Genomic DNA, 57227 nt, shown 5'->3' with positions numbered 1-57227 from the left:
GAATACTAATCGGTCGAGGGCTTATCCTACGAACATTCGCTCGGATGTTCAACTTCGGATCAAGATCAGCTAAACAAGACCTTCGCAAAGGTTCGTATCCAGTTTTCAGGGCGTAAGTTGACCTGATTATTACGGCTGCCTCAGTCGTGATGGACAAGCAGTACTTTGAGGCAAATGTGTGGCGGTGTAGCTCAGCTGGCTAGAGCATTCGGTTCATACCCGGAGGGTCGGGGGTTCGAGTCCCTTCGCCGCTACCACACCTATATGGAGGCTTAGCTCAGCTGGGAGAGCATCTGCCTTACAAGCAGAGGGTCGGCGGTTCGATCCCGTCAGCCTCCACCATAATTTTTAAATGCGGAGCCGTGGTGTAGTGGCCCAACATGCCTGCCTGTCACGCAGGAGACCGCGGGTTCGAATCCCGTCGGCTCCGCCATTTAACTAAACTGTAAGGCTCGGTAGCTCAGTCGGTAGAGCAGAGGACTGAAAATCCTCGTGTCGGCGGTTCGATTCCGTCCCGAGCCACCATTTTCTTGTGGAGGGCTAGCGAAGTGGCCAAACGCGGGAGACTGTAAATCTCTTCCTCACGGTTCGGTGGTTCGAATCCATCGCCCTCCACCATTCCTTTAAAGTAAGAGCCATTAGCTCAGTTGGTAGAGCACCTGACTTTTAATCAGGGTGTCGTAGGTTCGAGTCCTACATGGCTCACCATTTCATAAACCATTCACCTGTAGGTCATTGACCTGCAGGTTTTTTTGTTGTTTTCTGCACAATATTACATGGGAAGTCAGAGTATTTCATACTGCTGCGGGTAAACTGAACACAAAGGGCTGTTCAGGGGGTTACACACAGAGATGAGATACGTATTAGCTGCCGTGCTTTGTTTTGCGATTGTTGCTGTATTGGTGCCGATTTTGAGGAAATACGCCATTCGTATGGGATTTGTAGACAAGCCATCTTCGCGTAAAATCCATCGTACCCCCATTCCGCTGATGGGCGGAGCTGCGCTTTATGCCGGGATCGTAATAACCTTGTTTATATTCCAAGGTGCAACCCCGCTAAGCATGACGATTAGTATTGGCGGCTTGATCCTGGTCATCATTGGTTTAGCGGATGATGCGGCGAAAGCGAATGGAGCAGAATTCCCCGTGTGGCCGCGGGTGCTGGTTTATTTGGCTGCGGCGATCCTGCCGTTGTTCTTTGGGATTCGAATCGAGGGACTGTCGAGCCCGAACGGTTTGATTCATTTTCCGACATGGCTCGGGATAATAAGTTCAATTATATGGGTGTTTGCACTGATCAATATGATTAATTTCATTGACGGTGTGGATGGACTTGCTTCAGGTGTTTCGACATTATCTTCATTAACTTTATTTATAGCCGCGCTGTTGAAGCATCAGCCATCAACTGCAATGCTCGCCGTTATTCTGGTTGGAGCCTGTTTGGCATTCCTGATTTATAATTTCTATCCGGCAAGAATCTTCATGGGGGATGCCGGTGCGGCCTTCCTCGGCTATGCACTGGCTGTTACTGCGGTCGATGGTGCTTTCAAGAGCGCGACGCTCGTTACCGTAGCTGTACCTCTGCTGGCGCTTGGCGTGCCTATATTGGATACAGCAGTCGTCATGCTCCGCAGACTGCTTTCCGGTAAAGGACTACATCGTGCAGACAAGCTGCATACTCACCATGTGTTGATGCGCTGGGGGTTAACCCAGATTCAAACCGTATCCTTTATCTACCTTATTGCGGCGCTTTTCTCCTTATTATCCATTGTTCTACTGCTTGCCTTAAGCTGAAATAGATCCCAATCTATGGTACAATGTCCCAAGAAGAAACAGCTTTCGCCATCAACATATGGTGGTGATATCCATTTCTTCCTAGAATATATAAGCGAAGGATGTCAGCACTTATACTTCCTTATATAATAAAGCGCATTTCTGCGTGGATAGGATAGGGGCAAGCCGATGAGTGAAGCAAAATGGATAGCGCAATTGCAAACTGTTCTGGATTGCCCGGTCCGTGAGCATCAATTGCCAATGCAAGATTGGAGAATGCTGGCCGAAGATCGGACAAGCACAGAAGAGCAATCATCACTTAAAAATAATTCGGTTTCCATTGGCGATTATGTCCATGGTACCGAAGGTACAGTTTGGTTCGTCATGAATGTTAATTTGCATACGGTCGATCTGCTTGAAATCGAGCGGAGTCAGCTGTCTGAGAAGGAACAGCGTCTTATCAGCTGGACGTTATCCGAAATGCTTGCCGTACGCTCTAAGAGCTACGAAGGCGTTACGGAATCTGAGCGGTATGCGCGAGAACTCGGTGCTTGGATTGATGAGCAGCTGGACTCCGCTGAGCCGAAGCATTCGCTGCCTGAACGATTAATTGCACGGGGAAGATTATTCTCTTCCATGATCCCGTTCATGCTCGTCTGCGAGCAGGCCGAATCCGGGCGCTCAAGCTACAGCGAATTGGAGAAGCTGCTGCGCACGTTCCTTGCGGAAGAGGTCATTATCATTCCGCTTAAGGAGCAGGAGTGGCTTGTACTTGGGCCGGTTTCGCTTATCCACGAAGCCCAGTCCGAAGAACGCGATGATGAAGAAGAGGAATCCGTCGAGGAAAGCTTGGCTTCCATCGTCAATGGTTTGAATGAAATGCTGACCAGCGAGTGGATGGGGGAGTGCCATCTTGCTGTATCTCAGCCGATCTCTCCGGCTAATTCATTAGTTGGAACGACTGCACTGCTGCGTGAAACCGTTCACCTTGGGAGAACATTTCATATCGGATCCAATATTCATTTGCCATGGCTGCTTCATTTAGAGCGTCTGTTAAACACCATTCCTGAAACGCACCGTCTTAAGTTTGTAGAGCAAGCGTTGAAACGTACGGATGCTTTTCTAGACCCGGAGATCTTAACGACGTTGGAAACCTTCTTCAGTCTAGACTGCAATGTAAGCGAAACCGCGAAAAAACTCTATATTCATCGGAATACACTTCTGTACAGACTCGATAAGCTAAAACAGGAGACAGAACTCGATGTTCGGCAGTTCCGTGATGCGGTATTAGTCAAAATTATTTTACTATTGTATAAAGTGACGAAAAGGTCGTAGTTTTTTTGTAAAGTATGTGCATAGTCATTAGGACAGCACTGATATACACTAAGGTTATTGAATTACACTATTTCTTTTAGGGGGAAATACAATGGCTGGTGTACGCTTAGAGCACGTTTACAAAAAATACGCGGGAACTGATCTCGCTTCCGTAAAAGATTTCAACCTCGACATTAAAGACAAAGAATTTTTGGTTCTTGTCGGTCCATCGGGTTGCGGTAAATCCACAACACTTCGGATGATCGCAGGTCTGGAAGAAATCTCCGAGGGTAAACTGTTCATCGGCGAGCGTCTTGTTAATGACGTTGCCCCTAAAGACCGCGACATCGCGATGGTATTCCAATCCTACGCTTTGTACCCACACATGAACGTATACCAAAACATGGCTTTTGGTCTTAAACTTCGTAAATTCAAAAAAGCGGAAATCGACAAACGTGTTCGTGAAGCCGCTAAAATTCTTGATATCGAGCATTTGCTTGACCGTAAACCAAAAGCATTGTCCGGTGGTCAACGTCAGCGTGTTGCCCTAGGCCGCGCAATCGTTCGTGAACCACAAGTATTCTTGATGGATGAGCCGCTTTCTAACTTGGATGCTAAACTTCGTGGTCAAATGCGCGCGGAGATCTCCAAATTGGCTAAACGTCTTGAAACAACTGTTATCTACGTAACGCATGACCAAATCGAGGCAATGACAATGGGTGACCGTATCGTCGTTATGAAAGACGGTATCATTCAACAAGCTGCTTCCCCGGAAGAGCTGTACAACCACCCAGTTAACATTTTCGTAGCAGGCTTTATCGGCGCTCCTTCGATGAACTTCATCACGGGTACGCTTAGCGAAGCTAACGGCGCTATTCGCTTCAAATCGACTGGTATCGACGTTCTTGTTCCAGACGGCAAAGCACAACAATTGAAAGATAAAGGCCTTCTTGGTAAAGAAATCATCCTTGGTATTCGTCCTGAGGATCTTCACGAAGAGCCTGTGTTCCACGAGGCTTCCCCGCAAACAATCGTGAACGCTCACGTTGAAGTTGCTGAGAACCTTGGTCACGAAATGTTCTTGTACCTGAACGGTCTTGGCAAAGACACAGTTATCGCTCGTGTTGACGGCCGCTCCGGCGTTAAAGAAGGTACAAACGTGAAGCTTGCTCTTGATATGAACAAAGTTCATGTCTTCGACAAAGAGAGCGAACTGAATGTATTTGAAGTATAAGATAAGGCGCTGAGCCTTTACTGACAACCGCCCGAATTATCGGGCGGTTGTTTTTATTTGTTATTTCCGATACGATAACGATATCTGGTTAATTAATCTAACAACTCGTAGCTGGCTGCGATTTTGAGGAGGCCGAAATAGTGGCTAAGAAAGTGAAAGTGTCCGATCTGGTAAGTCAATTTCAGCTCGAAATACTAAGTGGAGAAGACGGACTCCGCCGCAGCATTACGCTAGACGATTTATCACGCCCAGGTCTTGAGGTAGCAGGTTATTTCGACTACTATCCGAAGGAACGCGTACAAATTTTGGGGAAAACCGAAATTACGTTTATGGACACGCTTAGCAAACAAGAACGTGTGGATCGCATGGAACGTTTATGCGATGATGAAACGCCATGTTTCATTATCACTCGTGGGATGGAGGCGCCGGCCGAGCTGCTCGAGCAATCGAATTTGAAGCAAATTCCGGTACTTCGCAGCAATGCGGCTACGACGATTTTTTTAAGCCGCATTACCAACTTCCTTGAACGGAAACTGGCACCGTCGGCTACTATTCATGGTGTTCTTGTCGACGTCTATGGCGTCGGTATGCTCATAACGGGCGGCAGCGGGATTGGTAAGAGCGAGACAGCGCTTGAACTCGTGAAGCGAAGCCATCGCCTTGTAGCGGATGATGCTGTTGAAATTCGTCAAACCTCCGATGGACAATTGCATGGTACGGCACCTGAACTTATTCGCCATTTACTTGAAATTCGCGGTCTGGGTATTATCAATGTCATGACGCTGTTCGGCGCGGGCGCTGTTCGCAACATGAAGAAGATCAGTGTAGTTATCAAGCTCGAGAACTGGCAAGCGGACAAGCAGTATGACAGACTCGGCTTGGATGAGGAAACAACGAGAATTATCGATACGGATGTACCGATCGTTACAGTCCCGGTTCGTCCGGGCCGAAACTTAGCGGTTATTATCGAAGTGGCTGCGATGAACTTCAGATTGAAACGGATGGGCTACAATGCGGCGCTGCAGTTTACGAATAAGCTGACGGAGACCATTGCCGAGGATTCCGATGATTTTGATTGATTCTCGTAGATACAAATGAACATGAAGTCTGATTGAAGATCGAAAATGGAGAGAGAAGGAGCCGTTGACGCATGTATGGATTACGTTTAGATCCGATTGCTTTTTCGCTGGGCCCTATTACTGTGCATTGGTACGGTATTATCTTGGGAACGGCAGCGCTTGTGGGATTGCTGCTTGCAGTTCGCGAAGGTAAGCGATTCGGGTTATCGCCGGATTTCTTCATGGATTTACTGCTGCTTGGTGTACCGTCTGCTATTCTAGGCGCGCGGATTTATTTTGTAGCGTTCAAGTGGGACGAGTATAAGGGCAATCTACTTGATTTCTTCAAGATTTGGAATGGCGGCATTGCGATATTCGGAGCGCTCATAGGCGCTTTCATATGCGGTATCATTTATTTCCGATATAAGGGCTACAGCTTCTGGAGAATCGCGGATATCTGTGCGCCATCGCTTATTGCAGGTCAGATGATTGGTCGTTGGGGAAACTTCGTCAATCAGGAAGCGTATGGGGGACCCGTTGAAGAGAGCTTCCTGCGTGACACGCTTCATTTGCCGAGTTGGATCGTAAACGAAATGAATGTTGGCGGCGTATTCCACCATCCGACATTTCTATACGAATCGCTTTGGAACCTGCTTGTACTGGTAGTGCTGCTTGTCCTTCGCCGTCGTCCGTTCTTGCGGGCGGGTGAACTGCTGATGACTTACTTTATCGGGTACTCCGTCGGACGTTTCTTCATTGAAGCGCTGCGTACAGACAGCTTGGCTTTCCATGGCGCTTCGTGGGCGGCTTCCGTTATGAATGCATTATGGTCCCCAATGGGTCTGGTTTTCGATCAAGGTTACTTGAATCCTGCAGAGGGCAACATTCGGATTTCGCAACTGATATCGTTATTGCTGATCATCGCTGCGATTGCAATGATCATCGGACGCCGTACTACGGGAGAAGCAAATGCTCATTATAGCGATCCGGTTATCAATTACAAAACCGGTTTACCGGCAGGCGCAACACCTGAGAAAAAGGTTGATCGTACGGGATTGGATAAGGAATCCGCCGGGGGTCACGGAGAATCGACATTAAAGGAGTAATTAACAATCGCATGGCAGCAGTAGTGAAAACAATGTTGTTTGACTTAGACGGCACGATTATGGACACGAATGAGCTGATCATTCAATCGTTCTTGCATTCCCTTAAAGGAATTGTTCCTCCTGAGTTTGATCGGGAGCATATTATACCAAGCATGGGACAGCCGCTTACGATGCAGATGCAGCTGTTCTCAGGCCGTGAAGATGTTACGGACCTCGTTGCAGCTTACCGTGAAATCAATCTTCAGATGCATGACGATTATGTATCGGCATTCCCACAGGTAGTGGAAGTGTTCGCAAAGCTCCATGAAGCTGGGATAAAGATCGGAATCGTTACGACCAAAATGAGATTGACGACGGAGCGAGGGTTACGTTATGTAGGCTTGTACGATTACGTAGAGCCGGGCGCGATCGTAACGATTGAAGATGTTGAGCATCCGAAGCCGCATCCGGAGCCGGTTCTGAAAGCATTAGAAGCAATAGGCGCTGATCCGGCGACGACATTGATGGTTGGCGATAGTGTTGTCGACATCGAAGCTGCTGAGGCGGCAGGGGTTATCTCCGTTGGCGTGGCGTGGTCACTGAAGGGTGAAGCGAAGCTGAAGGAAAGCGGTGCGCGTCATGTGATTCATAACATGCGCGAGCTGTATGCATTCGCGGGATTGGAGTAGAGCACCACTTGAGAAACGTTGAGCGTTATCCGGTAGAAGGGCCTAATGCCCTGTGGCAAGTATACCGTACGGTCAGCAGATTTAAGGCCGTACGGAATTTTATCTTCATCCAGATAGCGCGTTATTGTCCCTCATTGCCAGTGAAAAATTGGATTTATCGGCATGTGCTTGGCATGAAGGTAGGGCGCCACTGTGCGTTTGCACTTATGGTAATGGTGGACGTGTTCTTCCCGGAGAAGATCAGTATCGGGGAGAACTCCATCATCGGCTATAACACGACGATATTGACGCATGAGTATTTGATCAAGGAATACCGCCTTGGCGAGGTTCGAATCGGTTCGGGTGTCATGATCGGTGCGAACACTACGATTCTTCCCGGCGTTGTCATCGGAGACGGCGCAGTTGTCGCGGCCGGATCGGTTGTTCATAAGGATGTGCCGCCCGGAGCTTTCGTCGGTGGCAATCCGATTGCGGTTATACGCAGTGGGATGGATCAAGGTACATAATGGCACTCTTTGCGGGTCAGAAACGGAGAGCGATGCTCTCCGTTTTTTCTATATCTACAGGCTTCGGCAGTTGGATACAACCGGTTGCAGGTGTATTGACGAATAGGGGGACGCGTGGTATTATTACGACTAATCCTTTATTTTGGCAGTATGGTAATATGGTAACACGTTAACTAACTAAAGCATTGTGGGTGAAAATAGAATGTCTAAACCGAAGGTATTTGAGAAGCCGATTGGCGTGAAAGATTATTTGCCTCATGCCGTCACGAAGCTGAGACAAATCGAGAATCAAGTGCTTGCCTGCATGAGCTCTTGGGGATATGAACAAATCATGACCCCTACTATGGAGTATTACGATACAGTCGGTGTCGCCAGTTCGACCTCCGACCAGAAACTATTCAAGCTGCTTAACAATCGCGGTACGACGTTGGTGCTTCGCTCCGATATGACGGCGCCGATTGCACGTGTCGTTAGTTCCGTATTGAAGGATGCGCAGTTCCCTGTGCGTCTCTCTTATCATTCCAATGTGTTCCGGGCGATTGAAGAGGAAGCCGGCCGCGAGGCGGAGTTCTTCCAAACAGGCGTTGAGCTTGTCGGAGACGCTTCCCCTGAGGCGGATGCCGAAGTGGTCGCGCTTGCGATCGCATCGCTTAAAGCAGCAGGCGTGAACCGTTTCAAGATAGCCATCGGGCATGTTGGCTTCCTGAACGGTCTGTTCGAGGAAGCATTGCCGGGGCAGGTGGCTGCTCAAGAAGAGCTGAAGGCGTATTTGCTCGGGCGCGATTATGTCGGGTACCGCGAGGGCCTGCGGAAGCTGACGCTGCCTGATGCGATGCGCAGCGAGCTCGAAGGCATCACTCGTTTGCGCGGTGGGCAGGAGATTTGCAGCCAAGCGATGGCGCTTAGCCTCGATCAAACGGCGCAGGCTTCGATTCAGCATCTCTGCGAGATGTGGGATGTGCTTGAGGCGTATGGCGTGTGCGAGCATGTATTGATTGATTTAACGATGATTGGCGATTTTAAATACTACACCGGCATGACTTTCGAAGGCTATGCGGCGGATCTTGGATTCCCGGTAGCGAGCGGCGGCCGCTATGATAACTTATTGAAACAGTTTGGTCGTCCTGCGCCTGCAACAGGTTTTGCGCTTAAGACCACGCGAATTCTGGAGCTTATCGGGGACAATGCAAACGAAGCGAGAACGGAACGCGTACTGATTGGTTATGATGCTGCCGGCCGTGCTGCGGCGCTCAATAAGGCGCGTGAGCTGCGTGAAGAAGCGGAAACGGTTAGCAGCGGGAACAGTGGCGATGCGATCGTAGTGGTGACGGCGAAAATGGACGGGGCTGACGCTCAGCAGGCTGTGCTTGCTGCATCGGATTCGGTCGACGGACAGGTGAACTACAAAGGCGTCACGTTTACGAAGCTGTTGACGTTCTTCGGCGGCGCACAGGGAGGGACTTCAAGATGAGCAACGGTATATACACCGGCGATACATCGGGACGCGAACTGCTCAAGGTCGCGATGCCGAAGGGGCGTATCTATAAAGTAGCATCGAATCTGTTTCGGGAAGCAGGCGTGCCGATCCCAAGTGATTTTGACGACACGCGGAAGCTTATTATCGAACTGCCGGAGCTGGGCATGTCCTTCATCATGGCGAAACCCGTCGATGTACCGACCTATGTCGAGTACGGCGTCGCGGATATCGGCATCGTAGGCAAGGATGTGCTTATGGAAGAAAATAAAGACGTCTATGAGCTGCTTGATCTTGGTATCGCCAAATGCCGCATGTCCGTTATCGGACTGCCGGATTGGAAGCCGGTCATTCAGCCTCGTGTGGCGACGAAGTATCCCAATGTGGCCTCGCAATATTTTCGCGAATTGGGGCAGCAAGTGGAAGTGATCAAGCTGAACGGCTCTATTGAGCTGGCGCCGCTCATTGGGCTTGCTGACCGTATAGTCGACATGGTCGAGACGGGGCAAACGCTTCGCGAGAACGGACTCGTGGAGATGGAGACGATTTTTGGCATTACAAGCCGGCTAATTGCCAACCGTGTCAGCTACCGAATGAAAAATGATGCGATTCAAAGCCTGTGTGATAAGCTGCAGACTGCGATTGCGGCTAAAGCAGGCGTATAGATAGCTAGAGATCGGCCGCTAAGCGTAATCAAAGGCGCTTATGCGGCGGTGAAGTGAAAAGGAGCGGGTGGCGTTATGCGGAAGCTGCGTGCGGAGCAGTTTGGATTAACACGTAAGGTGGACTACGGCTCACCGGAGCAAAATGAATCGGTACGCCAAATCGTAGATGCGGTACGTACCGAAGGAGATGCGGCTTTGCTGCGTTACACAGAGCAGCATGACCGCGTAAAGCTGGACGAGTCGCAGCTGCGTGTCACGGATAGCGAGATACAAGCCGCTTATGATCGCGTGGATGAGGGCTTTCTGACGGCGATTCGTGAAGCGGCGGCGAACATTCGGAAATTCCATGAGAAGCAAATGCGCCAATCATGGGTAGATGTGCAGCCGGACGGTACGATGCTGGGACAATTGCTTAGACCGCTTAAGCGTGTTGGTGTCTATGTCCCAGGCGGGAAAGCAGCTTATCCGTCTTCGGTGCTTATGAACGTCATTCCGGCACAGGTTGCCGGTGTACCGGAAATCGTGATGGTGACGCCTCCGGCAACGGGCGGTAAAGCAGGAATCGATCCGTATATTCTTGTAGCGGCTGCAGAAGCAGGTGTGAAAGAAATGTACCGCGTTGGTGGTGCGCAGGCAGTAGCGGCTCTGGCTTATGGCACAGCGACGATTCCGCCGGTTGATAAAATTTGCGGACCGGGCAACATCTACGTAGCTCTCGCGAAGCGTTCGGTATATGGCGTTGTCGCGATCGACAGCATCGCCGGACCGAGCGAGATCGTTGTATTGGCCGATGAGACGGCCGACCCTGCTTATGTGGCCGCGGATCTGCTGTCGCAGGCCGAGCATGATGAGATGGCGTCTGCGATTCTTGTAACGACATCGGAAGCACTTGGCGATGCAGTCGCTATTGAAGTTGAGAGGCAGCTGGCGCTGCTTCCCCGCGAAGGCACAGCTAGGCAGTCCATTGACGGCTACGGCGCCATTCTGATCGCCGAAACGATGACTGAAGCGATCGACGCGGTGAACCGTATGGCACCGGAGCATTTGGAAATTATGACGGCAGAGCCGATGGCGCTGCTCGGCCGGATCGAGAACGCCGGTGCGATCTTCGTCGGACCGTACAGCTCGGAGCCGGTCGGCGATTATTATGCCGGTCCGAATCATATTTTGCCAACGAACGGCACGGCTCGATTCTCGTCTCCCGTGAATGTGGATGACTTCGTGAAGAAGTCCAGCTTGATTTACTATAGCAAGGATGCATTGCTCGCTAATGGCGATAACATTATGACGCTTGCCCGCCATGAAGGGCTCGAGGCGCACGCTAGGGCGATCGAAATTCGACTGGAGCGGGAGCGTAACGCTTAATCTAGGCATTCGTGATGAACATCATCGTCAAAAATATAGGGTAGAGTGGAAAGAAGGATGAGTGCTACATGGCAGAGAACCTCGCAGTCCGCGCGGCTGAAGTTGCGCGTAAGACGAATGAAACGGACATTAAGCTGGCTTTCGGAGTGGACGGAACCGGGATCTCCAAGATCGATACCGATGTTCCTTTCCTGAACCATATGCTGGATCTATTCACGAAGCACGGTCAATTCGACCTTACCGTGGAAGCGCGCGGCGATGTAGATATTGACGATCACCACACGGTTGAAGACATCGGCATTTGCCTGGGTCAAACGCTTCGCGAAGCACTGGGCGACAAACGCGGCGTTAAGCGTTACGCTTCCGTGTTCGTACCCATGGACGATGCGCTGGCACAGGTGGTTATTGATCTGAGCAACCGACCGGCTTTCGAATATCGCGCGCAGTATCCGTCCCAGCAAGTAGGCAGCTTCCAAGTCGAGCTGGTTCACGAGTTTCTGTGGAAGCTGGCGCTTGAAGCGCGCATGAACCTGCATGTAATCGTTCATTACGGGGTGAATACTCACCATATGATCGAAGCGGTATTCAAGGCGCTTGGCCGTGCGCTGGATGAAGCGACAAGCATTGACCCGCGCGTGCAAGGAGTGCCTTCGACGAAAGGAGTGCTGTAGGATGATCGCGATCATCGATTACGGCATGGGCAATCTGCACAGCGTCAGCAAAGCCGTTGAGCGACTCGGGTATGAAGCGGTCATTACCGCCGATGCCCAGGTGATCATGGAGGCGGATGGTGCGATTCTGCCGGGAGTTGGCGCTTTCGGCGACGCGATGCAGAATTTGCAGAATACCGGCCTTGAAGAAGTGACACGCTTCTACGCTGCATCCGGCAAGCCGCTGCTCGGCATTTGCCTTGGCATGCAGCTGCTGTTCAGCGAAAGCGAGGAGTACGGACAGCATCAAGGCTTGGGGCTGCTCCCCGGCAACGTCATCCGCTTCCGCGGCGACTTCAAGGTGCCGCATATGGGCTGGAACAAGTTGTCGTTTAAGCAGCAGGAGAGTCCTTTGTTTAAAGGGCTTGAGGGGGGACATGTGTACTTCGTCCATTCCTTCCATGCGAAGCCGCAGCGCGGCGATGATCTGCTCGCCATTACGGACTACAACGGTCCGGTGACCGCCATTGTCGGCAGAGGCAATGTGTACGGCATGCAGTTCCATCCGGAGAAAAGCGGCGAGCTCGGCATGAGCCTGCTTCGGAATTTCCTCGCGTTGACGACAGAATCTAGAGAAACCGCTCGATAGATGCGAGTGGTGTTCTACATATCAAGCTAGAAGGGAGGCGGCTTTCGGATGCTGGCTAAACGTATTATTCCATGTCTGGACGTGAAGGACGGCCGGGTCGTGAAAGGCATCAACTTTGTCAACTTGCGCGATGCAGGCGATCCTGTGGAGCTTGCGGCAATTTACGACTTTGAAGGCGCGGACGAGCTTGTTTTCCTTGATATCTCCGCTTCGGTTGAAGGCAGAGCGACGATGATCGAGGTCGTCAAACGAACGGCCGGAGAAATTACGATCCCGTTTACGGTGGGTGGAGGCATCTCTCACGTCGATGATATGAAGCGGTTGCTTCGTGCCGGAGCCGATAAGATCGGTATCAATACGGCAGCGGTCAAGAATCCGTCGCTTGTGAAGGATGGCGCGCGTAAATTCGGATCGCAGTGTATCGTTGTTGCAATCGATGCCAAGTTCAACCCGGCTTGGGGCGAATGGGAAGTGTACACGCACGGCGGACGTACAGCAACCGGCATTAAGGCGCTTGCTTGGGTGAAGGAAGTGGAGTCGCTTGGAGCGGGTGAAATTTTGCTCACCAGCATGGATGCGGACGGAACGAAGGACGGCTTCGATATTAAGCTGACACAAGCGGTTTCGCAGTCGATCAGTATTCCGGTTATCGCATCAGGCGGAGCGGGCAAAGTGGAACATTTCTACGATGTATTTCAGCAGGGTCATGCGGATGCGGGTCTTGCGGCAACGATTTTTCATTATAAAGAATTGACGATCCGCGATGTGAAGGATGACTTGCGGCTGAAAGGAGTCGAGATCAGGTGAGTACTGGACAAGGAAATGAAACAGTTGCTGCAGCGATTAAATGGAACGAGGCTGGCCTCGTGCCGGCAATCGTGCAGGATGCTAACAGCAAAGAAGTTCTCATGATGGCTTATATGAATGAGGAATCGCTTGGTCGTTCAATCGCAACGGGCGAGACCTGGTTCTGGAGTCGTTCGCGCAATGAATTGTGGCATAAGGGAGCGACAAGCGGCCATACGCAGCGAATCGTCTCGATGCACTACGATTGCGACGGCGACACCCTCTTGCTTCGTGTTGAGCAGACCGGACCGGCTTGCCACACAGGCTCGTACAGCTGCTTCACGAATGAAGTGAACGGCATTCAAGGTGTGGACGCGAATGCGACAACGCTGACCAGCGACCGTTTCGCCATGTTGAATCAGCTCGAAGCCGTAATCGCACAGCGTTATACAGAGCGCCCTGAAGGTGCGTATACGACGTATCTGTTCGAGAAGGGCGTCGATAAGATTTTGAAGAAGGTCGGCGAAGAATCGGCAGAGGTCATTATTGCGGCCAAGAACAAAGACAATGATGAGCTCCGCTGTGAAACGAGCGACCTGATCTTCCACTTGATGGTGCTGCTCCGCGAGCGCGGCTTGTCCTTGGATGAGGTCATGGCTGAGCTTGGCCGTCGCCACAACAAATCCAAGCAGCCGAAGTAAATTAAGCCGCAGCTGCTAATATGAGGAACCGAGCCTGATTGCCAGTGCTCGGTTCTACGACGTTTTGCCATAAAACGTTCATAAATCGGGACAAACCGCGCTAGATGTTGAAAGACGCCGAGAACGCGCAATTGTAGCGGATAATGGGTCTTTTTGCGCATTTGATCGTTTTTTGAAATATTACGATTTCCATGTATAATGAAGGGTGTCGAATCAAGCGGTGTTTTTGATGCATGTAAATAAAAAGTGGTCTAATCGCTCAGGAGGGTATTATGTTGTTTAGCGACAAGCTGCGTATTTTCTCGGGGTCCTCGAATCCCAAACTTGCGGAACGGATTTGCGAGAATCTAGGTATGGAGCTCGGTAAAATCAAAGTGTCTCGTTTCAAAAGCGGTGAAATTTATGTTCACTACGAGGAAACGATCCGTAATTGTGATGTATTCCTTGTACAGTCGTTCTCACATCCGATCAATGATCATTTTGTCGAATTGCTCGTCATGATCGATGCGGCGAAGCGTGCTTCCGCGCGTACCGTCAACATCATTGTGCCGTACTACGGTTATGCACGCCAAGAGCGCAAAGCTGCTCCGCGTGAACCGATCTCGGCTAAAATGCTTGCGGACGTACTGACGACCGTTGGTGCAAACCGCGTTATTACGATTGATCTGCACGCACCGGCGATCCAGGGCTTCTTCAATATCCCAGTGGATCATCTGACGGGTCTTGATCTAATCAGTGATTATTTGAAATCGAAGAACATTAAGAATCCGATTGTAGTATCTCCGGATGCGGGCCGTGCCTCAACTGCTGAGAAGCTGGCTAACTATCTGGATGCTCCGTTTGCGATTATGATTAAGAAACGTCCGGCACACAATGAATCCGTTATTACCCATGTTATCGGTGATGTTGAAGGCCAGACTCCAATAATCATCGAGGACTTGATTGATACGGGCACAACAATCGTCAACGTTGTAGAAGGTCTCAAAGAACGCGGCGCTGAAGATGTGTACGTGTGTGCAACGCACCCGCTCTTCTCCGGCCCTGCAGTGCAGCGATTAGACCATCCGAATATTAAAGAAGTCGTGGTAACGGACTCTATTGCGCTGCCGGAGAACACTTCCGACCGCTTTACAGTATTGTCTGTAGCGCCAATCTTAGCCGAAACGACGCGCATTATTATTGAGGGCGGCTCCATCAGCACGCTCTTCAAAAATGCCGGAATCTAGGCGACATACGGTCTGTACGTAAGGCCAAACTCCGAAATCGCGGGCGAATGCCCGCGATTTCCCACATATTCTTTCGTGTAAGGATAGGCCGCGCTATGGTATAATCGTAGAATATTTGTTTGTACCGGGGAGGTGCCTTTTGTTATGAAAGAAAAGAAAATTGCGGTAGCCAGCCACAGCACGAAAGTCATTCCGATTCAATGGGACGCAACGTTCTTCTTCGAGCGAGCGGTTCGGTCGATGGATCGTTATCATTATGACAAGGCACTGAAGTATTTCCGCCGCGCGGCCGAGTATGAACCGGATAATCCGGTGAATCATTGCAATATGGCCGGCATTTTGTCAGAAATGGGCAATTACGAGGAGTCGAATCGAATCTTGTCGTCGATTGTGAACGAGCTCGATCCGGAGATGACGGAATGCCATTTCTATATGGCGAACAACTTCGCCAACATGGAGAATTACGAAGCAGCTGAGGATTCACTCGTGCGCTACCTGGAGGAAGATCCCGAGGGTCAGTTTCTCGATGAAGCCGAAGAGATGATGGAGTTGCTCCAATTTGAACTGGAGCGTCCGATGAAGCTGGCGTATATTAAGGCGCGCGAAGGATTCTTCGAGCATGACCGCGCGAGGTCCATGCTGGAAGAAGGCAAGTTTGTCGAAGCGGTGCGACTGCTGGAGAGCATTGTCGAGAAGAACGGCGAATTTCTCGCGGCTCGCAACAATCTAGCGTTAGCTTATTACTATATGGGGATTTTCGACAAAGCGATGGTCACCATTCATGAGGTGCTGGACATTGAACCGGGCAATTTGCATGCACTATGCAACCTGGCGATCTTCCATCAGCATGCCGGTGATCAGGAGCAGCTGAAACCGCTCGTGGAGATGCTATGCAGAACCGTGCCATTCCATCAGGAGCATGTGTTTAAGCTGGCTACCACAATGGGTATTCTAGGGGAACACGGCGAGGCCTATCGTCACTTCATTCGTCTTCTGAAGGACAATGCGCTGAAGTCGGATCCATGTCTATATCACTACGCAGCCGTTGCAGCCTGCAATATGGGGCGTTACGAAGAGGCTAGGAAGCTATGGCATCAGGTCAGCAAGCTGGACGGAGAGTCGCATGTACCGGGCTACTATCTGGAACAGCTTTCGCTTATGGAGAAGGGTTTGAATGCGGCGCCTACAAGCTACCATTATCATCTACCCTTCGAAGAGCAGTTTAAGCTGTGGGAGAAATCAACCGAAGCGCTGCCCGATCATATGAAGCGGGATCCGCTCGTTCGTTCTTCCTTCTTCTGGGCGCTGCGCCACGGCGACAGACATACGAAGCTGCAGGTTATCCAAGCTCTTGGTATGATTGCCGACAATGAAGTGAAGGATGCGCTGCGTGATTTTATCGTGGAGCCGCAGGAAGATGACTATCTGAAGCGAATTGCGATCTTCGTACTTCGTTCCATCGGCGTGCATGAATCCCTTAAAGCGGTCCTTGAAGGGAAAGAAACGGTTATCGAACATAGCCGGATGCCTTCAAGACTTCCGATTTGGGAGGATAAATGGCAATCAGTCCTTGAAGCAGCATTGATGCGGATGAACAAGCATTATGATCTGGTTCAGCAACATGACTTATTGACGCTTTGGATTGAGTTTCTTTCGCGGATTTACCCCAATGTGCCGAAGCTTGGAAAAGTGGAGGGCTGGGCTGCGGCGCTCGAGTATTTGACAGCCAAAATGCACCGGAGAGAAATTTCGTACCATGAGGTTTCTCAGCGGTATGGGACGTCGATTGCGACTGTAAGTAAATGCGCCAAACGCATTGATGAAATATGTGGCATTAAAGAAAAAATGAGAATGACATTCCCGGGACTTGCGGAACATCGCGACTAGGGAGTCCATGTTTAGGAGGTAATTACTGTGCATAAAGCAATTATTATCGGAACAGGCCCCGCAGGGCTGACAGCCGCGATCTACTTGGCTCGTGCAAACATGAACCCGCTTATTATTGAAGGTCCTGAACCGGGCGGTCAATTGACGACAACGACAGAGGTTGAGAACTTCCCGGGTTTCCCTGAAGGTATCATGGGTCCTGATCTGATGGCCAACATGCGTAAGCAAGCGGAGCGCTTCGGTGCAGAATTCCGTACAGGCTGGGTGAATTCGGTAGACACTTCGAAGCGTCCGTTCACCCTTCAAGTTGAAGGTCAAGGCGAGCTTCAAGCAGAATCCCTTATTATCTCGACAGGGGCTTCGGCTAAATACCTCGGTATTGCTAACGAGCGCGAGAACGTTGGACGCGGCGTAAGCACATGTGCAACTTGTGATGGATTCTTCTTCCGCGGTAAGAAAATCATCGTGGTTGGCGGCGGCGACTCTGCCATGGAAGAAGCTAACTTCTTGACTCGTTTCGCTTCGGAGGTTGTACTCGTTCACCGCCGCGCAGAAATGCGCGCATCCAAGATCATGCAGGATCGCGCGCGCGAGAACAGCAAGATCACGTGGGCGCTTGACCGCACACCGCTGGAAGTTGTCGCAAACGACATGGCTGTAACCGGCCTTAAAGTGCGCAACAACCAAACGGGTGAAGAGGAAGTTATCGAAACCAACGGGATCTTCGTTGCAATTGGCCACACGCCGAACACGAAATTCCTTGGCGGCCAGCTGGAAACTGATGAGACAGGCTATCTGATCGTGAAGCCGGGTACATCGGAAACGAACATTCCTGGTATCTTCGCTTGCGGCGATGTACAGGACAACAAGTACCGCCAGGCAATTACTGCTGCGGGAAGCGGTTGTATGGCTGCACTTGATTGCGAGAAATTCCTTGAAGGTCATGCCGTGCATGACTGGAGTCAATCGGTATAATAGCAAGCCGGCAAGCTGCATCAAGAGTGTATCTGCACAAGTGAATGACGCATGGATGACGCTGTCCGTAGCAACGGACAGCGTCACTTCATGTTAGCGCGGACGGGGCATTTTTATCCTATTTTATTCCATACCATAGACCCGTTAATGTATTCGTTCTTCGGAATGAAACACGTTGTGTCGCCGAACGGAAGGCGGCATTCGTTTCACCTTGACCAGTTGGAAGCGTTCGCTTATAGTTTAGTTGGAACAGAAGTAACCCCAGATCCTTATATTATAGAGGTGGCCTATTATGTCTGAGAAAATAGTCGTTGGTGTAGATATTGGCGGTACAACAATTAAAGTTGGTATTTGCAGTATGGAAGGCGCTTTGTTGCATACGTATGAAGGAGCAACTGAGGTTGAGAAAGGCTCTGACGTCGTTTGCTCGAATATCGCTGACTATGCCAAGCTGATCGTCGAACAGTCCCCATACTCGTGGGAGCAAGTAGAAGGCGTAGGCATCGGTATTGCCGGTTTCCTCGATATCCCGAACGGGATCGTGAAGCAGTCGGTTAATCTGTTCTTTGATCATGTCCCTCTGAAAGCGATCCTTGAAGAGAAGCTTGGTAAAAAGGTACTAGTCAATAATGACGCGAACGTTGCAGCACTGGGCGAAGCATGGGCAGGAGCAGGCCGTAACATTTCGGATTGCGTATGCTACACGCTTGGAACAGGTGTAGGCGGCGGTGTAATTATAAACGGTAAAATCGTAGAAGGCTTCGCAGGTATGGCGGGCGAGCTTGGTCATATTCCAATCGTGCCGGATCTGGAAGCTATTCAATGCGGCTGCGGCAGAATGGGCTGCTTGGAGACGGTATCTTCCGCAACGGGTATTATCCGCATGGCGAAAGATGCTGTCGAACGTGGAGATCGCACTTCGCTTTCGTTCGTTCCGAACATTATGGCGAAGGATGTCGTTGATGCAGCTAAAGCCGGCGATGAAGTAGCAGCTCGCATCGTAGCTCGCGCAGCTCATTACTTGGGCAAGTCGATGGCTACCGTAGCGGTTGTTCTTAACCCGCAGCGTTTCATCATCGGCGGCGGCGTATCCAAAGCCGGCGAGTTCCTGTTTGAACAAATTCGCGAAGCTTTCAAGAAGTCGGCTCCTGAAATGGCGCAAGAAGGCGTTGAAATCGTGCCAGCTATTCTTGGTAACGATGCAGGCGTTGTTGGCGCAGCAGGTCTAATTATTCGTGCGTAGAAAGTCATGGTAGACGGTGGGAGGGATTGAGTGTGGAAGCGGGAACAGCGATGGCAAAGCTAGTCATCATTACAGGCATGTCCGGTGCAGGTAAAACGATTGCGGTACAGAGCCTGGAGGATCTCGGATTTTTCTGCGTAGATAATCTTCCGCCGGTGCTCATTCCGAAGTTTGCGGAGCTCATAGAACAGTCCAATGGCAAAATCGGTAAAGTCGCACTCGTTATCGATTTACGAGGACGCGAGTTTTTCACGGCATTGTCAGAATCGCTGAATTATATGAAAGAGCACTACACGATTGGGTACGAGATTCTCTTCCTGGATGCAACGGATGGCGTGCTCGTGCAGCGTTATAAGGAAAGCCGCCGGCTTCATCCGCTGGCTCCGGAAGGATTGCCGCTGGAAGGCATCAAGCTGGAGAGACGTATTCTTGAGGATTTGAAAGGCTGGGCGACGCAGGTTATTGATACAAGTAATCTGAAGCCGGCTCAACTGAAAGAACGAATCATGTCTCGCTTCACGAACTCGGACCTTAATACGATCTCTATCAATGTCACGTCATTTGGATTCAAGTATGGAATCCCAATCGATGCCGATCTCATATATGATGTTCGTTTTCTCCCGAATCCGCACTATGTCGATCATCTGCGTCCCAATACAGGTCAAGATCCTGAAGTGTTCGAGTATGTGATGAAATGGCCGGAAACACAGGCGTTCCTCACGAAGCTGCTCGACATGCTGCAGTTTCTTATTCCCCTTTATCGGAAAGAAGGCAAGAGCCAAGTGGTCATCGGGATTGGTTGTACGGGCGGGAAACACCGTTCGGTCGCCATTGCCGAATATTTAGGTCGCATGCTTGGCAGCAGTGACACAGAGCTCGTTCGAGTCAGTCATCGAGATTCAGATCGTGATCGGAGCTGAGGTAAGCGTGGCAGAACGGAGAAAAGAACAGAAGCCCCGAATTGTCGTCATCGGCGGGGGCACAGGGCTATCGGTCATGCTGCGTGGATTGAAAGAGAAGCCGCTTGATATTACGGCCATCGTCACGGTGGCAGATGACGGCGGAAGCTCCGGTATTCTGCGTAATGAACTGCAGATGCCGCCTCCTGGCGATATCCGCAACGTATTGATTGCCCTTGCTGACGTTGAGCCGCTTCTCTCCGATTTGCTGCAATATCGGTTTAATACCGGAACCGGACTTGCGGGTCATAGCTTAGGCAACCTGATGTTAGCTGCTATGACCGACATATCCGGTGATTTCGTGTCCGGCGTCCGGATGCTCAGTAAAGTACTTGCAGTTCGCGGACGTGTGCTGCCGGCTGCAGGGGAAGCGATTGTGCTGAAGGCGGAGACGGTGGATGGCACCATTATTACAGGCGAGTCGAATATTCCGAAGGCAGGTAAAGCGATCAAGCGGGTATTTATTGAGCCCGCAGATGTCGAACCGCTGGAAGAAGCGGTTGAGGCGATCCGTGAAGCCGATGCGATCTTGATCGGTCCGGGCAGTCTCTACACCAGCATTATCCCGAATTTGCTAGTGCCTAAACTGGCGCAAGCCATTGTCGATTCGAATGCGGTGAAGATGTTCGTCTGTAATGTGATGACGCAGCCGGGAGAAACGGACAATTATTCGGTAAGCGACCATTTGGCCGCGGTACATGCGCATATCGGTCATCATCTGTTCGATTATGTTATCGTCAACGACGGTGAGATTCCCGAACAGGTGCAAAATAAGTACGCCGAACGAGGTGCAAAAGCTGTACATCTTGATCTCGAAGAAGTGAAACGGCGCGGCTATGAAGTTATTGCAGACCGGCTCGTCCTGTTTCGCACGTATTTGCGTCATGATGCAGCTAGGTTAAGTCATCATATTTATCAGCTTGTGGAAAACTGGATGGAACGAAAGAGGTGAGTTACATTGTCTTTTGCGGGACAAACCAAAAAAGAATTGACGCTCATCGAAGCCGATCCGTGCTGTGAGAAGGCGGAGCTCTCTGCACTGATTCGAATGAACGGCTCGGTTTCGTTGTCGAGCCGAAAGGTTATACTCGATATATCGACGGAAAATGCGGCGATTGCTAGACGGATCTATTCACTCATTAAGAAGCAATTCGCGGTTCATACGGAACTGCTGGTGCGCAAGAAGATGAGATTGAAGAAGAACAACGTTTATATCGTGCGGATTCCGGCCAACGTGCAAGAGATATTGAGCGACCTCAAAATTGTCTCCGAGGGCTTTATGTTTAATCAGGGCATCGATAGAGACATAATTCGCAAGTCATGCTGCAAACGCTCCTATCTGCGCGGCGCGTTCCTGGCCGGGGGTTCCGTGAATAACCCGGAAGGATCGTCCTACCACCTGGAGATTGCCACCATGTATGAAGAGCACTGTCAAGCGCTTGTGGAGCTGGCGAATAAGTTTGAACTCAACGCCCGCTGCATCGAACGTAAGAAAGGGTTTATCTTCTACATGAAAGAGGGCGAGAAAATTATTGAGCTCCTCAGCATCATCGGTGCCCATCAAGCGCTCTTCAAATTCGAGGATGTGCGCATCATGCGTGATATGCGTAACTCCGTCAACCGGATCGTGAACTGCGAGACGGCGAATTTGAATAAGACGATTGGTGCCGCTGTGAGGCAGATCGATAATATCAAGCTGCTCGAGCGTGAGGTGGGGCTGGATACACTGCCTGATAAGCTTCGCGAGGTGGCCAATATACGGCTTATGCATCCGGATTTGAATTTAACGGAAGTCGGCGAGATGCTCAAAGGCAAGGTGAGCAAGTCAGGCGTGAACCACCGTTTGCGCAAAATCGACGAGTTGGCCGAAAAATTAAGGAACGGTTAGGCAGAAGGCTAGTGTAGACTTTAGAAAAGTGATATAATAGCGAATAAAATGACTTGGTGCAAATGATCGCAGGATTGAATTTCGTATAGGGGGTAAGGTTTCCATGACAAGGCATCCGGTTGTCGTTCGACTGAAGACAGGTCTTCATGCAAGACCGGCCGCACTTTTTGTTCAGGAAGCGAACAAGTTTTCTTCCGAGGTGTTCGTAGAGAAAGACGATAAAAAAGTGAACGCAAAATCGATTATGGGTATTATGAGTCTTGCTATCAGCTCAGGTACTGAGGTTACAATAAGCGCGGAAGGTTCCGACGCCGATCAAGCTGTAACCGCTTTAGTCAACCTGGTTAGCAAGGAAGAGCTAGAAAACCAATAATCAGACATAAACGACTCGAAGAAGCTCCCTATTGGGGGTTTTTTCTATTTTATGGTCCAATTTATGGATGTACAGCGCAACAAAGCATGAGGGAGCAGCGTCTGAGTAGATAGAACCAAATATGGAGATTGAAGGGGGCTGAACGTGATGAAGAAGATGCAATCCAAATGGCTCTTGGTACCTGTATTGGCACTGGCGGTTGGCGTAGGGGCGATGTTTGGGGCAAACGGTCATGGCGGCAATGAGGTGTATGCGGTGGATAATGGGAGTCTTGTACAGAAAAGCACGATTACAGTAGCAGGTACAGGTAAGCTGGAGGCGGCACCGGATGTGGCGTACTTGAGCGTGGCGGTTGAGGCGCGCGCGGCAACGGCGAAGGAAGCTCAGTCGAAGAATGCGACACAGTTTGCAGGCTTGAAGAAAGTGCTGTTCGATACGTACAAGATGAATGCCAAGGACGTGAAGACGGTAGGCTTCTACGTGCAAGCAGAATATGAATACAACAGCAAAGACGGCACTAGCAAAATCAAAGGCTATGTGTCCGTGCATAACATTCAAATTACGACACGTGACTTAGAGGGTATCGGCAAATTGCTGGATGATCTGTCGGCGAATGGCGCTAATCGGGTAGATGGAGTCCAGTTCAACACAGAGAAACAGGAGCAATATGAGATTCAAGCACTTGAGAAAGCAATGGCTAATGCCAAAGCGAAAGCGGCAGCGCTTGCGAAGGCCGCAGGCAAACAAGTGAAGGAAGTCATCAGCATCTCGCAAAACGGCACAAGCAGCGGGCCGATCTACTACGGACGTGATCAAATGGCTCCGGAAGCAGCAGGTATGGCTGATAAAGCAGAGACGAGTGTGCAAACCGGCGTCATTAACGTTTCTGCAGACGTTACAGTCGTCTATGAAATGCAATAATACAGCGGGTTATTAGGCGAAAAAATAAGGCAGACCTCTCTCCGTCGTGGAGAAGGGTCTGCCTTATTTGATGAACTGGCAGTTACGCTATCTAGAACATAAGCTAGGCTAACGATTTCCGATCATCGGTGGTGGACAGGCCGCGCTGCTCAATGGCATGTTCAATCAGTGCAATAAACTCTTCGGATAAACGCATCGCTCTAGCTTCATGGTAGACTTCAATTAAGTGAGTGTCGCTAAGCGGACGCAGCAGGAGAGACTTGTCCTGCATGGGCAAGAAGAGATTCTGATTATCTGTGTTAACTGGGGCATGCTGAAAAGTAGGCTCAAACGATGGCGTGTAAGAAGTATATACGCTGCCAGAATCACTGGATCGAATGAAATTTCGCACGCTTGCGAATGGGTTCGTAAGTTTCATGCGTGTGCAACTCCGTTTATATTAGATTTCCGAAACGTAACCTAAGTGACGGTGGATATGGAATCATTTAGTACATCTTATCATGATTTATTGGAGCAGTCCGCACCCATTCAGCGCTTCAAATTGTCATTGACAGACTGTATGAACTGTGTTAAAGCAAATAAAAAGAGCGTTAATCCGGCGAAGGATTAACGCTCTTTCATGTTCTTATGAACAATGACTTACAGTTTCTCGATAACCTTGTCAACGAGGCCGTAAGCTGCCGCTTCAGCAGCGGACATGAAGTAATCACGGTCGGTGTCGCGCTCGATCTTCTCAAGCGTTTGACCCGTGTTCTCCACCAAAATCCGGTTCAGCGTATCGCGAGTTTTCAAGATGTGCTTCGCACGGATCTCGATATCGCTTGCTTGACCTTGCGCACCGCCAAGCGGCTGATGAATCATCACTTCGCTGTTAGGAAGCGCGTAACGTTTGCCTTTGGCACCGGCCGCAAGCAAGAATGCACCCATCGAAGCAGCCATGCCCACGCAGATGGTGGAAACAGACGGTTTAATGAAATTCATCGTATCGAAAATGGCGAGACCTGCAGAGACCGAACCGCCAGGGCTGTTGATGTAAAGCGAGATGTCCTTATCCGGATCGTCGGCTGCAAGGAATAATAGCTGCGCGATAATGGAGTTAGCTACCATATCGTTGACTGGCGTGCCTAGGAATACAATTCGATCCTTCAGCAAACGGGAATAAATGTCATATGCGCGTTCGCCGCGGTTGTTCGATTCGATAACCATTGGTACGAAACTCATCGTAAGTCCCTCCTCAAGAACATTCATATAGTGGTGAAACGCAGAACCGGCAATCGAAGTGGAATAGCCCTTCGAATGTGGAGCTGCTAATAAATTCATCATAACGGATTACGAATTAAAAGTCAAAGATGGTCAAATTGTCTGTAAACATGCAAATAAGGCCCAGATGAAGGTTACATTCGAGCAGAAATGGGGATGCTGTTTGAGGTGAGCTTTCTGCCTGAAACATGAAGAAGGACCCTCCGTTTAATCGGAAGGTCCTTCATTATGAGTCATTCATTATTGTTATAATGGCGCGCCCGCGAGGAATTGAACCTCGATCTCAGGCTCCGGAGGCCTACGTCATATCCATTGGACCACGGGCGCAAAGTGACAGCGAAGATAAGTATATGTGATTGAGGATAGAAAAGCAAGATCATTAGATAAATTAATTTTGTGCAAATCGTGACGGGAAACGGTTTCATTAGGCAAACTGATCTTGCCCCTGCCATGAGTTTGGGTTACAATAGGTGTGGGACTTAAAAAGAGCATATGGGACGAAACGTGTCCCTGCAATAGTCCCATGAGATACGAAGCCTCTCTCTGCAACAGGAGTTGATGTTGGAAGATGCAATCTCTCATCGAAATACAGCAGCAGCTTCTGCCGGACTTACTTATCGTCATGAGGAAAAGGTATCTTATTCTCCGTCAGGTCATGCTATCAGATATGATCGGTCGGCGCACATTAGCAGCTTCACTCGATATGACAGAGCGGGTGCTGCGCGCGGAAACGGATTTTCTCAAAGCACAGGAGCTTCTCCTCATTGATGCTGCAGGGATGCGGATCAGTGATGCCGGTAAACGGCTGCTTGAGGATATGGAGCCTTTCTACAAAGCGATGTTCGGGTTGTCGGAGCTGGAAGAGAGAATTCGCAAGCATTTTGGATTAAAGCAAGTTGTGATCGTCTCGGGCGATTCCGATGCTTCCCCTCATACGAAGCGGGAGCTGGGCCGAGCAGGATGCGCGGTGCTGAGCAAAGCGATGAAGAACGACGATGTCATTGCCGTAACCGGCGGTTCGACATTGGCCCAAGTCGCTAACCAGCTGAACTCGCAAACACCGCTCAAAGGCAATTGGTTTGTACCGGCACGCGGCGGACTTGGCGAAAGCTTGGACTACCAAGCCAATACGATTGTTTCCACAATGGCTAAGCGAACAGGTGCGCAATACCGGATGCTTCATGTACCGGATCACTTGGGCGAAGAAGCGTACACCTCCTTGATGCAGGAACCAAATGTGAGGGAGATCGTGGAAGTTATTCGCAAAGCCCGCATCGTCATTCATGGGATCGGAGACGCTATGGTAATGGCTCGTCGCAGACGGGTGGATGCGGCGGTTGTCGACGCACTGAAGGCAGAAGGAGCGCTTGCGGAATCGTTCGGGTACTATTTTGACCGAAGCGGTTCTGTCGTTCATAAGATGCTCACTGCGGGTCTTCGAATCGAAGACATTATGGAAACTGAGGTTGTCATTGCGATTGCAGGCGGCCGCAGTAAAGGTGAGGCGATCGCAGCCGTGATGCGCTTCGGACATGATGATGTACTCGTCACCGACGAGGCAGCTGCCCTTGAAATTGCAGCGATCATCGATCAGGAACAGTAAGTGATGTGATCTTGACGAGTGGACCGCCGGAAACCGGTGTCCAACGCCTCGTCTTGAGATAAATGAAATTATGCCTAGGAGGAAACTAAAATGGTAAAAGTTGGTATTAACGGATTTGGTCGTATCGGCCGTAACGTGTTCCGCGCAGCATTGAACAACCCGAATGTACAAGTGGTGGCTGTTAACGATTTGACAGACACAAATACACTGGCTCACCTGCTTAAATATGACACTACACATGGCAAGCTGGAAGCTACTGTAGAAGCTAAAGAAGGCGCGCTGATCGTAAATGGCCGTGAAATCAAGGTTTTTGCTGAACGTAACCCTGAGAACCTTCCATGGGCTTCTGTAGGCGCTGAAATCGTTGTTGAATCCACTGGTATTTTCACAGCGAAAGACAAAGCTGAGCTTCACTTGAAAGGCGGCGCGAAGAAAGTAATCATCTCCGCTCCAGCTACTAACGAAGACATCACAATCGTAATGGGCGTTAACGAAGATAAATACGATGCTTCCGCTCACACAATCATCTCCAACGCTTCTTGCACAACGAACTGCCTTGCACCATTCGCTAAAGTAATCAACGACAAGTTCGGTATCGTAAAAGGTATGATGACTACAATTCACTCGTACACGAACGATCAATCCGTATTGGACGTTCCACATAAAGACCTGCGCCGTGCTCGCGCTGCTGCAGAAAACATCATTCCTTCATCCACAGGCGCTGCTAAAGCAGTATCCCTTGTTCTGCCTGAGTTGAAAGGCAAACTTAACGGTATGGCTATGCGTGTTCCTACGCCTAACGTATCCGTAACAGACCTGGTTGCTGAACTGAAAGTTAACGTAACAGTTGACGAAGTAAACGCAGCATTGAAAGATGCAGCTGAAACTTCCCTTAAAGGCATCATGAACTACTCCGATGAGCCGCTTGTATCGAGCGACTACAACAGCGACCCAGCTTCCTCCACAATCGACGCTTTGTCGACTATGGTTGTTGAAGGCAACATGGTCAAAATCATTTCTTGGTACGACAACGAGTGGGGCTACTCCAACCGTGTAGTTGACCTTGCTGCTTACATCGCATCCAAAGGTCTGTAAGACATCCCCCTAAGTCCCTTTGAAGTGGGGATTCCATGGGACTCTATGAAGACCCAATAACCGTCGAAGGAGCTGCTTGTGGCAGCTCCTTCGCGATAGTTTGCGGATGCCTGCCATACGACTTAGAGTTCAAGAGAATTTAACGCATCTGCGGGTCCCTTTATTGGGATCCGGATGCTTCTTTTTATTAACGGTTGCCCGTTGCAACCTGCAAGAGCCGGTTTCCCTGTGGGAAACTAGAGCAAAAACATATAGATATAAACCTGCAACAGACTGCGGGATGGATAGCAAGCGGAGAATTTAAATATACTTAAGACCTTTATCATGGGGTTCCCGGGAGGATTTCACTAATGAACAAGAAGAGTGTGCGTGACGTTGAAGTAGCCGGTAAACGTGTATTTGTTCGTGTGGATTTTAACGTACCAATGGAGAACGGTGCGATTACGGATGATACGCGTATTCGCGAGACGCTGCCTACCATCAAGTATCTGATCGAGAACGGTGCGAAAGTGATTTTGGCGAGCCACCTGGGACGTCCAAAAGGTCAAGTCGTTGAAGGTATGCGTTTGACTGAAGCCGGCGTGCGTTTATCGCAAATGCTTGGCAAGCCGGTTGTCAAAACAGACGAAGCGGTTGGCGAGTCTGTTAAAGCGCAAGTAGCTGCTCTTAAAGAAGGCGACGTGCTCTTGCTGGAGAACGTTCGTTTCTATGAGGGTGAAGAGAAGAACGATCCGGAACTGGCGAAAGCTTTTGCCGAGTTGGCTGATCTGTTCGTAAATGATGCTTTCGGCGCTGCTCACCGCGCTCATGCATCGACTGAAGGTATCGCACACTATCTGCCGGCTGTATCCGGTCTTCTAATGGAGAAAGAGCTTGACGTGCTTGGCCGCGCGCTCTTGAAACCGGAACGTCCATTTACAGCGATTGTCGGCGGATCTAAAGTTAAAGACAAAATCGACGTTATCAACAAAATGATCGAAATCGCAGATAACATCATTATCGGCGGCGGTCTTTCCTATACGTTCTTCAAAGCACAAGGCCATGAAATCGGCCAATCGCTCTGTGACAACTCCAAGCTTGATCTGGCACTCGAGTTTATCGAGAAAGCCAAATCGCTGGGCAAGCAGTTCCTGCTGCCGGTTGATATTGTCATTACGGACGAGTTCAGCGCGAAAGCAAACACGCAAATCGTTGATGTTGACGGCATTCCTGCTGAATGGGAAGGCATCGACATCGGTCCGAAAACACGTGAGCTGTATGCAGATGTAATCAAAAACTCCAAACTGGTTGTATGGAACGGGCCGATGGGCGTATTTGAAATCGAGCCATTCTCGCACGGTACGCGCGCGGTTGCGGCAGCTTGTGCAGATACAGCAGCTTACACCATTATCGGCGGCGGCGATTCCGCGGCAGCTGCAGAGAAGTTTGGTCTTGCTGACAAGATGGACCACATCTCCACTGGCGGCGGCGCATCTTTGGAATTCATGGAAGGCAAGGCGCTTCCGGGCGTTGTTGCACTGAACGACAAGTAAGGGATAAGAGGAGCGAATAACGATGCGTAAACCAATCATTGCAGGCAACTGGAAAATGTTCAAAACGGTTTCTGAAGCGACTGCATTCTTCGCAGACGTTAAAGGCAAAGCAGAGGTTGACGGTGTTGAAACGGTCATCTGCGCGCCATTCACAACATTGCCTGCGCTTGTAGAAGCGGCTAAAGGCACAGCGATCGCAATTGGCGCACAAAACGTTCACTTCGAGGACAACGGTGCGTTCACGGGCGAAATCAGCGGCGTTATGCTGAAAGACCTCGGCGTTCAATATGTCATTATCGGTCACTCGGAGCGCCGCGCATATTTTGCGGAATCCGATGAGATTGTAAATAAGAAAGTCCATGCTGCATTCAAACACGGCCTAACGCCTATCGTTTGTGTGGGTGAGAAGCTGGAAGAGCGTGAAGCAGAGCAAACGAAATCGGTTTGTAAAGTTCAAACCGAAGCTGCTTTCCAAGGCTTGTCCGCAGCACAAGCGGCAGAAGTAGTTGTTGCATATGAGCCAATCTGGGCGATCGGCACAGGCAAATCTTCGACTTCCGCTGATGCGGAAGACGTAATCGCGTTCATCCGCGATGTTATCGCCGGCCTATACGATGTGGCAACAGCAAACGCGGTTCGCATTCAATACGGCGGCAGCGTGAAACCGAACAACGTAAGCGAATATCTGGGTCAATCCAATATCGACGGCGCATTGGTCGGCGGTGCAAGCTTAGAGCCTGCATCCTTCATCGCACTTGTCGAGGGGGCGAAGTAAGATGACAGCTCCGGTTGCACTCATTATTTTGGACGGATTCGGTTTGCGTAACGATGTTACCGGCAATGCGGTTGCACAAGCGAATAAACCGAACTACGATCGCTACTGGAACACCTACCCGCACACGACGTTAACGGCGTGCGGAGAGGCAGTAGGTTTGCCGGAAGGTCAAATGGGCAACTCCGAAGTTGGCCATTTGAACATCGGCGCAGGTCGTATCGTATATCAAGACTTGACTCGCATCAGCAAGTCGATTCGCGACGGTGAATTCTTCGACAACGAGACGTTGATGGGCGCCATCCGCCACGTGAAAGAGAATGGCAAGAAGCTGCATTTGTACGGCTTGCTGTCTGACGGCGGCGTACACAGCCATATTGCGCACTTGTTCGCATTGCTTGAGCTTGCGAAGAAAGAAGAAATCGAGGAAGTGTACATCCATGCGTTCCTGGACGGCCGCGACGTGTCGCCGGACAGTGCAAAAGGATACCTTGAGCAGCTAACAGCGAAGATCGCAGAACTCGGCGTAGGCAAAATCGCGACTGTACAAGGTCGCTACTACGCGATGGATCGCGACAAACGTTGGGAGCGTACCGAGAAATCGTACCGCGCCATGGTTTATGGAGATGGACCGCAATATAAAGATCCGATCCAAGCCGTTGTGGAATCCTACGAGAAATCGGTCTATGACGAGTTCGTCATGCCGACTGTAATCGTGAAAGAAGACGGCAGCCCGGTAGGCGTTGTGGAATCCGAAGATGCGGTTATCTTCTTCAACTTCCGTCCTGACCGTGCTATTCAGCTGTCGCAAGTGTTTACAAACAGCGACTTCCGCGGTTTCGACCGTGGGCCGAAAGCGCCGGAGAATCTCTACTTTGTCTGTTTGACACTGTTCAGTGAAACCGTTGGCGGTTTCGTTGCGTATAAGCCGAAGAACCTCGATAACACGCTGGGTGAAGTGCTCGTGCAGAATGGGAAGCGTCAGCTTCGCATCGCCGAGACGGAGAAATACCCGCATGTTACGTTCTTCTTCAGCGGCGGTCGCGACGCAGAACTTCCGGGCGAGACGCGTATTCTGATCCCTTCTCCGAAGGTAGCTACTTACGATCTTCAGCCTGAAATGAGCGCCTATGAAGTAGCAGCTGCAGCCGTGAAAGAAATCGAAGCAGATCGTCAAGATGTGATCATCTTGAACTTCGCGAATCCGGATATGGTTGGCCACTCCGGTATGCTTGAGCCGACAATCAAAGCGGTTGAAGCGACTGACGCGTGCCTGGGTCAAGTAGTAGAAGCGGTGCTGGCAAAAGGCGGCGTATGTCTGATTACGGCTGACCACGGCAATGCTGATATGGTGATCGACGAGAACGGTCGTCCGTTCACGGCCCATACGACAAACCCGGTTCCATTCATCGTGACGAAGCAGGTTGGACCTCTTCGTGAAGGCGGCATCCTCGCGGATATCGCGCCGACGATTTTGTCTCTTGCAGGTCTTCCGAAGCCGGCAGAGATGACAGGCACGCCTCTTGTTCAAGGGTAAGCCACGCCACCGATGGATGGCGACAGCCGTTTCACCTGGTTTACTATAATCATTCATGCGTTTAATGGTTAATGACGATAAATAGGTAAAGAATCAATCAAAATTAAAGGAGTGTTTTCGAATATGTCTATCATTACTGACGTTTATGCACGCGAAGTACTTGATTCCCGCGGTAACCCTACAGTTGAAGTTGAGGTTATGCTGGAGTCCGGCGGCAAAGGCCGCGCAATCGTTCCATCCGGTGCTTCCACCGGCGCTTACGAGGCTGTTGAGCTTCGTGACGGCGACAAATCCCGTTACCTGGGTAAAGGCGTTCTTCAAGCAGTAGAGAACGTAAACACAATCATCGCTCCTGAAATCATCGGCCTGGATTCGCTTGATCAAGTACTAATCGACCGTAAAATGATCCAGCTTGACGGCACGCACAACAAAGGCAGATTAGGCGCTAACGCAATTCTTGCCGTATCTATGGCTTGTGCACGTGCAGCAGCTGACGCGCTTGATGTACCTCTTTACACATACCTTGGCGGATTCAACGCGAAAACACTTCCGGTTCCAATGATGAACATCGTTAACGGCGGCGAGCACGCTGACAACAACATCGACGTTCAAGAGTTCATGGTTCTGCCGGTTGGCGCTGAAAGCTTCAAAGAAGCACTTCGTATCGGTACGGAAATCTTCCACAACCTGAAATCGGTTCTGAAAGATAAAGGCCTGAACACAGCAGTAGGCGACGAAGGCGGTTTCGCACCGAACCTTGGTTCCAACGAAGAAGCGATCACAACAATCATCTCCGCTATCGAGCGCGCAGGCTACAAGCCGGGCGTTGACGTATTCCTCGGTATGGACGTTGCGTCCACGGAGTTCTACAAAGACGGCAAATACCACCTCGAAGGCGAAGGCCGCTCGTTCACTTCCGCTGAATTCGTGGACCTGCTTGCTTCGTGGGTTGAGAAGTACCCAATCATCACAATCGAAGACGGCTGCTCCGAAGACGACTGGGAAGGTTGGAAATTGCTCACTGACAAATTGGGCGGCAAAGTCCAACTCGTTGGTGATGACCTGTTCGTAACAAACACAGAGCGTCTGTCTGACGGTATCGACAAAGGCGTAGGTAACTCGATCTTGGTTAAAGTAAACCAAATCGGTTCCCTGACTGAAACATTCGATGCGATCGAAATGGCAAAACGCGCTGGCTACACAGCTGTAATCTCCCACCGTTCCGGTGAGTCCGAAGACAGCACAATTGCAGACATCGCAGTAGCGACAAATGCAGGCCAAATCAAAACAGGCGCTCCGTCCCGTACGGACCGCGTTGCAAAATACAACCAATTGCTTCGCATCGAAGATCAATTGGGTTCCACAGCACAATACGCAGGCAAAAGCGCGTTTTACAACCTGAAAAACTTCAAGTAAGTTTCAAAGGAAAAACGGCTAAAGCCAAAATGGCATAAGAGTGTCCCAAAAGGTGAGGTAGTTTAAGCCTAGGCATTCGCTATAATTAGGGAGAGATAACAGGGCGCAAGACCTGTTGCTCTCCCTTTTTGCATGGAAAGAGCAGGAAGTGAAGAACAAAAAACTATAGAGCTATGAGGTGGAAGCATTGGCTAAACCGGTTGTTGGCTTACAGTTGTATACGCTTCGTGATCAAACGGAGAAGGATTTCATCGGTACGATTCGCAAAGTAGCCGAAATGGGCTACAAAGCAGTAGAATTTGCAGGGTACTTCAATACGCCTGCGAAGGAATTGAAAGCATTGCTGGACGAGCTTGGTTTGCAAGCGCCATCGGCGCATGTCGGTCTAAACTTCGGTGAGCCTGAGAAAATCGAAGCCGATCTGGCAAAGCAAATTGAATATGCGAAAGAAATCGGCCTTCAATATATCGTGACACCATGGGCTCCGCTGCCTGAGAACCCAACGGCAGAAGACGTGAACAAGCTTGCAGACATTCTGGCTGCAGCTGGTAAGCAAGTAAAAGAAGCTGGACTGATCTACGGCTATCATAATCATGATTTCGAATTCAAGCTGGTTGACGGCAAACCGGTTATTGATCTGCTTCTGGAGAAAGTGCCTGCAGAATACCTCATAGCTGAATTTGATTTCGGCTGGGTACACATGGGCGGACAGAATCCGGTTGATTATGCAAACCGTTACGCGGGCCGTTTGCCTTTGGCGCACTTTAAAGATTTTGGCCAAGGCCGCAGCGACACCGAGGTGGGCAAAGGGATCGTGAATTTGAAAGGCGTCCTGGATGTAGCCGAGCAATCGGGCATTCAATACATTTTCGTGGAACAAGAGCAGTTTGTTTCTTCGTCGCTGGAGAGCGCGAAGATCAGCCTTGATTTCTTCCGCGAGAACGACTATCTATAAGCGATAAATGAGAAAGGCTCTGCGGTTCCCTTTAGGGGACTGCGGAGCCTTTTTTGGCATGGTGCTAAATAAACCGAGAAAGCTTGCGGAATTGGCCCGGAGGCACACCGGTGTGCTGTTTAAACCATTTGGTAAAGTTGTGGATGGAGCCGACTTGAAGCTCATCGGCGATGGTAAGGAGCGAGAACTCGGAATGAGCGAGCAGCTCCTTGGCCAGCTGAAGTTTACGGCCCATGAAATACTCGTATGGCGTCGTTCCCAACTGTGCGCGGAAGAGCCTTGCAATATGATCAGGGTGGTAGGAGCTCCACTGTCCAAGCCAGTTGTGGCTGTAGCGCTCGCGTGCGTGTTCGTCACATTTAGCTGCAATCGCGCTGATGATCGGAGATAGCGGCTGCTGATTGCTGACCGTGCGAAGTTCCTCTTGCTTCATTGCAGCAAGCAGCTCCAGCAGCAGACCGCGAAGCAGCGGAGCCGTATACGCTCGCGATTCGGCACTATAGCATTCGGCTAGGCGAGCGAAGCGGGGCTCGAACCGCTCAACAGACAGCTGGCGCACATCTTGGAACAATAGGCTGTCCTCCGGTTGCAGGGCGCTTCCAACCAGCATCCGGTTATCTTGCTTCGTGTCTAGCGCCGGGTCGAATTTGGCGGTATCACGAATCTTAATCCCTGTGCTTCTTTCGGAGGGGTTATATTCTTCCCAGCTGAAGTGTAAGCCGTACAAGAGAAACGGAGCTGCTTCATCGGCGATGAAATGATGTACCGTATCAGGGCCATAGTAGAATAAGCTCCCGGGGAGAGCGTTATAATGCTCGCCTTGTATATTGGCTGTTCCATGACCGGCGGCAACGAATATAAATTGATGCTCATCGATGACCCTGGGACCGAAGGAAAAGCCAGGCAGACACCGCAGTTTATTGGCATACCAGACAGCAGGCTGAAGCGACTGCCAGCTTACAGCCGGCATGGAGCTGTTATTCAAGATGACTGCCCCCTCAAAGGAATCAGGATGTCGGTCAGAGTTAAAAAGGCGTCGGATGCAAATAAATACACCGCTTTCACCTAAGCATATAATGGAATTATGAAGTCGACAATCGACAAATTCCTAACGGGATGAAAGGGCGGGATGGCGATGGATCCGGCGATCAAACCGGCAACGCGGTCTTTCGAAGATGCGACACCTTTATTGGCGGTACCTGAGGAATTGAGACGTGAAGCAGAGAAGAAGGGGTATTTGTTCTTTAAGCATTTCTTCCCACGAGAAGAAGTGATAGAGCTTCGGAGGCAAATGCTGAATGTATTGCATGATGAAGGGCTTCTGGATCCTTCGACGCCGCTGCTCGATGGTATTGGCAATCAACCAATCATCGACGAAATGACGGTCGAAGAGCTGAACTGGAATGGGATCGGGACGACGCAGCAGGTCTATCATAAGGTTCAGAAGCTGGAATCGTTCCACGCTGTAGCTCATCATCCCAAGCTTCTCGGGTTGTTTGACACGTTATTCGGAGAACGCACCTTCCCGCATCCCCGTAATATTGCCCGTATCATGCTGCCAAGTGACAAGCTGAACGTAACGCCGCCGCATCAGGACTTTCTCCATATTCAAGGCAGTTACACAACATGGACCTGCTGGGCACCGATCGGGGATGTTCCTAGAGCGCTTGGCGGTCTATCGGTTCTTGAAGGCAGCCATGATACCGGTTTGCTTGGCGTTACGGCTAATCCTGGTGCCGGGGGACTGGAGTCGATTCTGTGCGGGCTTGGCTATGAATGGGCAGAGACCGACTATGAAGCGGGCGATATTCTGATTTTCCACAGCTTGACGGTGCATAAGGCGCTTGCGAATACGATCCCGGGACGGGTAAGGCTGTCACTGGATTTGCGTTTCCAACCTGCGAGCCAACCAATCGAGCATGCATCCTTGCTGCCGCACGGGCCATTCGAATGGGATGAACTGTACGAGGGCTGGACACGCGAGGAGCTGCAATACTACTGGAAGAAGGAGCAGTTCACGTTCCTGCCGTTCAACGAGGAGATCCGCTGGCAGAAGGACAAAATCTGTTAGCTTGTATTAACCACCTTGCTATGGTACAATAATATTGCTGTTTCTAGGTCTTGTCTCCTTAGGCAAGGCACGGCAAACTTTAAATTTGCTCCTTGTGCGCAGGAGGTGGAACTATGGAAATCACTTTTAAAATTTTGCTTATCATTTTCTCCTTGGCTCTGATCTCAGTTGTACTTTTACAAAAAGGGAAGAGCGCTGGGTTGTCGGGTGCTATTTCCGGCGGTGCTGAGCACTTGTTCGGTAAAACGAAAGCACGCGGCTTGGACCTATTCTTGCAGCGTATGACAATCGCAGTCGCAGCAGGCTTCTTCATTACTGCTCTGATTGTTGCGTACCTAGTTAAGGCGTAATGAAATAAGATGTACAGAAAGCGGGCTTAGGGCTCGCTTTTTTTGTTGCTTATGCAAACTGGAAAAAGTTTACTCAATACATGCAGCAGGCGAAAAATGTTATTTTTGCCGGGCTGGCGCGGATGGTGGCCATACCTTTCGTGTATACTATATAGTATATGGCAATCTATCAACCGACTGCTGCATAAACGTTGATTGGATTGAACGAACCTCGGGATCGTTCAGCATTCAGCAAAATGGGATTGACGGCATCGCGGTACATGAGGTGAGAAGTTATGGTAACAGAGCAGCAGCTGCTGGAGTTTATGCGTGAGCAGGCGTACAAGCCGATGACCTACCAAGAGCTAGATAAGCAGCTGGGCGGAGAGGGAGATGCGGCATCGTTCCGCAATTTCCTGGTAGTTTTAAACGAGCTGGAGAATGAAGGAAAAATCGTACGGAATTCCAGCGACCGCTACGGGCTTCCGGAGCGGATGAATTTGGTGCGCGGAAGGGTACAGGCGCATGCGAAAGGTTTTGCATTTCTAATCCCTGAGGACAAGGGACATGGCGATGTGTACATTAACGCCAACGATTTGAAGAGTGCGATGAACGGCGATATCGTGCTCCTGCGGGTCACTTCGAAGAGCGCATCCGGCGGTCGCATGGAAGGCGAAGTCGTAAAGATTATCGAGCGTGCCGTGACGCAAATTGTCGGAACATTTGATCATCATGAGTCGTATGGGTTCGTGCTGCCGGATGATAAGCGGATTAATCGGGATATTTTTATTCCACAAGGTCAATTTAAAGGTGCGGTAACCGGTCAAAAGGTCGTCGTGCGCATCTTGTCCTATCCGGAAGGCCGTTCGGCGGCTGAAGGTGAAATCGTTGAGGTGCTCGGTCATAAGGATGACCCGGGCATCGATATTCTCTCGATTATTCGGAAGCATCAGCTGCCGGAGAGTTTCCCTGCCGACGTTATGGCAGAAGCCGAAGCAGCGCCGGATTCCATCACAGAGGATGAGATTGTACGTCAAGGCCGCCGCGATCTGCGCGACAAGGTCATCGTGACGATCGATGGCGAGGATGCAAAAGATCTGGATGATGCGGTCAATGTTGAACGCCTCGAGAACGGTAACTTTGTGCTGGGCGTGCATATCGCCGATGTCGGCTATTATGTGAAGGAAAACTCGTCGCTGGACCAAGAAGCGTACCGCCGCGGATGCAGCGTGTACTTGGTTGACCGTGTTATTCCGATGCTGCCTCACCGGTTATCGAACGGGATCTGTTCCTTGAATCCGAAGGTGGATCGGTTGACGCTTTCCTGCGAGATGGAGTTTGATGCAGCAACGCTCAAACGCGTGCGTCATGAGGTGTTTACGAGCGTGATTCGGACGAAAGAACGGATGACGTATACGAACGTACGTAAAATCGTGGCCGATGAAGATCCTGAGGTTATGGAGCGCTATGCCGAACTGGTGCCGACGTTCAAGCTGATGGAAGAGCTTGCGATGCGCCTGAGGGGCATGCGAATGAAGCGGGGCGCGATTGATTTTGACTTTATCGAGTCCAAGGTCATTGTGGACAGCGATGGTAAAGCGGTTGACATCGTAAAACGTGAACGCTCGATTGCGGAGTCGATTATTGAAGAGTTCATGCTTGCGGCCAACGAAACGGTTGCGGAGCATTTCTATTGGCTGAAGGTGCCGTTCCTGTACCGGACGCATGATAATCCGGATCAAGAGAAGCTGCTGCATTTCGTGCAGTTTGCGGCTAACTTCGGTTATACGATTAAAGGCAAGGGCGGAAGCGTCATTCATCCGCGTGCGCTCCAGACGCTGCTTGAAGATGTGCGCGGCTCCAAGGAGCAAACGGTCATTTCGACGGTGATGCTGCGTTCGATGAAGCAGGCGAAATACGATGCAGAGAGCCTCGGCCACTTCGGCCTTGCTGCTGAATTCTACTCGCACTTCACGTCGCCGATTCGGCGTTATCCCGATCTTGTCATCCATCGCGTCATGCGCGAGGTATTCGAGAACGGCGGCACGCTGACAGATGCCCGTCAGGAAGCACTGGCCGCGCGGATGCCCGATATTGCGCAGCAGTCGTCGGAGCGGGAGCGTGTGGCGGTTGAGGCGGAACGTGACACGGAGAAGCTGAAGAAATGCGAATACATGCTTGATAAGGTCGGCGAGGAATTCGACGGCATCATCAGCAGCGTAACGAGCTTCGGTATCTTCGTGGAGCTGCCCAATACGGTCGAGGGGCTCATCCGTTTGAGCGAGCTCTCGGACGATTATTATCACTTCCACGAGCAGCACATGCTGCTAATCGGCGAGCGGACGTCGAAGACGTACCGCATTGGCGATGAGGTGCGCATCCGCGTGGAGCGGGTGAACATGGATGAGCATACCATTGATTTTGGGATGCTCGAGAATAAGAGCGCTGACGGCGCCGACCGTGCGCGCGAGTACGGGTTTGGCGGCCGCAGCGGAGCCGGCCGCGGCTCGCGCAGCGGCGGCGGAGGCCGCGAGCGTGGCGGTGCAGCCGCGCAGCGCAGCGCCGGCGGGCGCGGAGGCGGCAGCGCGCCAGCAGCGGCGGCGCGCGAAGCGGCCGTGGGGCCGCGCGGACGCGGCCAGCGGCGCGGAGGCGCAGCGGCGGCGGAGCCGGGCGTGACGCGCAGCGGAGCGGGAGCGCCGCAGGCGGAGCGCGGAGGCAGCGAGCGCGGCGGACGCCGGCGCAAGGGCCGCGGCGGCGAAGCAGCGCGCAGCGGCGGAGCGGCGACGCAAGGCGCGGAAGTCGCGCCGGTGCGTCGCGAAGGCGACGCGCGGGCATGGAAGCCGGAGGATGATTTCAACCTCGATCGGCTTCTCGGCACGGATGGTGCTGCACGCAGTGGCGGTGAATCCGGTGAAAAGCGTAAAGCAGTCCGCACGGATATGTGGGGCTTGCCAATCTTGAACGCAGGATCGCTTAAAGATAACGGGGAAGATCCGGATGCTTACCGTTCACGCGGCCGTGATGGCGGCGGCAGAGGCCGTTCCGGCGGCGGAGACCGCGGATTTGGCGGTCGTTCTTCCGGCTCAGGTCGTGGCGGGTCATCCCGTAACGGCGCCGGCAACGGTGGCGGCGGCGGTGCAGCTGGCGGAACCGGCTCTCGCCGCAAGAAACCAGCAGGCGACGGGTCTACTCCTCAAGCTGCGCCGGCAACTGATGCAGGCGGCACTGGCAACGCAACCAACGCCGGTACTGGAGGCGTCGGCTCGAAGCCGCGCAAGAAGAAGAAAAACGGCAACTCGACCGCAGCTTTTGTGCGGAAGAAACGCTTGTAGGACGCGGTTCGAGCTTGCTTTTACCAAATCTTGATTTCAATCTGTAAAGTTGTTACAATGGACTCCTGACTGCAATGGTTAGGAGTCCGTTTATTAAGGGGAGAGGTGGGGTAGAAGTGGCGAAGAAGAGTGACGGGAAACAGCTCGCACAGAATAAGAAGGCTTCCCATGACTATTTCATCGAGGATACCTTTGAAGCGGGCATGGTGCTGATGGGAAGTGAAATTAAATCGCTTCGAATGGGACGGGCCAACATTGGCGATGCGTTTGCTACGATTCGGAACGGTGAGATCTTCATTCACAATTTGCACATCAGTCCTTTCGAGCAAGGTAACCGAAGCAATCCGGATGATCCGACTCGGACGCGCAAGTTATTGATGCACAAGGCACAGATCCACAAGCTGCTTGGTTTGTCCAAGCAAGATGGCTACGCTATTGTTCCGCTCAAGATTTACGTTCGCAACGGTTACGCGAAGCTGCTGATCGGCCTTGGAAAAGGGAAGAAACAGTACGACAAACGCGAATCGGCGGCGAAGAAGGATGCACAACGCGATATTCAGCGTGCATTGCGCGAGAAACAGAAGGTTGCCAGATAAGTTGCTCGCTTGCTGACTGGATGTAATGGTTGAACGTCGCCAACTCTTCCAGCAAGACATGCCTTCACGAAGTCGGCACCTGTGTTATACTAAGTAAGCAACGAACGAAGTATCGTTTTACATGCTCAAGTACGTTGAGACTGCCTGAACGTTAGGCGGGACCAGTCGACAGAGCGTCTTACCTGCTAAACGGAACGTATGGAGCCGTTTATGCGACATTGGGGGCGTTTATGGATTCGACGGGGATAGTTCGAGCATGGGTTGCGGGTAGTGGGGACGCGTCCACTTCATCAACGCTAAAGCCTATTAAACGGCAAATCACAAAACAACTACGCTTTAGCAGCTTAATAACCTGTTAGCGTGCTCCTCCTCAGCATCGCCCATGTGACTGGGATAGGGGCTCACATATAGTGGGATACGCCGCTTCGGTCTCCGCCTGGGGTCGACGGAAGAAGATAATCAGGCTGACCCAACGCAGAGCCGGTTACGGGGCGCTGCTCGGGTGACATCAAAACTGTGACTACACCCGTAGAAGCCTGTGTGGCGTTGTCTTCGGACAGGGGTTCAAATCCCCTCGCCTCCACCAAATGTAAAACCACATCCGCATGAGGATGTGGTTTTTGCTATTTAAGGGCCCAATAGATTTTCAGCAACCTTTTAGGTAGATTTAAGCTTCCTTTTAGGATCGACCTGCATAATAGAGTCATCAAGAGCACAGGAGGATGATCCTAATGGATGCGAATAAGGAAATGAACAAAGAATTCGATAACTCCGTCGAAGGCCTGACAATATATCGCTATGATTCCTCAAAGAAAGGGACAACCTTGCAGAGGGTGTATGACGAAGCAATCGCGGCGAATGAGGGAGAGGGAGCTTCCGGAGGCGGCGCGAATCGATCCAGACGAACGTCGGCTAAATCGATCCTGGCAGCTTTTCTTGTCGGCGCTTTAGTAGTTGGAGGGCTAACCTACATGTCCGATCGAATGAACTTGTTCGGCGGAGGGACATCCAGTATAGTCCAGACAGTAGTTTCGAGCGGTGGCTCTAATTCCGCCGATGCCGGATTAACGACTGCTTCGCTCAAATCCTCTACGGAGAACTTCGCTTCAGTATTTAAGCAAGCGAACCCTGCAGTCGTGGAGATTGCAAATTATGGGGTGGAGAACAACCAGTCGAATCCCAACCTCTTCGGCAGAAACGGCAGTCGGTCGGGCAGCCGGCAGCAGTCGCTGCAAAGCAGCGAAGATCCAGTGCTGAAGGGAACCGGGTCCGGATTCTTTTTCAATAAAAACGGTTATATTCTGACGAACCAGCACGTCATTGCAGGTGCCGCGGAGCTTAAGGTGACCGTGCCCGGATACGACGAGCCGCTTAAAGCCACGGTTGTCAACGCGAACGAAGATCTGGATTTAGCGGTGCTCAAGGTTGAAAAGCCAGAGGGGAAAGATTTTCCGGCTCTAAGTTTCGGTGACTCGGCTCAGGCGAACATCGGCGACTGGGTCGTCGCGATCGGCAATCCATACGGTTTGGATCACACGATGACGATCGGCGTGCTTAGCGCGAAAGAGCGTCCGATTACGGTCACGGAAGACGACGGTTCTGAGCATCCATACAAACATCTTCTGCAAACCGACGCTTCGATTAACCCCGGCAATTCGGGCGGACCGCTATTAAACGAAAAAGGCGAAGTAATCGGAGTGAATACCGCTGTCAACTCCGAAGCTCAAGGCATGGGATTCGCCATTTCGTCCAGTACGATTCTGGATGCAGTGAAGGAGATGATGGCGGGAACGGCGGAAAGTTCTTTGTAACCTGCCGCGGACTAGAAGCTAGTCGCCTCCGCCAAGTAAATCCACAACCATTTGGGTTGTGGATTTTTATTATCAATTTAAGATGGCTTGATATGAAAAATGAGCGCGCGAAATTCGCAGCAGCCGTAAATTCGCATAAAATACTTCAAATGGCTAAGACAAACCTTCTCTTGTAAATGGTATAATCTGATATATTATGAGATTGCGTGATGATGATAAATGCTTTTAGCGTCGTTAACGAATTATTTGGATGACGTGGACATTTTACATTAAGGGAGCCGATCGTCGATGAACGTCGTTTATCAATTTGAAGAAGTAGCCAGACTTCCCTTGCCCGGGGATAACTGTGCCGTTGCGATTCGTCAATTGAACGCTGGTACCGTCATTCAATATGAAGGCCAAACCTTTGTCTTGGATTACACGGTTATGGAAGGCCACCGGTTTGCGGTGAAAGAGATTGCTCCCGGCGAAGAGCTGCTTTCGTGGCAATTGCCATTCGGCGTGGCGCTTAAGCCGATTCATCCCGGGCACTATGTGATCAACGAAACCGTTTTGGGAGCGCTCGGCGTGCGCAAGTTGGCATTCGCGCTGCCGCCCGTGCCCAATTTTGCGGACCAAGTTCAACCTTATATTCTAGACGAGCAGAACTTCCAGCCAGCTCCGGCATCGCCGGCGTATACGGAGACGCGCACCTTTATGGGGTATCGCCGCCATGAAGATCGCGGAGTCGGCACCCGAAACTATATCGTATTGCTCGGTACCACCTCGCAGACGGGCAGCTTTGTGAAAAAGCTCGCCGCCCGTTTACAAGACGAATGCAAGAGCTATTCGAATATCGACGGGATTGTTCCCGCGGCGCATACGGAGGGCGGCATAGAAAATCCGAATAACGTGGACTTGCTGCTGCGGACGCTCGCCGGTTTCATGGTCAACCCGAATGTCGGTGCGGTATTGGTTGCCGATTATGGCAATGAATCGGTCACGAACAAGATGGTGGAGGCTTATGCACGCGAGCACGGCTACCAAATCGATGATGTGCTTCATAAGTTCGTGTCGCTCACAGGCAGCTTCGAAGAAGAGCTCGTTAAAGGCGATGCGTTAGTCCGGGAGTGGCTGCCAACGGTCAATGCGATGCAGCGGACTCCCGAATCCATCCGCCACCTGAGAATCGGACTGCAGTGCGGTGGTTCCGATGCGTTTTCCGGCGTATCCGCGAATCCGCTGCTTGGCTGGGTTTCGGAAGAATTGGTGCGTTACGGCGGTGCGGCCAGCCTGGCCGAAACCGATGAATTGATTGGTGCGGAGCCCTATATTCTGTCGAAGGTACGCAATGTGGAAACCGCGCGCAAATTTCTGGAGCTTCTGGACCGGTTTAAGGAGCGTACGTCTTGGCACGGCACCAGCGCGGAAGGTAATCCGTCCGGCGGTAACATGTATCGAGGCTTGTACAACATCTATCTCAAATCGATAGGCGCCGCAATGAAGAAAGACCCGACAACGCGGATCGATTTTGCAACCGAGTACGGGGAGCTCATGAAGGATGGCGGCTACTATTTCATGGATAGCCCCGGCAATGACCTGGAGAGCATCGCAGGCCAGGTGGCTGCAGGCTGCAACATGATTTTCTTTACGACGGGAAACGGTTCAATCACCAACTTTCCATATGTGCCAACGGTTAAGGTGGTCACGACAACGCGCCGCTTCCAATTGCTATCGAACGATATGGATGTGAATGCAGGTAAATATCTGGAAGGGACATCGATGGATGAGCTGGGACAAGAGGTGTTCGAGCTGGCCATCCAAGTTGCCTCCGGACAGCAAAGCGTCGGCGAGAAGGCGGGCCATTCCCAGGTACAAATTTGGCGTAACTGGCAGCAGAACGATGCGAGCCGACTGGAGACATTGCTGCACGCTCCCGTACCGACAGGAGCACCAATAGCAATTCAAGACGATGCTGCAGCGTCAGCTAACGATGCGATCCAATTTACTTTTACACGGCATCACGATCGGCTGTCCAGTGACAAAATCGGCTTGATTGTGCCGACCAGTCTATGTGCCGGTCAGGTAGCCAACATGATTACGAAGCGCTTGAACGAGCAAAAAGCTGGGCAGCCCGATCTCTCGCGCATCGTCGCATTGGCACATACAGAGGGCTGTGGCGCTTCGGGAGGAACAGCCGAATCGCTGTTTGCCCGCACGATGATCGGCTATATTACGCATCCGATGGTAGAGCATTGTTTGCTGCTGGAGCATGGATGCGAGAAAACGCACAACGACTATATGCGCCATCAGATGGAAGTTAACGGAGTCGATGCGAGCCGGCTTGGGTATGCCAGCATTCAGCTCGATGGCGGAATTGCCAAAGTAAGCGAGAAGGTTGAAGCCTGGTTCTCCGATCGATTGGCAGCGGCCGAGGCTGCGGAGAAAGTGACGGTCGGTCTGGAAGGACTGCGTATCGGTATTGTGAGCGAGGGTGCCATTGCCGACGATGCCGGCGAGCAGCTGGCGTCACTGACCAAGATGATTGTCAGCGCAGGAGGCTTGGTGGTCGTGCCTGAGAACAGCGGATTGCTTGCCGATGCCGCATTCGGTCAACATCTATCATTAGCGCCTCAAGTTCGTCCGTCCATCGCCTACGGGGAACATGTTCGATCCAACGGCTTCCACATCATGGAGACACCTACAACGCATTTGGTAGAAACGATCACGGGCCTCGCCGCCACAGGAGTGGAATTAGTGATTGCGCTGATCGGCAATCGTCCGATGCAGACGCATCCTTTTGTCCCGATGCTGCAAATGGCGTCAGGGCAAGCCGTGCATCAGAAACATCAGCAAGATGTTGACTTGATGCTCTCGGGTGAGCCGACCTTATGGCCGAATCAAATTCTCGAGCTCAGCAAACAAACATTGGAACATACTTATGTGCCGCGTCTCTATAAGCAAGGAAATATCGACTTCCAAATGACGCGAGGCTACTTGGGTGTATCGTTATAATGCAGATATCTATGAAAAGCGAGGTCTAAACCATGTTGAACACGCTTCTATCCAAACGACCGCTTGGCAATACCGGTCTGCTCGTAACGCCGCTGTGTCTAGGAGCCGCTCCGCTCGGGGATATGCCGGAAACCTTTCAATACAGCACCTCGGAAGAACAAGCATTGGTAACGCTGCGTACCGCATTTGAAAGCCCGATCAACTTTCTGGATACGGCCGCATCCTATGGCTTTGGTGAGAGCGAGCGGCGGATCGGCAAGGCCATTCAAGCGAATGGCGGACTTCCCGAGGGTTACGTGTTGGCCACCAAAGCCGACCGCGACTTTACGACCGGCGACTTCAGCGGCGAACAGATCAAACGTTCCGTCGAAGAAAGTCTTGAACGCTTGGGACTTGATCGTCTGCAATACGTTTATATCCACGATCCCGAACATACCACCTTCGAAAATGTCATGGGACCCGGCGGACCGTTAGAAGTATTGCGAAAGCTTCAAGATGAGGGAGTCATCGATCACATCGGCATGTCCGGGGGACCGATCGATATGCTCATTCGTTATGTAGAAACGGGAGCGTTTAGCGCCGTGGAAACCCACAATCGCTATACACTGCTCAATCGGGCTGCCGAGCCGTTGCTTGAAATCGCGAGTCGCATGGGCGTCGCCGTTATCAATGCCGCTCCCTATGGCAGCGGTATATTGGCCAAAGGTCCGGACGCATACGCCCGTTATGCCTATAGCGAAGCTTCGCCGATCGTATTGGAGAGAGCGCGTTCGTTCGCCAAAGTGTGCCAGGATTTTAATGTCCCATTGGCCGCTGCTGCTCTTCAATTTTCGCTTCGCGACCCGCGAATCACCAGCACGGTCGTCGGCATGAGCAAACCGGATCGGATTGCTCAGACGGTGGAACTCGCGAATTACCCGATTGCCCCTGAACTATGGCCGGCGCTTGACGCCTTCGGTTATGATACTGAGGATCCTGAAGCGAATCGCTTTGATTAATGGGTAGTCTTACGACAGCAGCTGCACGTGTCAAGTGATTCGCCCGGCAATCGGTTCGCCTTCACCCAAAAAACTCTGACCGCAGAAGGTCAGAGTTTTTTGCGTTCCCTGCATGATTTCCTTCAATTGATTGATATTAAGGAAGATGTTGATAAGAGATCCAATGGATTGAACTTCGGGGGCGAGTAAATTGAACTGGTTATGGAATGAATGGCGGACTTTCTTTGGGTCGCGGAAAATACTCGTGCCGGTAATCGCGATGTGCTTGATTCCTTCGCTTTACAGCGGAATTTATTTGTGGACCTATTGGGACCCGTACGCGCACTTGGAAAGGCTGCCGGTCGCTGTCGTAAACGAGGATCGGCCGGTTGAATACCAAGGGAAAACGTTCGCGATTGGTAATGATCTCGTCAGCGAGCTCAAGAAGGATCGTTCCTTAGAGTGGCGGTTTGTCAACGCGGAGGAAGCGGATGTGGGATTCCGGAACCGGACGTATTATTTCGAAATATTCATTCCTTCCGACTTTTCCCATCGGGCGACGTCTCTGGGAGCGGCAGAGCCATCACCGCTAGAGCTGACCGTGAAGCTGAACGAAGGACTTAATTATATCGTGAGCAAAATTGGCAAATCCGCCGTAGAAACGATCAGGCAGCAGCTGTCGGAACAGCTGTCGGTAAGTTACGCCAAAGCCATTTACGAACAATTGACCCCGTTAAGTGGGGGCTTCCAGAAGGCGAGCGATGCAGCGTCCCGACTAGATGCCGGCCTTATGCAGTCGGCTGACGGGACGAAAGCGATTCTGAACGGTTTGCGCAATGGACAAACTTCCATCGTGAAGCTGGACCAGGGTGCTTCTGATTTGATGTCTGCTTCGGATCGCCTCTCAGGAGGTGCCGGGCAACTTGAGCAAGGGGCCACCAAGCTTTCAAGTGGCATAGGGAGTCTTCAAGGCGGGCTTGATCGGCTTCAAGCGGGAAGCGAAGACGCTGCTCAAGGGACGGACAAGGCGTCGGCGGCCGCTAAGCAATTGAACGACGCGTTGTCGAAATGGCTTGCAGCGCACCCCGATGAGGCCAAAGACACGAATCTGACGCTCATCGAGAAGCAAAGCAAACAGTTATCCGATGCACTCGATCAATTAAATGGCGGGACGGACTCGTTGTCCAAGGGCATTGCGAGCGCCGGCGGCAGCGCGGCACAGCTCGCCAGCGGAGCCGAGCTCATTGCGAGCCGTTTGGCTGCGCTTGGCGACGGCGCTACGAAGCTTCGTGACGGCGTTGCCGCTGCTGCGGATGGTATCCATAAGGTGTCCGGGGGATGGAACAGCCTTACGACCAACGTCACTAAGCTGTCTGTCGGCCAGCAAGCGCTCGTACAAGGGGGTGCCGAGCTGAGCCGAGGGCTGTCGGAAGGCGCGGAGAAAGCGGCAAATATTCACGCGTCGGATCCTGTATTCGCAATGCTCGCCAATCCCGTCCGTTTGAAGGAGCAGGCCGTTCATCCGCTTCCGAACTACGGAACGGGAGTGGCACCGTTCTTCATTGCGCTCAGTCTCTACATCGGCGCTCTCTTGTTTGGCAACATATTTTCATTCCGAGCGACGAAGGCGCCGCCGCCTTCCGGATTACTGTGGTTTGTCTCGAAATTCGGCGTGCTCGCCGTCGTATCGCTTGCTCAATCCGCAATCGCCAGCGTAATTCTGATTCCCGGGGTCGGCTTAAGTCCGACTTTCCCGTTCCAATTTTTCGCGTTCGCCTTTTTATCCAGTCTTGTATTCATGGCAATTGTTCAATTGCTGATTACAACATTCTCGGATTTCGGAAAGCTGCTGGGCATTGTCGTTCTCGTCCTGCAACTGACGGCTACGGGAGGGATATTCCCTGCTGAGTTGACGCCGAACCTTATGCAGATGCTTCACGGCGCATTGCCCATGACGTATGCGGTTGAAGGATTCCGCGCGCTGCTTTCGACAGGCGATTATGCGCTTGTAAGGCACGATGCGCTGGTGTTGGCTATATTTGGGCTAGGTTTCGTGTTGTTCACTTGGTTCATTCTGTCGCACTCTCGTTCGAAACAGACCGCGACGAAAGGCAGACTCGCGGAAGACACCTGATTGATTGTCTAAATCCTGTCATGTAAGTTCGCTTTCAATATCCTTAACCCGACCGCATCAGGTCGGGATATTTTTACGAGGGGACTATGCTCCGAATTTATTAGTTGACCCCATTAATTTTGACTGCAAAGGGCACAGAAATCTTTACAAAAACCATATCTAGCGTTCATATAAAGCCCAAATTCCTTTTATAAACTGAAAGGGTCCGAGAGACTCGAATCATAAGGAGTAGGGTGGTAGTTCACATACTTAAACAACTTGATTTGCATGAATGCCATTCACTGCATGACTTAATGGTGGACCCTGCCGTATTCCCTTACGTACGTAATAAAAGCCAATCCTACGAAGAATATTTGTTCATCACGAAACAGTTGATCGCACAGGAATTACAAGGAACATCGATTTCAAGAACGATTATGAACGAGCTTGGACATCCCATTGGTACGATTCAGTTATACGATATTGTGAATCGTACGGGCTTCTTGGCGACATGGATCGGAGCTCCTTACTTTGGACAAGGGTACAATGGGCGTGCGAAAGAACTTTTCATGACTGAACTGTTTCTTGAACATCATATCGAGACGGTATATTTAAAAATTCGCAAGCATAATATTCGTTCGAAAAAGGCGGTTGAGAAGCTGCCGTATGTTCAATTAGTTAATGATCTTAACCCACAAATCTATAAATTAATCAATTCGACGCAGCAAGTTTATGATCTGTATCAAGTGGAGCGGGCAACCTTCTTAGAAGGACGGAATCGAATCCTGCAATGCCGGATGATAAGAGAATGGTCGGATAGCCGGCTTCCGCGACAATATGCCGCCGGAGAAGAACATTCGTCCTTGCACAAATGAACGAAAAATCGGCGTGAAACAGCTCCTTTTCAGGTGCTGTTTTGCTTTTTATATGCTGCTGAGGCGGCAATAGGATGAATGTAGCCGCTGCTGCGACCGCCACTCCCTCTCCCCAAGGAGGGATAAACGCGACATATGGCGAATATTGTTCCAGACTTGATGTAATGTCCCATACTCGTTGTGAGGTGGCGGAGGTGCTCGGCATACGCTCTATAAAGACTACCAGAACGGCTCAGAGGAAAATAAGCTTCATGCATGTGCTGCTTAATCGATTCGGTTTCTCCTCGCTGCGCAAACGCATTATGATGCTTCTGACGATTGGTTTAGTGGGATTCGCCATCTTAATGGCAACTGTTTCTTACAATGCGATCTACACGATGCAGCATGATAAGATCAAGACTTCTATGGCTTTCGATCTGTACCAGCAAACAACCAAGCTGAACCAAATGTACAACAACTTGCTTCAGGTGACGCAGCAGATGACGCCTGAGGGCACGGTGGGCAATCTGATGGAATCCTACCTTTCTGCCAAGGACTCTTATAGTCAGCGTATTCTCTCTCGTGATATATCTTACAATATTGGCTTAATCACATTTTCCAACCCGGCGATGGAGCTCGTGATGTATTATCATCCCGAAACCGGACAGCCTGCTTTATCGAATTTGCCGCTGCGCGGAGACTTTACGCTGCAATCCTTGCCTGATGTCTCCGGAATGGGACAGCTGAAATACCAGTCCCCGCATAAATCGTTATGCCGCTTCAGCGATGATCAGGTGATATCCGTGACACGGGAAGTGAAATTCTCAGACGGAACGCAGTTAGTCGTTTATGTAGAAGCCAAGACAGACATTTCGACAGATATGAATTCGCTTTCAGAAAGTCTGAATATGCCATACTCGCTCGTTTTCACGGATTCAACTGGCTTGGTCACCTATAACAGCAGCAATTCAACGGCTTTTGCCGCTGGCCAACAGCTCATGCTAAACGGGCAATCGGGTGTGACAGACGGCTATGTTTGGAACCGGATGACAGGCGATTACGGCTATGGAATCACGCTGCTTCTTCCCGTCTCCTACTACAATCACGAGCTCTATACGTGGAAGAACCATATGTATTGGATTCTCGCCATTGCCCTTCTGATGATGTTTTTGCTTACGCTGCTGTTGCGGCGGCTTATTAACGGACCCTTTCAATTAATTGAGAGGGAAATGAGGACATTTGGTAAGGGCTATATGGGCACCAGCCAATATCGTACGGGGATTGATGAGTTTGACCGGATATTCGATCAATTCAATATTATGAAACGGCAAATTCAGCAGCTCATTATTGATGTGGAGCAGAAGGAGAAGCGGAGACATCAGTTGGAGATCGAGAAGCTTGCCTACCAGATCAACCCGCATTTTCTGATGAATACGCTCAATTCGGTGCGCTGGTTGGCGGTCATGCATAAGCAAGCGAAGATTGAGAAATTTGTTTCTTCTTTAATCAATTTGTTGAATTATAACTTAGGCAAGTCTAAGGAATCGGCTACCTTCCGGTCAGAAATCGAAGTCATGCGCACGTATTTGGAGCTGCAGCAGATGCGGCATGATTTTGAGGTGGGATTGGACATTGAGGAAGGGGTCTATCTGGATAGCCCGGTTGCGAGGTTCATCCTGCAGCCTATCGTGGAGAATGCCGTCTGTCACGGCCTTGATGATCACGGCAAGCTGGAAATCTCCATTTCTCCGGATGAGACGGCACAGATGGTGCACATCACAATCCGCGACGATGGCAAAGGGCTCAGCCAGGAGACGCTGGCCTTACTGCAGCGCGACACGCCGGATCAGCAGCAGACGGGGTGGGGAATCGGACTTCGCTATGTGCGATCCATGTTGGAATCATTTTATGGCAACCATGCTCGTATGGGTATAGAGAGCACTCCGAATCAAGGCACAACGGTAACATTAGATCTTCCTTATATTCAGCATAGAGAGGAGAAAGCGATTTGATCCGAGTATTAGTCGTTGATGATGATAAACTTGCGCGTAAAGGCTTGATTTCGATTATGCCATGGTCGAGCCACGATATGGTTGTTGTCGGAGAAGCGGCGAACGGCGCAAAGGCGCTGGAGTTCATGGAAAGACATGAGGTGGATCTCATGTTCGTGGATCTCTCCATGCCTGTCATGTCTGGAATGGAGCTGCTTCAGGTCACCAGACAACGATTTCCGGGGCTGCGCTCCGTGATATTATCCTTTCATGAAGAGTTCGAGAACGTGCAAACGGCTTATCGGATGGGGGCACTCGATTATCTATCTAAGGTCCGATTAGAGTCGGAGGACGATGAGCAAATCTTGAAACGCATCCAGCAGCAAATGACTGGCGAAATGTCGCAGCGTGCAGCAGCCAAGCCTCCAACGTTATCGATTGCCTCTCCGGCTCCTGAGCAAAATACTCGCTCTCCGGAAGAAGAGGTCTGGTCCAGCCTGGAGCAGGAATGGCGCTCTCACTACTGGCTGTATAATGAATCGGTCTTTCAGCGCTTATGCAAGCAGACCATAGATGCCAAGGTTTCTTTTCGCCGTGTGGAAGGGATGTTCATGCGCGTGCTGTCCCAATTGGAGACCATCGTCGCGCTCGATATCGAGCTTCGTTCGGATGCGAATGATGTCCGGTCAGCGGTCGAATGGCTGCGCGATTACAGGAAACGCGTATATGTGCAGGTTGCGGCATCCTCTGATTTCACCAATACGACAACCAGTATTCTGAAGGCTGTATTGTTCATTCGCGAGCAGGCTTCGAATACGCTGCATGCCGAGGAAGTCGCGGATCATGTGCATATGAGTCGAAGTTATTTCAGCCAATGCTTTAAGAAGCTGACGGGTTCGACGTTCAATGATTACTTAAGGCAAGAGCGGATGAGAGCGGCCGAGCGGCTGCTGTGCGAAACCAATCAGTCCATCGCATGGGTTGCCCATGCCGTAGGCTATAATGATTCCAAGTATTTCTCTCAGCTCTTCTATGAACAGACACGTCTGCTGCCCTCCGAATTCCGAGCTCAATTCCACAAGGGGGACGATTGATTGCAACCGATCGAACAAATATCTACCTCAGTCTTGAATTCATCGCAAAACACGGCACATCCGTCTGACTTTTTTTCTCCGCTTCCCATGTACAATGAGAAGGCAAGAAACAAAGGGGAGGGTTAAGATGAAAAGGAAAATGGCATTGTTGCTTTCCACCGCATTACTTGGTTTAACTGTGACAGCATGTACTTCCAATGATTCATCGAATAACAATTTGAAAGCGTCTTCAAATTCAGACTCGAACTCCGCAAGCCCGGCACTGACGGGAGACGATTTGGCTTTCTCAAAATTCCCGAAACCTGTTGATGTTCACATCGGCATGGTGGTGGATCCGACCGACAAGACGCTGCCGGAAGGCGACAGTGTAAGCAACAACCCGTACACGCGGTATCTGAAGGACAAGTACAACATCAACATCATTGTCGATTGGACCGCGGCAACCGGTAACGACTTCAAGCAGAAAGTCAGCTTGACGATCGCATCGGGCAAACTGCCTGACGGTATGGTCGTTGACGACCGTTCCTTTATGACCAAAGCGGCTAGTTCGGGACTGCTGTATGATATCACCGATATTTTTAATCAATATCAATCCTCGCAGGTGAAGGAGATCATGGCTAGTACGGAGGGCCGTGCACTCGAGAACGCCAGCTATGACGGTAAAATGGTAGCGCTTCCGAATATCACGGTAGATACCGACGGTGTTCACGTGCTCTGGATTCGCAAAGATTGGCTGGATAAGCTGCAGCTGCCTGTGCCGAAGACGCTGTCCGATATCGAGAAAACGGCGAAAGCGTTTATTGATAACAAGCTTGGCGGGGACAAAACGATCGGTATCGCCGGTCCTTCCAAAAACTCGTTCCCTTATTCCACCTTCCTCGTTTCCTCCAATAATATGGGCGGCTTCGATCCGATTTTTGGCGCGAACGATGCATACCCGGGCTACTGGCTCGACAATGGAGACGGTACGGTATCGTACGGAACGACGTCGGACAATACGAAGAAAACGTTGGCTTTGCTGGCGGACTGGTACAAAAAAGGACTTATCGATCCGGAAGTGGGCACCCGTGATAACGTAGGGGATCCGATCAATGCCAATCAGACGGGGATTTTCTTCGGCCCTTGGTGGAATGGCGGCTATGGCAACGGGGACTCCTTCAAGAACGATCCGACTGCGAACTGGCAGGCGTATCCCGTTTATACGGACGACAACAAGTGGAATACACATATGAAGACAACAGGCAGCACCTACACGGTTATTAGCAAGAATGCTAAGCCGGATGTCGTCAAAGCAATCATGATCATGAATAATGCACTTGTGCGCGATGAATCGACCTTCGATTTGTCGGTTAATGTGGGCTGGTATCCGCTCCGCAACGTTATGGCCGCAGCCAACGAGACGGAATACGAGTATACCGAGCTTCTTAAAGTACTGAAGGGCGAAACGAAGGCTGAGGATTACAACAAGCCGAACAGCTTATACAAACTGATGTACGCCGATGCCAAAAAGGTGAAAGACGTCGTTAAGCCTCCATACGATAATTTGAATGTGAGCAACTTTAATACGACGAACTTCGGCGATTTCCAGCGCTTGTATTCCCTCTTGATCGGCGATCGTCCGTTCACGACGGTTCCAATTGATAAGAAGGTCTTCAGCGTAACCTACAACCAAACGCCGACCATGGAAACCAAATGGGCGAATCTGAAGAAGATGGAAGATGAGACGGTTATGAAAATCATCCTTGGTCAAGCGTCCATCGACTCCTTCGACAAATTCGTAAGTGATTGGAAGTCTCAAGGCGGAGATGAGATCACGGCGGAAGTTGCCAAACTCTTGAAGAAGTAATGATGCAGAAGCTTGCGGAAGGCACTGCCGGTCGGTGCCTCTCGCAAGCTTTACTATCCTGCTAGGGAGAAGGAGGTTAGCCTGAATGAGAAAACTGGGCCATCAGAAGCACTATTATTTGATGCTGCTGCCGGGTATGATCTGGCTTGTCATGTTCAGCATTGTGCCTATGTTCGGAATTCTGATGGCGTTTCAGAATTATAATCCGGGAGCAGGGCTGTTCAAATCCGAGTGGGTCGGGATGGAAAATTTCAAGTATATGTTTCAGCTCAATGACAGCAAGACGGTTATCGTCAATACCCTCATTATCGCTGTCGGCAAAATCGTGCTCAATCTAGTCGTGCCGCTTATCTTTGCGATTCTGCTAAACGAGCTTCGCAGCTTGCGTTACAAAAAGCTGGTTCAGACCGTTGTTTATCTGCCGCACTTTCTGTCCTGGGTTATTATGTCCACGATTGTAATTGGAATTTTCGGCTATTATGGCGTTATCAATACGGTTATCGGGATGTTTGGCCACGATCCAAAACTATTTATGGCGGATGCGGGTATCTTCCGGCAAATCGTCGTTGGCAGTGATGTATGGAAGGAATTCGGCTATAACGCGATTATCTATCTTGCGGCACTGACAGGAATCAATCTCAATCTGTATGAAGCAGCCTCCATTGACGGCGCGAATCGCTGGCAGTTGATCAGGCACGTCACGCTGCCTGCACTGTCGACCACGGTTGTTTTGCTGGGCGTATTAAGTTTAGGAAACGTGCTGAACGCCGGCTTCGATCAAGTATATAACCTGTATAACCCGCTCGTATTTTCAACCGGAGATATTTTGGACACATGGGTGTACCGGCTGGGCTTGCAAAATCTTCAGTTCTCGCTGGCGACGGCTGCTGGATTGTTCAAGTCGGTCATTAGCTTTGTACTGATTTTCATATCCTATCGTCTGGCTTATCGCTATGCCGATTACACGGTATTCTAAAGGAGGACGCTGCATTGGTCAGAAATACAACGTTAGGCTCGCGGACGTTTGAAATAGCCAATATTATCGTCCTCGGTCTCCTGCTTGTCAGCTGCATATACCCGCTGTGGTACACGTTCTGTGTATCGATCTCCGTCAAGTCCGCCGCTAATGCAGGCTTGGTTACCATTTATCCCATCGGCTTCTCCTTGACTCCGTATAAGGAGATTATCAACGACAGCCTATTCTTTAACGCATTCTGGATCTCCATCCAACGTACCGTCCTCGGGACATCGTTCTCCTTGCTGATGACCGTATTAATGGCGTACCCGCTGGCTCGTCCCAAGAGAGATTTCAAAATGCGCAATACCTTCATGTGGGTCCTTGTCTTCTGTATGTTGTTTAACGGGGGATTGATTCCATGGTATCTCACGATTCAGAACTACCATATGATCGATACGATTTGGGCGTTGGTGCTAGGCGGAGGTGTACCGGTATTCGACGTCATCCTGATCATGAACTTCTTCCGCAATCTGCCGAAGGAGCTGAATGAGGCGGCCGTAGTCGACGGTGCAGGTCCTTGGTCCGTATTATTTCGGGTGTATATCCCATGCTCCATTCCCGTGCTTGCTGCGGTGGCGTTGTTCCTGGCCGTGTATCACTGGAACGAGTTTTTTAACGGCTTGGTGCTGATGAACACGGCTGCGAAATATCCGCTCCAAACCTATATCCAGCAGCTAGTCGTCAACATTCCGGTTGGCACGAGCCTGACCCCGGAACAATATAAGAAGCTGTCGGAGCTGTCTAACCGAACGCTGAACTCGGCCAAGGTGTTTATCGCTATGGTGCCGATGCTGATCGTATATCCATTCCTGCAAAAATACTTCGTATCCGGCATTATGCTCGGCGCCGTGAAGGAGTAGGGGCGAGCTAAGCGAATTGTGGTCGCAAGGCTGTCTATTGGCTCCACCGAGAAGGACTCAACCGCGCGAGGTTGGGTTCTTCTTTTTCGTTTGGTAAAATAGGGGGATAGCTGAGCTGTTATATGAAAGGTGTAGAGAGGAGTCTCACAAATGAAGACATTTGAACGGATGCTTATCAAGTATGCGGAGTTGGTCGTCAGGGTTGGGGTGAATATTCAAGTCGGGCAGGTGCTTATCGTCCACGCTCCGATCGAAACGGCTGAACTTACCCGGTTGATCGTGGCGAAGGCTTATGAAGCGGGAGCAAAATTCGTCATTGTGGATTGGGACGATGATGCGGTCACTCGTGCCCGCTATGAGAAGGCCTCAGAGGATTCCTTTGATTATTATCCGCAGTGGTTGGCAGACGGCATGGTACGGTTTGCCGAAGAGGGCGGGGCAATCCTTCATATTAAAGTACCTAATCCGGATCTGTTCCAAGGGATCGATTCTTCCAAAGTATCGGCAGCGGTTAAGTCAGCGGCTATCGCGCGTAAAGAATATTCCGCATATACGCGCAATAGTAAGATCAGCTGGTCGTTGATCAAAGCTCCGACGCTCGCATGGGCAAACAAAGTGTATGCCGATCTTCCGGAAGAGCAGCGTGTAGATGCGATGTGGGAAGCGATATTCGCTATGGTGCGCGTGAATCAAGACGATCCAATCGCCGCTTGGCGCGAGCATATCCAGCATTTGAAGACGAGGCAAGATCTACTGAACGCCAAACGTTACAAGAGTCTCCATTATCGTGCGCCGGGAACGGATTTGCGGGTGGAGCTGCCTGATGGCCATATTTGGCGCGGCGGCGGAGGCGAGAATGATAAAGGCGTCTATTTCGTCGCGAATATGCCGACTGAAGAAGTGTACAGCATGCCGCATCGTACCGGCGTGAACGGAACGGTAAGAAGTACATTTCCGCTCAATCTGAACGGTAGACTTGTTGAAGGGATTACATTTACATTTAAGAACGGGAAAGTGGTTGCCTACGATGCCGAGTCAGGGCGTGAACATTTAACATCGCTGCTGGAAACGGACGAAGGTGCCTCCTATCTCGGCGAGTTGGCATTAGTGCCGCATGATTCTCCGATATCGAACTTGAACCGAGTATTCTATAACACGGGCATCGATGAGAATGCTTCCTGCCACTTTGCGCTTGGCAGTGCTTATCCCGTGAACCTAGAAGGCGGCACGAAGTTATTGGGTGATGAGCTTCTGGAGCGGGGCGCCAACGTAAGTTTGACGCACGTTGACTTTATGATTGGCTGCGCTTCTCTCGATATTGACGGAGAATTGCCTGACGGGTCAATCGAGCCTGTATTCCGACAAGGGAATTGGGCGTATTAATAAATAGTAACTCAGAGTTGATCTGATGGAGGACTTTATGGTAAACGGCCATTCCCGGAGATAGTAGCGGGGGTGGTCGTATTAATTTCAAAAAAGACTTGCCATATGGTATCGAACCATGATATATTCTATTTCTGCCTCCGAGACATCAACTTGGAAGCGGCGATCGAAACCAAAACAAGCTGAAAAATAAAGCTTGCAATCATGTTTCGATTCGTGGTAAGATCTAATTCCGGTCATGAGCCGGAAGGAAATAAACGAAGTATTTGTTCTTTGAAAACTGAACAATGAGCGACCAGTCAAATGGTCATAAATCGCGAAATTAACGTTTCGCAAAGCTAGTTTTTTGAATGAGCTAACAAGCGAAT

At 50.8% G+C, this 57227-nt stretch carries 48 protein-coding genes, 7 tRNA genes and 1 other RNA gene; 52 read left to right on the top strand and 4 right to left on the bottom strand.

The window, feature by feature from the left end; translation table 11 throughout:
- Positions 1-180: 180 nt before the first annotated feature.
- The 29 genes from AC50Y3_RS29545 to AC50Y3_RS29405 all read left to right on the top strand — a co-directional run bounded on the left by AC50Y3_RS29545 (position 181) and on the right by AC50Y3_RS29405 (position 23420).
- Positions 181-257 (top strand) — tRNA-Met (locus AC50Y3_RS29545).
- Positions 258-266: 9 nt separating this feature from the next.
- Positions 267-342, top strand: a tRNA-Val gene (locus tag AC50Y3_RS29540).
- A 14-nt stretch (positions 343-356) separates the two neighbouring features.
- Positions 357-433: transfer RNA gene (locus AC50Y3_RS29535), tRNA-Asp, on the top strand.
- 16 nt (positions 434-449) lie between these two features.
- Positions 450-525, top strand: a tRNA-Phe gene (locus AC50Y3_RS29530).
- Between the two features lie 9 nt (positions 526-534).
- Positions 535-618 (top strand) — tRNA-Tyr (locus AC50Y3_RS29525).
- A gap of 14 nt (positions 619-632) precedes the next feature.
- A tRNA-Lys gene (locus AC50Y3_RS29520) sits at positions 633-708 on the top strand.
- A gap of 143 nt (positions 709-851) precedes the next feature.
- Complete coding sequence (locus AC50Y3_RS29515) at positions 852-1793, top strand: MraY family glycosyltransferase (protein ID WP_494822233.1); 942 nt, start codon at positions 852-854, stop codon at positions 1791-1793.
- 168 nt (positions 1794-1961) lie between these two features.
- Positions 1962-3107 (top strand): PucR family transcriptional regulator, encoded by a 1146-nt coding sequence (locus tag AC50Y3_RS29510; protein WP_494822232.1) that lies wholly within the window; start codon positions 1962-1964, stop codon positions 3105-3107.
- A gap of 91 nt (positions 3108-3198) precedes the next feature.
- Positions 3199-4320 carry an ABC transporter ATP-binding protein gene (locus AC50Y3_RS29505; RefSeq protein WP_091225587.1) on the top strand — a complete coding sequence of 374 codons (1122 nt, stop codon included), beginning with the start codon at positions 3199-3201 and terminating at the stop codon, positions 4318-4320.
- Positions 4321-4460: 140 nt separating this feature from the next.
- The gene (gene hprK / locus AC50Y3_RS29500; protein WP_091225588.1) at positions 4461-5399 is read left to right on the top strand and encodes an HPr(Ser) kinase/phosphatase; all 939 of its coding nucleotides are present in this window, start codon (positions 4461-4463) and stop codon (positions 5397-5399) included.
- Between the two features lie 71 nt (positions 5400-5470).
- A complete protein-coding gene (lgt, locus tag AC50Y3_RS29495; RefSeq protein ID WP_494822231.1) occupies positions 5471-6484 on the top strand; it encodes a prolipoprotein diacylglyceryl transferase in 1014 nt (337 codons plus the stop codon).
- Positions 6485-6495: 11 nt separating this feature from the next.
- On the top strand, positions 6496-7152 hold the full coding sequence (ppaX, locus tag AC50Y3_RS29490) for a pyrophosphatase PpaX (RefSeq protein WP_494822230.1): 657 nt from the start codon (positions 6496-6498) through the stop codon (positions 7150-7152).
- Between the two features lie 8 nt (positions 7153-7160).
- Positions 7161-7658 (top strand): acyltransferase, encoded by a 498-nt coding sequence (locus AC50Y3_RS29485; protein WP_494822229.1) that lies wholly within the window; start codon positions 7161-7163, stop codon positions 7656-7658.
- A 202-nt stretch (positions 7659-7860) separates the two neighbouring features.
- Positions 7861-9129 carry an ATP phosphoribosyltransferase regulatory subunit gene (locus AC50Y3_RS29480; protein WP_494822228.1) on the top strand — a complete coding sequence of 423 codons (1269 nt, stop codon included), beginning with the start codon at positions 7861-7863 and terminating at the stop codon, positions 9127-9129.
- Positions 9126-9797, top strand: a complete 672-nt coding sequence (gene hisG / locus AC50Y3_RS29475; protein ID WP_494822227.1) for an ATP phosphoribosyltransferase — start codon at positions 9126-9128, stop codon at positions 9795-9797. Before AC50Y3_RS29480 ends, hisG begins: the two co-directional genes overlap by 4 nt.
- A 75-nt stretch (positions 9798-9872) precedes the next feature.
- A complete protein-coding gene (hisD, locus tag AC50Y3_RS29470) occupies positions 9873-11162 on the top strand; it encodes a histidinol dehydrogenase (protein ID WP_494822226.1) in 1290 nt (429 codons plus the stop codon).
- Between the two features lie 68 nt (positions 11163-11230).
- The gene (hisB, locus tag AC50Y3_RS29465) at positions 11231-11833 is read left to right on the top strand and encodes an imidazoleglycerol-phosphate dehydratase HisB (protein WP_494822225.1); all 603 of its coding nucleotides are present in this window, start codon (positions 11231-11233) and stop codon (positions 11831-11833) included.
- 1 nt (position 11834) lies between these two features.
- On the top strand, positions 11835-12461 hold the full coding sequence (gene hisH, locus AC50Y3_RS29460; RefSeq protein WP_494822224.1) for an imidazole glycerol phosphate synthase subunit HisH: 627 nt from the start codon (positions 11835-11837) through the stop codon (positions 12459-12461).
- Between the two features lie 48 nt (positions 12462-12509).
- Positions 12510-13268, top strand: coding sequence for an imidazole glycerol phosphate synthase subunit HisF (gene hisF, locus AC50Y3_RS29455; RefSeq protein ID WP_494822223.1), 759 nt, complete (start codon positions 12510-12512; stop codon positions 13266-13268).
- A complete protein-coding gene (gene hisIE / locus AC50Y3_RS29450; RefSeq protein WP_494822222.1) occupies positions 13265-13948 on the top strand; it encodes a bifunctional phosphoribosyl-AMP cyclohydrolase/phosphoribosyl-ATP diphosphatase HisIE in 684 nt (227 codons plus the stop codon). Before hisF ends, hisIE begins: the two co-directional genes overlap by 4 nt.
- Before the next feature lie 275 nt (positions 13949-14223).
- Entirely contained in the window at positions 14224-15174 is a 951-nt protein-coding gene (locus tag AC50Y3_RS29445) for a ribose-phosphate diphosphokinase (RefSeq protein WP_494822234.1), read from the top strand.
- 144 nt (positions 15175-15318) lie between these two features.
- A complete protein-coding gene (locus AC50Y3_RS29440; protein WP_494822221.1) occupies positions 15319-17061 on the top strand; it encodes a tetratricopeptide repeat protein in 1743 nt (580 codons plus the stop codon).
- A gap of 27 nt (positions 17062-17088) precedes the next feature.
- Positions 17089-18036: a thioredoxin-disulfide reductase gene (trxB, locus tag AC50Y3_RS29435; protein ID WP_494822220.1), complete on the top strand. Its 948-nt coding sequence runs from the start codon at positions 17089-17091 to the stop codon at positions 18034-18036.
- Between the two features lie 292 nt (positions 18037-18328).
- Positions 18329-19279 (top strand): ROK family glucokinase, encoded by a 951-nt coding sequence (locus tag AC50Y3_RS29430; protein WP_494822219.1) that lies wholly within the window; start codon positions 18329-18331, stop codon positions 19277-19279.
- A gap of 50 nt (positions 19280-19329) precedes the next feature.
- Positions 19330-20199 carry an RNase adapter RapZ gene (gene rapZ / locus AC50Y3_RS29425; RefSeq protein WP_091225630.1) on the top strand — a complete coding sequence of 290 codons (870 nt, stop codon included), beginning with the start codon at positions 19330-19332 and terminating at the stop codon, positions 20197-20199.
- A 7-nt stretch (positions 20200-20206) separates the two neighbouring features.
- Complete coding sequence (locus AC50Y3_RS29420) at positions 20207-21190, top strand: gluconeogenesis factor YvcK family protein (RefSeq protein ID WP_494822218.1); 984 nt, start codon at positions 20207-20209, stop codon at positions 21188-21190.
- Between the two features lie 6 nt (positions 21191-21196).
- Positions 21197-22126, top strand: a complete 930-nt coding sequence (whiA, locus tag AC50Y3_RS29415; RefSeq protein WP_494822217.1) for a DNA-binding protein WhiA — start codon at positions 21197-21199, stop codon at positions 22124-22126.
- Positions 22127-22229: 103 nt separating this feature from the next.
- On the top strand, positions 22230-22499 hold the full coding sequence (locus AC50Y3_RS29410; protein WP_090583454.1) for an HPr family phosphocarrier protein: 270 nt from the start codon (positions 22230-22232) through the stop codon (positions 22497-22499).
- 147 nt (positions 22500-22646) lie between these two features.
- Positions 22647-23420 carry an SIMPL domain-containing protein gene (locus AC50Y3_RS29405; RefSeq protein WP_494822216.1) on the top strand — a complete coding sequence of 258 codons (774 nt, stop codon included), beginning with the start codon at positions 22647-22649 and terminating at the stop codon, positions 23418-23420.
- Between the two features lie 103 nt (positions 23421-23523).
- Here AC50Y3_RS29405 and AC50Y3_RS29400 read toward each other — a convergent pair whose 3' ends face one another.
- The 3 genes from AC50Y3_RS29400 to AC50Y3_RS29390 all read right to left on the bottom strand — a co-directional run bounded on the left by AC50Y3_RS29400 (position 23524) and on the right by AC50Y3_RS29390 (position 25007).
- On the bottom strand, positions 23524-23838 hold the full coding sequence (locus AC50Y3_RS29400; protein ID WP_494822215.1) for a sporulation histidine kinase inhibitor Sda: 315 nt from the start codon (positions 23836-23838) through the stop codon (positions 23524-23526).
- A 221-nt stretch (positions 23839-24059) separates the two neighbouring features.
- Positions 24060-24641 carry an ATP-dependent Clp endopeptidase proteolytic subunit ClpP gene (clpP, locus tag AC50Y3_RS29395; RefSeq protein ID WP_091225604.1) on the bottom strand — a complete coding sequence of 194 codons (582 nt, stop codon included), beginning with the start codon at positions 24639-24641 and terminating at the stop codon, positions 24060-24062.
- Between the two features lie 291 nt (positions 24642-24932).
- Positions 24933-25007 (bottom strand) — tRNA-Arg (locus AC50Y3_RS29390).
- Between the two features lie 241 nt (positions 25008-25248).
- Here AC50Y3_RS29390 and AC50Y3_RS29385 point away from each other — a divergent pair.
- The 7 genes from AC50Y3_RS29385 to AC50Y3_RS29355 all read left to right on the top strand — a co-directional run bounded on the left by AC50Y3_RS29385 (position 25249) and on the right by AC50Y3_RS29355 (position 33590).
- On the top strand, positions 25249-26283 hold the full coding sequence (locus tag AC50Y3_RS29385) for a sugar-binding transcriptional regulator (protein WP_494822214.1): 1035 nt from the start codon (positions 25249-25251) through the stop codon (positions 26281-26283).
- 90 nt (positions 26284-26373) lie between these two features.
- Positions 26374-27378, top strand: coding sequence for a type I glyceraldehyde-3-phosphate dehydrogenase (gene gap, locus AC50Y3_RS29380; RefSeq protein ID WP_475784701.1), 1005 nt, complete (start codon positions 26374-26376; stop codon positions 27376-27378).
- A 350-nt stretch (positions 27379-27728) separates the two neighbouring features.
- Positions 27729-28910, top strand: a complete 1182-nt coding sequence (locus AC50Y3_RS29375) for a phosphoglycerate kinase (protein WP_494822213.1) — start codon at positions 27729-27731, stop codon at positions 28908-28910.
- Positions 28911-28932: 22 nt separating this feature from the next.
- The gene (tpiA, locus tag AC50Y3_RS29370; RefSeq protein WP_494822212.1) at positions 28933-29685 is read left to right on the top strand and encodes a triose-phosphate isomerase; all 753 of its coding nucleotides are present in this window, start codon (positions 28933-28935) and stop codon (positions 29683-29685) included.
- A 1-nt stretch (position 29686) separates the two neighbouring features.
- Entirely contained in the window at positions 29687-31219 is a 1533-nt protein-coding gene (gene gpmI, locus AC50Y3_RS29365; RefSeq protein WP_494822211.1) for a 2,3-bisphosphoglycerate-independent phosphoglycerate mutase, read from the top strand.
- A 123-nt stretch (positions 31220-31342) separates the two neighbouring features.
- The gene (gene eno / locus AC50Y3_RS29360) at positions 31343-32635 is read left to right on the top strand and encodes a phosphopyruvate hydratase (RefSeq protein WP_494822210.1); all 1293 of its coding nucleotides are present in this window, start codon (positions 31343-31345) and stop codon (positions 32633-32635) included.
- A 187-nt stretch (positions 32636-32822) separates the two neighbouring features.
- On the top strand, positions 32823-33590 hold the full coding sequence (locus tag AC50Y3_RS29355; RefSeq protein ID WP_210664236.1) for a sugar phosphate isomerase/epimerase family protein: 768 nt from the start codon (positions 32823-32825) through the stop codon (positions 33588-33590).
- 64 nt (positions 33591-33654) lie between these two features.
- Here AC50Y3_RS29355 and AC50Y3_RS29350 read toward each other — a convergent pair whose 3' ends face one another.
- Complete coding sequence (locus tag AC50Y3_RS29350) at positions 33655-34575, bottom strand: AraC family transcriptional regulator (RefSeq protein ID WP_494822209.1); 921 nt, start codon at positions 34573-34575, stop codon at positions 33655-33657.
- A 144-nt stretch (positions 34576-34719) separates the two neighbouring features.
- Between AC50Y3_RS29350 and AC50Y3_RS29345 the strand changes: the two genes are divergently transcribed.
- From AC50Y3_RS29345 to AC50Y3_RS29270, 16 genes are all read left to right on the top strand, one after another.
- On the top strand, positions 34720-35661 hold the full coding sequence (locus AC50Y3_RS29345) for a phytanoyl-CoA dioxygenase family protein (protein ID WP_494822208.1): 942 nt from the start codon (positions 34720-34722) through the stop codon (positions 35659-35661).
- Between the two features lie 113 nt (positions 35662-35774).
- Positions 35775-36011: a preprotein translocase subunit SecG gene (gene secG, locus AC50Y3_RS29340; protein WP_091225614.1), complete on the top strand. Its 237-nt coding sequence runs from the start codon at positions 35775-35777 to the stop codon at positions 36009-36011.
- Between the two features lie 275 nt (positions 36012-36286).
- Positions 36287-39322, top strand: coding sequence for a ribonuclease R (rnr, locus tag AC50Y3_RS29335; protein WP_494822207.1), 3036 nt, complete (start codon positions 36287-36289; stop codon positions 39320-39322).
- A gap of 116 nt (positions 39323-39438) precedes the next feature.
- Positions 39439-39918: an SsrA-binding protein SmpB gene (gene smpB / locus AC50Y3_RS29330; RefSeq protein WP_494822206.1), complete on the top strand. Its 480-nt coding sequence runs from the start codon at positions 39439-39441 to the stop codon at positions 39916-39918.
- 220 nt (positions 39919-40138) lie between these two features.
- Positions 40139-40504, top strand: a transfer-messenger RNA (tmRNA) gene (gene ssrA / locus AC50Y3_RS29325).
- A 145-nt stretch (positions 40505-40649) separates the two neighbouring features.
- The gene (locus AC50Y3_RS29320; protein WP_494822205.1) at positions 40650-41729 is read left to right on the top strand and encodes a S1C family serine protease; all 1080 of its coding nucleotides are present in this window, start codon (positions 40650-40652) and stop codon (positions 41727-41729) included.
- Between the two features lie 288 nt (positions 41730-42017).
- Complete coding sequence (locus AC50Y3_RS29315) at positions 42018-44723, top strand: UxaA family hydrolase (RefSeq protein WP_494822204.1); 2706 nt, start codon at positions 42018-42020, stop codon at positions 44721-44723.
- A 32-nt stretch (positions 44724-44755) separates the two neighbouring features.
- The gene (locus AC50Y3_RS29310; RefSeq protein ID WP_494822203.1) at positions 44756-45721 is read left to right on the top strand and encodes an aldo/keto reductase; all 966 of its coding nucleotides are present in this window, start codon (positions 44756-44758) and stop codon (positions 45719-45721) included.
- Between the two features lie 190 nt (positions 45722-45911).
- Entirely contained in the window at positions 45912-47834 is a 1923-nt protein-coding gene (locus AC50Y3_RS29305) for a YhgE/Pip family protein (RefSeq protein WP_494822202.1), read from the top strand.
- Positions 47835-48067: 233 nt separating this feature from the next.
- Entirely contained in the window at positions 48068-48688 is a 621-nt protein-coding gene (locus AC50Y3_RS29300) for a GNAT family N-acetyltransferase (RefSeq protein WP_494822201.1), read from the top strand.
- A 251-nt stretch (positions 48689-48939) separates the two neighbouring features.
- Positions 48940-50679 (top strand): sensor histidine kinase, encoded by a 1740-nt coding sequence (locus AC50Y3_RS29295; protein ID WP_494822200.1) that lies wholly within the window; start codon positions 48940-48942, stop codon positions 50677-50679.
- Positions 50676-51752, top strand: a complete 1077-nt coding sequence (locus tag AC50Y3_RS29290; protein WP_494822199.1) for a response regulator transcription factor — start codon at positions 50676-50678, stop codon at positions 51750-51752. The genes AC50Y3_RS29295 and AC50Y3_RS29290 overlap by 4 nt, the downstream gene beginning before the upstream one ends.
- Positions 51753-51879: 127 nt before the next feature.
- Positions 51880-53598 (top strand): extracellular solute-binding protein, encoded by a 1719-nt coding sequence (locus AC50Y3_RS29285; RefSeq protein WP_494822198.1) that lies wholly within the window; start codon positions 51880-51882, stop codon positions 53596-53598.
- 85 nt (positions 53599-53683) lie between these two features.
- On the top strand, positions 53684-54574 hold the full coding sequence (locus AC50Y3_RS29280; protein ID WP_494822197.1) for an ABC transporter permease: 891 nt from the start codon (positions 53684-53686) through the stop codon (positions 54572-54574).
- A 14-nt stretch (positions 54575-54588) separates the two neighbouring features.
- Complete coding sequence (locus tag AC50Y3_RS29275) at positions 54589-55476, top strand: carbohydrate ABC transporter permease (RefSeq protein ID WP_494822196.1); 888 nt, start codon at positions 54589-54591, stop codon at positions 55474-55476.
- Between the two features lie 150 nt (positions 55477-55626).
- Positions 55627-56859, top strand: coding sequence for an aminopeptidase (locus tag AC50Y3_RS29270; protein WP_494822195.1), 1233 nt, complete (start codon positions 55627-55629; stop codon positions 56857-56859).
- The last annotated feature ends 368 nt before the right edge of the window (positions 56860-57227 follow it).

The sequence above is a fragment of the Paenibacillus sp. J22R98 genome (genome assembly GCF_059383835.1).
Note: the sequence above shows the minus strand (reverse complement) of the source record. Positions and strands in the feature narration are given on the sequence as shown.

What these genes read in the sequence shown, in the direction of transcription:
- AC50Y3_RS29295 (WP_494822200.1), top strand. Translation starts at nt 48,940, where the DNA reads ATGCATGTGCTGCTTAATCGATTCGGTTTCTCCTCGCTGCGCAAACGC.
- hisB (WP_494822225.1), top strand. Translation starts at nt 11,231, where the DNA reads ATGGCAGAGAACCTCGCAGTCCGCGCGGCTGAAGTTGCGCGTAAGACG.
- gpmI (WP_494822211.1), top strand. Translation starts at nt 29,687, where the DNA reads ATGACAGCTCCGGTTGCACTCATTATTTTGGACGGATTCGGTTTGCGT.
- AC50Y3_RS29310 (WP_494822203.1), top strand. Translation starts at nt 44,756, where the DNA reads ATGTTGAACACGCTTCTATCCAAACGACCGCTTGGCAATACCGGTCTG.
- rapZ (WP_091225630.1), top strand. Translation starts at nt 19,330, where the DNA reads ATGGCAAAGCTAGTCATCATTACAGGCATGTCCGGTGCAGGTAAAACG.
- AC50Y3_RS29430 (WP_494822219.1), top strand. Translation starts at nt 18,329, where the DNA reads ATGTCTGAGAAAATAGTCGTTGGTGTAGATATTGGCGGTACAACAATT.
- AC50Y3_RS29320 (WP_494822205.1), top strand. Translation starts at nt 40,650, where the DNA reads ATGGATGCGAATAAGGAAATGAACAAAGAATTCGATAACTCCGTCGAA.
- AC50Y3_RS29385 (WP_494822214.1), top strand. Translation starts at nt 25,249, where the DNA reads ATGCAATCTCTCATCGAAATACAGCAGCAGCTTCTGCCGGACTTACTT.
- AC50Y3_RS29410 (WP_090583454.1), top strand. Translation starts at nt 22,230, where the DNA reads ATGACAAGGCATCCGGTTGTCGTTCGACTGAAGACAGGTCTTCATGCA.
- eno (WP_494822210.1), top strand. Translation starts at nt 31,343, where the DNA reads ATGTCTATCATTACTGACGTTTATGCACGCGAAGTACTTGATTCCCGC.
- lgt (WP_494822231.1), top strand. Translation starts at nt 5,471, where the DNA reads ATGTATGGATTACGTTTAGATCCGATTGCTTTTTCGCTGGGCCCTATT.
- hisD (WP_494822226.1), top strand. Translation starts at nt 9,873, where the DNA reads ATGCGGAAGCTGCGTGCGGAGCAGTTTGGATTAACACGTAAGGTGGAC.
- AC50Y3_RS29285 (WP_494822198.1), top strand. Translation starts at nt 51,880, where the DNA reads ATGAAAAGGAAAATGGCATTGTTGCTTTCCACCGCATTACTTGGTTTA.
- AC50Y3_RS29505 (WP_091225587.1), top strand. Translation starts at nt 3,199, where the DNA reads ATGGCTGGTGTACGCTTAGAGCACGTTTACAAAAAATACGCGGGAACT.
- gap (WP_475784701.1), top strand. Translation starts at nt 26,374, where the DNA reads ATGGTAAAAGTTGGTATTAACGGATTTGGTCGTATCGGCCGTAACGTG.
- tpiA (WP_494822212.1), top strand. Translation starts at nt 28,933, where the DNA reads ATGCGTAAACCAATCATTGCAGGCAACTGGAAAATGTTCAAAACGGTT.
- hisH (WP_494822224.1), top strand. Translation starts at nt 11,835, where the DNA reads ATGATCGCGATCATCGATTACGGCATGGGCAATCTGCACAGCGTCAGC.
- hisG (WP_494822227.1), top strand. Translation starts at nt 9,126, where the DNA reads ATGAGCAACGGTATATACACCGGCGATACATCGGGACGCGAACTGCTC.
- AC50Y3_RS29375 (WP_494822213.1), top strand. Translation starts at nt 27,729, where the DNA reads ATGAACAAGAAGAGTGTGCGTGACGTTGAAGTAGCCGGTAAACGTGTA.
- AC50Y3_RS29270 (WP_494822195.1), top strand. Translation starts at nt 55,627, where the DNA reads ATGAAGACATTTGAACGGATGCTTATCAAGTATGCGGAGTTGGTCGTC.
- clpP (WP_091225604.1), bottom strand. Translation starts at nt 24,641, where the DNA reads ATGAGTTTCGTACCAATGGTTATCGAATCGAACAACCGCGGCGAACGC.
- AC50Y3_RS29315 (WP_494822204.1), top strand. Translation starts at nt 42,018, where the DNA reads ATGAACGTCGTTTATCAATTTGAAGAAGTAGCCAGACTTCCCTTGCCC.
- AC50Y3_RS29345 (WP_494822208.1), top strand. Translation starts at nt 34,720, where the DNA reads ATGGCGATGGATCCGGCGATCAAACCGGCAACGCGGTCTTTCGAAGAT.
- AC50Y3_RS29440 (WP_494822221.1), top strand. Translation starts at nt 15,319, where the DNA reads ATGAAAGAAAAGAAAATTGCGGTAGCCAGCCACAGCACGAAAGTCATT.
- ppaX (WP_494822230.1), top strand. Translation starts at nt 6,496, where the DNA reads ATGGCAGCAGTAGTGAAAACAATGTTGTTTGACTTAGACGGCACGATT.
- AC50Y3_RS29405 (WP_494822216.1), top strand. Translation starts at nt 22,647, where the DNA reads ATGAAGAAGATGCAATCCAAATGGCTCTTGGTACCTGTATTGGCACTG.
- AC50Y3_RS29400 (WP_494822215.1), bottom strand. Translation starts at nt 23,838, where the DNA reads ATGAAACTTACGAACCCATTCGCAAGCGTGCGAAATTTCATTCGATCC.
- rnr (WP_494822207.1), top strand. Translation starts at nt 36,287, where the DNA reads ATGGTAACAGAGCAGCAGCTGCTGGAGTTTATGCGTGAGCAGGCGTAC.
- AC50Y3_RS29280 (WP_494822197.1), top strand. Translation starts at nt 53,684, where the DNA reads ATGAGAAAACTGGGCCATCAGAAGCACTATTATTTGATGCTGCTGCCG.
- AC50Y3_RS29510 (WP_494822232.1), top strand. Translation starts at nt 1,962, where the DNA reads ATGAGTGAAGCAAAATGGATAGCGCAATTGCAAACTGTTCTGGATTGC.
- secG (WP_091225614.1), top strand. Translation starts at nt 35,775, where the DNA reads ATGGAAATCACTTTTAAAATTTTGCTTATCATTTTCTCCTTGGCTCTG.
- AC50Y3_RS29515 (WP_494822233.1), top strand. Translation starts at nt 852, where the DNA reads ATGAGATACGTATTAGCTGCCGTGCTTTGTTTTGCGATTGTTGCTGTA.
- hisF (WP_494822223.1), top strand. Translation starts at nt 12,510, where the DNA reads ATGCTGGCTAAACGTATTATTCCATGTCTGGACGTGAAGGACGGCCGG.
- AC50Y3_RS29480 (WP_494822228.1), top strand. Translation starts at nt 7,861, where the DNA reads ATGTCTAAACCGAAGGTATTTGAGAAGCCGATTGGCGTGAAAGATTAT.